Annotated in this window: 64 protein-coding genes and 1 tRNA gene (2 of these 65 running past the window's edge); 23 read left to right on the forward strand and 42 right to left on the reverse strand. The window is 62.0% G+C overall.

The window, feature by feature from the left end:
* On the reverse strand, positions 1-227 hold the beginning of the coding sequence (gene tig, locus ACSQ3E_RS13165; protein WP_436123357.1) for a trigger factor. The gene continues 1,246 nt to the left of window position 1, outside the view; 227 of the gene's 1,473 nt are visible here — the first part of the coding sequence; its start codon is at positions 225-227; the stop codon falls past the left edge of the window.
* A gap of 342 nt (positions 228-569) precedes the next feature.
* On the opposite strand from tig, the gene ACSQ3E_RS13170 reads away from it, so the two are divergent.
* A tRNA-Leu gene (locus ACSQ3E_RS13170) sits at positions 570-654 on the forward strand.
* 98 nt (positions 655-752) lie between these two features.
* Here the strand turns inward: ACSQ3E_RS13170 and ACSQ3E_RS13175 are convergent.
* Positions 753-1,031: a hypothetical protein gene (locus ACSQ3E_RS13175; RefSeq protein WP_436123022.1), complete on the reverse strand. Its 279-nt coding sequence runs from the start codon at positions 1,029-1,031 to the stop codon at positions 753-755.
* A gap of 390 nt (positions 1,032-1,421) precedes the next feature.
* Here ACSQ3E_RS13175 and ACSQ3E_RS13180 point away from each other — a divergent pair, with 390 nt between their 5' ends.
* The 5 genes from ACSQ3E_RS13180 to ligD all read left to right on the forward strand — a co-directional run bounded on the left by ACSQ3E_RS13180 (position 1,422) and on the right by ligD (position 4,074).
* Positions 1,422-1,724, forward strand: coding sequence for a DUF982 domain-containing protein (locus ACSQ3E_RS13180; protein ID WP_436123023.1), 303 nt, complete (start codon positions 1,422-1,424; stop codon positions 1,722-1,724).
* 15 nt (positions 1,725-1,739) lie between these two features.
* Complete coding sequence (locus ACSQ3E_RS13185; RefSeq protein WP_436123024.1) at positions 1,740-2,024, forward strand: DUF982 domain-containing protein; 285 nt, start codon at positions 1,740-1,742, stop codon at positions 2,022-2,024.
* 66 nt (positions 2,025-2,090) lie between these two features.
* Positions 2,091-2,288: a hypothetical protein gene (locus tag ACSQ3E_RS13190; RefSeq protein WP_436123025.1), complete on the forward strand. Its 198-nt coding sequence runs from the start codon at positions 2,091-2,093 to the stop codon at positions 2,286-2,288.
* Between the two features lie 42 nt (positions 2,289-2,330).
* Positions 2,331-2,552, forward strand: coding sequence for a hypothetical protein (locus ACSQ3E_RS13195; protein ID WP_436123026.1), 222 nt, complete (start codon positions 2,331-2,333; stop codon positions 2,550-2,552).
* Between the two features lie 628 nt (positions 2,553-3,180).
* Positions 3,181-4,074 (forward strand): non-homologous end-joining DNA ligase, encoded by an 894-nt coding sequence (gene ligD / locus ACSQ3E_RS13200; protein WP_436123027.1) that lies wholly within the window; start codon positions 3,181-3,183, stop codon positions 4,072-4,074.
* A 56-nt stretch (positions 4,075-4,130) separates the two neighbouring features.
* Here the strand turns inward: ligD and ACSQ3E_RS13205 are convergent, their stop codons facing one another.
* Positions 4,131-5,291 carry an adenylyl-sulfate kinase gene (locus tag ACSQ3E_RS13205; protein WP_436123028.1) on the reverse strand — a complete coding sequence of 387 codons (1,161 nt, stop codon included), beginning with the start codon at positions 5,289-5,291 and terminating at the stop codon, positions 4,131-4,133.
* A 99-nt stretch (positions 5,292-5,390) separates the two neighbouring features.
* On the opposite strand from ACSQ3E_RS13205, the gene ACSQ3E_RS13210 reads away from it, so the two are divergent.
* Positions 5,391-6,200, forward strand: a complete 810-nt coding sequence (locus tag ACSQ3E_RS13210) for a hypothetical protein (RefSeq protein ID WP_436123029.1) — start codon at positions 5,391-5,393, stop codon at positions 6,198-6,200.
* Positions 6,201-6,205: 5 nt separating this feature from the next.
* On the opposite strand, the gene ACSQ3E_RS13215 is transcribed toward ACSQ3E_RS13210, so the two are convergent.
* From ACSQ3E_RS13215 to ACSQ3E_RS13235, 5 genes are read right to left on the reverse strand one after another with little or no spacing between them, the layout of a single operon-like run.
* The gene (locus ACSQ3E_RS13215; RefSeq protein WP_436123030.1) at positions 6,206-6,547 is read right to left on the reverse strand and encodes a DUF1515 family protein; all 342 of its coding nucleotides are present in this window, start codon (positions 6,545-6,547) and stop codon (positions 6,206-6,208) included.
* Positions 6,544-6,696, reverse strand: coding sequence for a hypothetical protein (locus ACSQ3E_RS13220; protein WP_436123031.1), 153 nt, complete (start codon positions 6,694-6,696; stop codon positions 6,544-6,546). The genes ACSQ3E_RS13215 and ACSQ3E_RS13220 overlap by 4 nt, the downstream gene beginning before the upstream one ends.
* A gap of 4 nt (positions 6,697-6,700) precedes the next feature.
* Complete coding sequence (locus ACSQ3E_RS13225; protein ID WP_436123032.1) at positions 6,701-6,934, reverse strand: hypothetical protein; 234 nt, start codon at positions 6,932-6,934, stop codon at positions 6,701-6,703.
* Entirely contained in the window at positions 6,931-7,659 is a 729-nt protein-coding gene (locus tag ACSQ3E_RS13230; RefSeq protein WP_436123033.1) for a peptidoglycan-binding protein, read from the reverse strand. Before ACSQ3E_RS13230 ends, ACSQ3E_RS13225 begins: the two co-directional genes overlap by 4 nt.
* A complete protein-coding gene (locus tag ACSQ3E_RS13235) occupies positions 7,659-8,126 on the reverse strand; it encodes a hypothetical protein (RefSeq protein WP_436123034.1) in 468 nt (155 codons plus the stop codon). Before ACSQ3E_RS13235 ends, ACSQ3E_RS13230 begins: the two co-directional genes overlap by 1 nt.
* 45 nt (positions 8,127-8,171) lie before the next feature.
* On the opposite strand from ACSQ3E_RS13235, the gene ACSQ3E_RS13240 reads away from it, so the two are divergent.
* A complete protein-coding gene (locus tag ACSQ3E_RS13240; RefSeq protein WP_436123035.1) occupies positions 8,172-8,561 on the forward strand; it encodes a hypothetical protein in 390 nt (129 codons plus the stop codon).
* Between the two features lie 3 nt (positions 8,562-8,564).
* Here the strand turns inward: ACSQ3E_RS13240 and ACSQ3E_RS13245 are convergent, their stop codons facing one another.
* Positions 8,565-8,939 (reverse strand): hypothetical protein, encoded by a 375-nt coding sequence (locus ACSQ3E_RS13245; protein ID WP_436123036.1) that lies wholly within the window; start codon positions 8,937-8,939, stop codon positions 8,565-8,567.
* A gap of 83 nt (positions 8,940-9,022) precedes the next feature.
* Between ACSQ3E_RS13245 and ACSQ3E_RS13250 the strand changes: the two genes are divergently transcribed.
* Positions 9,023-9,469: a MucR family transcriptional regulator gene (locus ACSQ3E_RS13250; RefSeq protein WP_436123037.1), complete on the forward strand. Its 447-nt coding sequence runs from the start codon at positions 9,023-9,025 to the stop codon at positions 9,467-9,469.
* On the opposite strand, the gene ACSQ3E_RS13255 is transcribed toward ACSQ3E_RS13250, so the two are convergent.
* The 5 genes from ACSQ3E_RS13255 to ACSQ3E_RS13275 all read right to left on the reverse strand — a co-directional run bounded on the left by ACSQ3E_RS13255 (position 9,466) and on the right by ACSQ3E_RS13275 (position 12,402).
* On the reverse strand, positions 9,466-9,945 hold the full coding sequence (locus ACSQ3E_RS13255) for a DnaT-like ssDNA-binding protein (RefSeq protein ID WP_436123038.1): 480 nt from the start codon (positions 9,943-9,945) through the stop codon (positions 9,466-9,468). The two genes, ACSQ3E_RS13250 and ACSQ3E_RS13255, sit on opposite strands and share 4 nt — an antisense overlap.
* Before the next feature lie 366 nt (positions 9,946-10,311).
* Entirely contained in the window at positions 10,312-10,815 is a 504-nt protein-coding gene (locus ACSQ3E_RS13260) for a hypothetical protein (RefSeq protein ID WP_436123039.1), read from the reverse strand.
* Between the two features lie 10 nt (positions 10,816-10,825).
* Positions 10,826-11,293: a major capsid family protein gene (locus ACSQ3E_RS13265; protein ID WP_436123358.1), complete on the reverse strand. Its 468-nt coding sequence runs from the start codon at positions 11,291-11,293 to the stop codon at positions 10,826-10,828.
* 24 nt (positions 11,294-11,317) lie between these two features.
* Entirely contained in the window at positions 11,318-11,668 is a 351-nt protein-coding gene (locus ACSQ3E_RS13270) for a hypothetical protein (RefSeq protein ID WP_436123040.1), read from the reverse strand.
* Entirely contained in the window at positions 11,665-12,402 is a 738-nt protein-coding gene (locus tag ACSQ3E_RS13275) for a DnaB-like helicase N-terminal domain-containing protein (RefSeq protein WP_436123041.1), read from the reverse strand. Before ACSQ3E_RS13275 ends, ACSQ3E_RS13270 begins: the two co-directional genes overlap by 4 nt.
* A gap of 32 nt (positions 12,403-12,434) precedes the next feature.
* Here ACSQ3E_RS13275 and ACSQ3E_RS13280 point away from each other — a divergent pair, with 32 nt between their 5' ends.
* The gene (locus ACSQ3E_RS13280; protein ID WP_436123042.1) at positions 12,435-12,668 is read left to right on the forward strand and encodes a DUF982 domain-containing protein; all 234 of its coding nucleotides are present in this window, start codon (positions 12,435-12,437) and stop codon (positions 12,666-12,668) included.
* A 218-nt stretch (positions 12,669-12,886) separates the two neighbouring features.
* Here the strand turns inward: ACSQ3E_RS13280 and ACSQ3E_RS13285 are convergent, their stop codons facing one another.
* Positions 12,887-14,311, reverse strand: a complete 1,425-nt coding sequence (locus ACSQ3E_RS13285) for a DUF6538 domain-containing protein (protein WP_436123043.1) — start codon at positions 14,309-14,311, stop codon at positions 12,887-12,889.
* A 180-nt stretch (positions 14,312-14,491) separates the two neighbouring features.
* Here ACSQ3E_RS13285 and ACSQ3E_RS13290 point away from each other — a divergent pair, with 180 nt between their 5' ends.
* Positions 14,492-15,766 carry a glycosyltransferase family 4 protein gene (locus ACSQ3E_RS13290; protein WP_436123044.1) on the forward strand — a complete coding sequence of 425 codons (1,275 nt, stop codon included), beginning with the start codon at positions 14,492-14,494 and terminating at the stop codon, positions 15,764-15,766.
* A 93-nt stretch (positions 15,767-15,859) separates the two neighbouring features.
* Positions 15,860-17,437 (forward strand): glycosyltransferase, encoded by a 1,578-nt coding sequence (locus ACSQ3E_RS13295; RefSeq protein ID WP_436123045.1) that lies wholly within the window; start codon positions 15,860-15,862, stop codon positions 17,435-17,437.
* 24 nt (positions 17,438-17,461) lie between these two features.
* Here the strand turns inward: ACSQ3E_RS13295 and ACSQ3E_RS13300 are convergent, their stop codons facing one another.
* Both ACSQ3E_RS13300 and ACSQ3E_RS13305 read right to left on the reverse strand, forming a co-directional pair.
* Positions 17,462-18,067 (reverse strand): GDYXXLXY domain-containing protein, encoded by a 606-nt coding sequence (locus ACSQ3E_RS13300; protein WP_436123046.1) that lies wholly within the window; start codon positions 18,065-18,067, stop codon positions 17,462-17,464.
* The gene (locus tag ACSQ3E_RS13305) at positions 18,067-19,170 is read right to left on the reverse strand and encodes a DUF2157 domain-containing protein (RefSeq protein ID WP_436123047.1); all 1,104 of its coding nucleotides are present in this window, start codon (positions 19,168-19,170) and stop codon (positions 18,067-18,069) included. The genes ACSQ3E_RS13300 and ACSQ3E_RS13305 overlap by 1 nt, the downstream gene beginning before the upstream one ends.
* A 223-nt stretch (positions 19,171-19,393) precedes the next feature.
* On the opposite strand from ACSQ3E_RS13305, the gene ACSQ3E_RS13310 reads away from it, so the two are divergent.
* Positions 19,394-19,534 (forward strand): DUF1127 domain-containing protein, encoded by a 141-nt coding sequence (locus ACSQ3E_RS13310; protein WP_082496386.1) that lies wholly within the window; start codon positions 19,394-19,396, stop codon positions 19,532-19,534.
* A 50-nt stretch (positions 19,535-19,584) separates the two neighbouring features.
* Positions 19,585-19,725 (forward strand): DUF1127 domain-containing protein, encoded by a 141-nt coding sequence (locus ACSQ3E_RS13315; protein WP_018427695.1) that lies wholly within the window; start codon positions 19,585-19,587, stop codon positions 19,723-19,725.
* 609 nt (positions 19,726-20,334) lie between these two features.
* Here ACSQ3E_RS13315 and ACSQ3E_RS13320 read toward each other — a convergent pair.
* Positions 20,335-20,931: a hypothetical protein gene (locus ACSQ3E_RS13320; protein WP_436123048.1), complete on the reverse strand. Its 597-nt coding sequence runs from the start codon at positions 20,929-20,931 to the stop codon at positions 20,335-20,337.
* A 90-nt stretch (positions 20,932-21,021) separates the two neighbouring features.
* On the opposite strand from ACSQ3E_RS13320, the gene trmFO reads away from it, so the two are divergent.
* The 4 genes from trmFO (at position 21,022) to ACSQ3E_RS13340 (ending at position 24,734) form a co-directional block, all read left to right on the forward strand.
* The gene (gene trmFO, locus ACSQ3E_RS13325) at positions 21,022-22,431 is read left to right on the forward strand and encodes a methylenetetrahydrofolate--tRNA-(uracil(54)-C(5))-methyltransferase (FADH(2)-oxidizing) TrmFO (protein WP_310329080.1); all 1,410 of its coding nucleotides are present in this window, start codon (positions 21,022-21,024) and stop codon (positions 22,429-22,431) included.
* A gap of 10 nt (positions 22,432-22,441) precedes the next feature.
* A complete protein-coding gene (locus ACSQ3E_RS13330) occupies positions 22,442-22,951 on the forward strand; it encodes a GNAT family N-acetyltransferase (RefSeq protein ID WP_436123049.1) in 510 nt (169 codons plus the stop codon).
* Between the two features lie 278 nt (positions 22,952-23,229).
* On the forward strand, positions 23,230-23,979 hold the full coding sequence (locus tag ACSQ3E_RS13335; protein WP_436123050.1) for an FkbM family methyltransferase: 750 nt from the start codon (positions 23,230-23,232) through the stop codon (positions 23,977-23,979).
* Positions 23,979-24,734 carry a glycosyltransferase family 25 protein gene (locus tag ACSQ3E_RS13340; RefSeq protein WP_436123051.1) on the forward strand — a complete coding sequence of 252 codons (756 nt, stop codon included), beginning with the start codon at positions 23,979-23,981 and terminating at the stop codon, positions 24,732-24,734. The genes ACSQ3E_RS13335 and ACSQ3E_RS13340 overlap by 1 nt, the downstream gene beginning before the upstream one ends.
* A 39-nt stretch (positions 24,735-24,773) precedes the next feature.
* Here ACSQ3E_RS13340 and ACSQ3E_RS13345 read toward each other — a convergent pair whose 3' ends face one another.
* The 6 genes from ACSQ3E_RS13345 to yajC all read right to left on the reverse strand — a co-directional run bounded on the left by ACSQ3E_RS13345 (position 24,774) and on the right by yajC (position 30,413).
* Positions 24,774-25,724 carry a sterol desaturase family protein gene (locus ACSQ3E_RS13345; protein ID WP_436123052.1) on the reverse strand — a complete coding sequence of 317 codons (951 nt, stop codon included), beginning with the start codon at positions 25,722-25,724 and terminating at the stop codon, positions 24,774-24,776.
* Entirely contained in the window at positions 25,724-26,161 is a 438-nt protein-coding gene (locus tag ACSQ3E_RS13350; protein ID WP_436123053.1) for a hypothetical protein, read from the reverse strand. Before ACSQ3E_RS13350 ends, ACSQ3E_RS13345 begins: the two co-directional genes overlap by 1 nt.
* Before the next feature lie 81 nt (positions 26,162-26,242).
* Positions 26,243-27,043, reverse strand: coding sequence for a phytoene/squalene synthase family protein (locus ACSQ3E_RS13355; RefSeq protein ID WP_436123054.1), 801 nt, complete (start codon positions 27,041-27,043; stop codon positions 26,243-26,245).
* A 34-nt stretch (positions 27,044-27,077) separates the two neighbouring features.
* Positions 27,078-27,464 (reverse strand): Mth938-like domain-containing protein, encoded by a 387-nt coding sequence (locus ACSQ3E_RS13360; protein ID WP_436123055.1) that lies wholly within the window; start codon positions 27,462-27,464, stop codon positions 27,078-27,080.
* A 3-nt stretch (positions 27,465-27,467) separates the two neighbouring features.
* Positions 27,468-30,020, reverse strand: coding sequence for a protein translocase subunit SecDF (gene secDF, locus ACSQ3E_RS13365; protein WP_436123056.1), 2,553 nt, complete (start codon positions 30,018-30,020; stop codon positions 27,468-27,470).
* A 51-nt stretch (positions 30,021-30,071) separates the two neighbouring features.
* The gene (gene yajC, locus ACSQ3E_RS13370) at positions 30,072-30,413 is read right to left on the reverse strand and encodes a preprotein translocase subunit YajC (RefSeq protein WP_310329096.1); all 342 of its coding nucleotides are present in this window, start codon (positions 30,411-30,413) and stop codon (positions 30,072-30,074) included.
* A 181-nt stretch (positions 30,414-30,594) separates the two neighbouring features.
* On the opposite strand from yajC, the gene ACSQ3E_RS13375 reads away from it, so the two are divergent.
* Positions 30,595-31,467, forward strand: a complete 873-nt coding sequence (locus ACSQ3E_RS13375; RefSeq protein WP_436123057.1) for an ATP-binding protein — start codon at positions 30,595-30,597, stop codon at positions 31,465-31,467.
* An 81-nt stretch (positions 31,468-31,548) separates the two neighbouring features.
* Here ACSQ3E_RS13375 and ACSQ3E_RS13380 read toward each other — a convergent pair whose 3' ends face one another.
* The 14 genes from ACSQ3E_RS13380 to ACSQ3E_RS13445 all read right to left on the reverse strand — a co-directional run bounded on the left by ACSQ3E_RS13380 (position 31,549) and on the right by ACSQ3E_RS13445 (position 47,114).
* Positions 31,549-32,838, reverse strand: coding sequence for a peptidoglycan DD-metalloendopeptidase family protein (locus tag ACSQ3E_RS13380; RefSeq protein ID WP_436123058.1), 1,290 nt, complete (start codon positions 32,836-32,838; stop codon positions 31,549-31,551).
* Positions 32,839-33,019: 181 nt separating this feature from the next.
* Entirely contained in the window at positions 33,020-33,673 is a 654-nt protein-coding gene (locus ACSQ3E_RS13385) for a protein-L-isoaspartate(D-aspartate) O-methyltransferase (RefSeq protein WP_115732232.1), read from the reverse strand.
* Positions 33,670-34,428: a 5'/3'-nucleotidase SurE gene (gene surE / locus ACSQ3E_RS13390; protein ID WP_436123059.1), complete on the reverse strand. Its 759-nt coding sequence runs from the start codon at positions 34,426-34,428 to the stop codon at positions 33,670-33,672. Before surE ends, ACSQ3E_RS13385 begins: the two co-directional genes overlap by 4 nt.
* A 1-nt stretch (position 34,429) precedes the next feature.
* Complete coding sequence (serS, locus tag ACSQ3E_RS13395; RefSeq protein WP_436123060.1) at positions 34,430-35,734, reverse strand: serine--tRNA ligase; 1,305 nt, start codon at positions 35,732-35,734, stop codon at positions 34,430-34,432.
* Between the two features lie 56 nt (positions 35,735-35,790).
* Positions 35,791-36,636, reverse strand: coding sequence for a twin-arginine translocase subunit TatC (gene tatC / locus ACSQ3E_RS13400; protein ID WP_436123359.1), 846 nt, complete (start codon positions 36,634-36,636; stop codon positions 35,791-35,793).
* A gap of 41 nt (positions 36,637-36,677) precedes the next feature.
* Complete coding sequence (gene tatB, locus ACSQ3E_RS13405; protein ID WP_436123061.1) at positions 36,678-37,385, reverse strand: Sec-independent protein translocase protein TatB; 708 nt, start codon at positions 37,383-37,385, stop codon at positions 36,678-36,680.
* 32 nt (positions 37,386-37,417) lie between these two features.
* Positions 37,418-37,636: a twin-arginine translocase TatA/TatE family subunit gene (locus tag ACSQ3E_RS13410; protein ID WP_115732237.1), complete on the reverse strand. Its 219-nt coding sequence runs from the start codon at positions 37,634-37,636 to the stop codon at positions 37,418-37,420.
* Positions 37,637-37,671: 35 nt separating this feature from the next.
* Positions 37,672-38,775: an ABC transporter ATP-binding protein gene (locus ACSQ3E_RS13415; protein ID WP_436123062.1), complete on the reverse strand. Its 1,104-nt coding sequence runs from the start codon at positions 38,773-38,775 to the stop codon at positions 37,672-37,674.
* 39 nt (positions 38,776-38,814) lie between these two features.
* Entirely contained in the window at positions 38,815-39,549 is a 735-nt protein-coding gene (scpB, locus tag ACSQ3E_RS13420; protein WP_310329122.1) for an SMC-Scp complex subunit ScpB, read from the reverse strand.
* Positions 39,546-40,346 (reverse strand): segregation and condensation protein A, encoded by an 801-nt coding sequence (locus tag ACSQ3E_RS13425; RefSeq protein WP_436123063.1) that lies wholly within the window; start codon positions 40,344-40,346, stop codon positions 39,546-39,548. Before ACSQ3E_RS13425 ends, scpB begins: the two co-directional genes overlap by 4 nt.
* Before the next feature lie 66 nt (positions 40,347-40,412).
* Positions 40,413-40,598 (reverse strand): hypothetical protein, encoded by a 186-nt coding sequence (locus ACSQ3E_RS13430; protein ID WP_436123064.1) that lies wholly within the window; start codon positions 40,596-40,598, stop codon positions 40,413-40,415.
* 113 nt (positions 40,599-40,711) lie between these two features.
* Positions 40,712-43,957 (reverse strand): SPOR domain-containing protein, encoded by a 3,246-nt coding sequence (locus tag ACSQ3E_RS13435; RefSeq protein WP_436123065.1) that lies wholly within the window; start codon positions 43,955-43,957, stop codon positions 40,712-40,714.
* Positions 43,958-44,063: 106 nt separating this feature from the next.
* Complete coding sequence (argS, locus tag ACSQ3E_RS13440; RefSeq protein WP_436123066.1) at positions 44,064-45,821, reverse strand: arginine--tRNA ligase; 1,758 nt, start codon at positions 45,819-45,821, stop codon at positions 44,064-44,066.
* Positions 45,822-45,893: 72 nt separating this feature from the next.
* Positions 45,894-47,114, reverse strand: a complete 1,221-nt coding sequence (locus tag ACSQ3E_RS13445) for a deoxyguanosinetriphosphate triphosphohydrolase (RefSeq protein WP_436123067.1) — start codon at positions 47,112-47,114, stop codon at positions 45,894-45,896.
* A 71-nt stretch (positions 47,115-47,185) separates the two neighbouring features.
* Between ACSQ3E_RS13445 and erpA the strand changes: the two genes are divergently transcribed.
* From erpA to ACSQ3E_RS13460, 3 genes are all read left to right on the forward strand, one after another.
* Positions 47,186-47,533, forward strand: a complete 348-nt coding sequence (erpA, locus tag ACSQ3E_RS13450) for an iron-sulfur cluster insertion protein ErpA (protein WP_436123068.1) — start codon at positions 47,186-47,188, stop codon at positions 47,531-47,533.
* A gap of 2 nt (positions 47,534-47,535) precedes the next feature.
* The gene (locus ACSQ3E_RS13455) at positions 47,536-47,913 is read left to right on the forward strand and encodes a VOC family protein (RefSeq protein WP_310329135.1); all 378 of its coding nucleotides are present in this window, start codon (positions 47,536-47,538) and stop codon (positions 47,911-47,913) included.
* Between the two features lie 87 nt (positions 47,914-48,000).
* Entirely contained in the window at positions 48,001-48,486 is a 486-nt protein-coding gene (locus tag ACSQ3E_RS13460) for a GNAT family N-acetyltransferase (RefSeq protein WP_436123069.1), read from the forward strand.
* 53 nt (positions 48,487-48,539) lie between these two features.
* Here ACSQ3E_RS13460 and ACSQ3E_RS13465 read toward each other — a convergent pair whose 3' ends face one another.
* Positions 48,540-50,024, reverse strand: a complete 1,485-nt coding sequence (locus ACSQ3E_RS13465) for a nucleobase:cation symporter-2 family protein (RefSeq protein ID WP_436123070.1) — start codon at positions 50,022-50,024, stop codon at positions 48,540-48,542.
* A gap of 138 nt (positions 50,025-50,162) precedes the next feature.
* Here ACSQ3E_RS13465 and xth point away from each other — a divergent pair, with 138 nt between their 5' ends.
* Positions 50,163-50,954, forward strand: a complete 792-nt coding sequence (gene xth / locus ACSQ3E_RS13470; RefSeq protein ID WP_436123360.1) for an exodeoxyribonuclease III — start codon at positions 50,163-50,165, stop codon at positions 50,952-50,954.
* 119 nt (positions 50,955-51,073) lie between these two features.
* On the opposite strand, the gene ACSQ3E_RS13475 is transcribed toward xth, so the two are convergent.
* The 3 genes from ACSQ3E_RS13475 to ACSQ3E_RS13485 form a co-directional block, all read right to left on the reverse strand.
* Positions 51,074-51,892 (reverse strand): tetratricopeptide repeat protein, encoded by an 819-nt coding sequence (locus ACSQ3E_RS13475; RefSeq protein WP_436123071.1) that lies wholly within the window; start codon positions 51,890-51,892, stop codon positions 51,074-51,076.
* A complete protein-coding gene (locus ACSQ3E_RS13480) occupies positions 51,879-52,310 on the reverse strand; it encodes a hypothetical protein (protein ID WP_436123072.1) in 432 nt (143 codons plus the stop codon). Before ACSQ3E_RS13480 ends, ACSQ3E_RS13475 begins: the two co-directional genes overlap by 14 nt.
* 292 nt (positions 52,311-52,602) lie before the next feature.
* Positions 52,603-53,396 carry the 3' portion of an OmpP1/FadL family transporter gene (locus ACSQ3E_RS13485; protein ID WP_436123073.1) on the reverse strand. The gene runs 391 nt beyond the window's last position, so the window shows 794 of its 1,185 coding nt (coding positions 392-1,185); the start codon falls outside the window, past its right edge; its stop codon occupies positions 52,603-52,605.

Consider the following 53,396-nt stretch of genomic DNA (forward strand, 5'->3'; position numbering starts at 1 on the left):
CGGGTCGAGTCGGTCAGGATCTCGTTGACCACTTCGGCCATGAAGGACTTGCCGTACATCTTGCGGATGTGCTGCATCGGCACCTTGCCCGGACGGAAGCCGTTGATGCGGACCTTGTCCTTGGCAGCCGAAAGCCGCTTTTCGAGACGGGCTTCCATGTCGCCGGCAGGAACCGAGACCTTGATCTCGCGCTTGAGGCCGGAGTTGAGCGTTTCGGTGACCTGCATCATCAAACCTTTGTTTTCACGTATGGCGCGGCTTGCACGGCGTCCTGCCGTTCAGCCTGCCGGAATTCGTTTGCCGGGGGTGGCTTCAAGTTCGCAAATCGGCATCCTGGCCCGCCATTGCGGCCCGTTTGGCTCCGCCATCTTCCGAAAGTCCGATAAGTTATTGTTTTTCCGACTTCTTATCGTGTCTTTCAGAGACGGTCCTTTGCGTCCCATCCTATTTGACAGGCCTTTTGTCACAGGCGAGGCCAATTTTCAACTATCTTCGCGGTTTCTCCCGGCCCGGGTCATTTCCGCTCCGAGATTGACAGAATGATGGCGGCATGTGATTGGCGGTCGCATGCGGATGTGGCGGAACTGGTAGACGCCCTGGATTTAGGTTCCAGTGCCGAGAGGCGTGTAGGTTCGACTCCTATCATCCGCACCACTTCTACCTAGCTAAGCTGTTTTTATTACATAATTTTTCGGGTCTGTGGCACCGTTTGGGGCGCAATTTGTGGCACAAAGCGCGCGCCGAAAGACAACCTACTGCTTGTCGTGGAACAGCCTTGCTGGATCTGGATGACTCGCAAGGATTTCCAGATAGGCATCTTCGAGCGCCATCATTGCCGCCACGCGGCTTTGACAGCGATCGACGTTATGGGGGCCAGCCCAGCCCCCATACCAGCGCCAATAGCTCTCGCCCTTCATGCTATCCAGACAAATGCGCCCGACGTAGCGCGGCCCGTCGAACGCGGAGTAATCCTCCCGCTCAAGGTCATCGTCCCAGGTATGGCGCCATTGGATGTCGGGAAGGTTGCTCATTGCCGCTGATCGTCATTCTTCCCGCCAGACTGGCTCGCGCCGGATCTTGATAGCGACAAGCCTGCGGGTCTTTTTGCCCTCCATCGACGTCGCCGAACAACTGAATTAGGTCCGTCGGATAATAAACGTGGGCTCGCTTGCAATAGGCGCATCGAACCTCGACGAAATCGCGGGCATCGTTCAGCTTGGACAGCAGAAAGGGTGTTGTTCGGTTCGGCGCGGGCATGAGAACGAAATAGGAACAAACTCCTTGCGGAGTCAATTCAAAACGGCTCGCGAAAATCGATCTTGAAACATGAATTTTCCTACACAATATCGAATGTGGGCCGGCGCCGCTGTCGGCGTTGGCCTATTCAAAAACGCAAACTTTCGTTCGACTTGGAGGATCTGATGAGCGATCGGATGTTCGACAGCCCTGTTTTCGTAAAGGTCGGAAACAGCCTTGTTGAGGAGATAGCCTGCCTCGAGGACGCCCTCGAATTTCTCTACGAATGGCCCAAAAAACGCCGTGGCCCGATCTTCGATACGGCGCTGAGAGCGTGCCAGCGCGCATTCGACAGCGACTACCCGATTTCCGCCGCGCGACAGGCATTCATCGGCTTTGCCAAATCCATTGGCATACTGGAAGACGTGAGCGTTCCGCTGCCGTGGATGATCGGCGGCAAGACGGGCGCAAGCGGTGTCGGCGCTTGACGGGAGGATTATGCAATGCTTGCACAGCCGTTTAGCAAGCCCGTCCGCGTGTGGGTCGGTCTTGGTTTCCCGCGTCAGCTGAACACGGTTGCCGACGCCTATCAGTTCACCATGGAATGGTGCGGCAACAGTCCGGAGCAAAGGGCTGCCATCAGAGCGTGTCGAGCTGCTTTGGCAGGCGATATCGATGCTGAAACCGCCAGGGGCGTCCTTGTCGCTTTTGCGCGCAAAAAGGACATCCTTGTTCAGGAGGGCTCCGCCCCTCCGCCTACGGGATCGGGACAACAGAGCCACGTCTGATTTATGGATCAAACAGCGGGTGGCGACGTAGGGCCGCCACCCTCACTGCATATGGATTTGCCATCGATGCCAAAAGAAACAGCGATCAAATCGCCGGAAAGTCACGCGAATTCCCTCACCTATGACGCCGAATGCCAAGGCGCTCTAACAGATCGATTGGAAAGCCTGCTGGACGATGCCCAGGCTGCCGGCTGGGATCGCACCAAGGCAGCCGCAGCATTGATGTATCTGAGTGCAAAACGCCTGAGGTCATCGGCTGGATGAAACTTATCCCAAACTGGCCGCCTTTGCAGGGAGGATGCAAGCATGGCCGACGCCAAGTATCTCAATCACAAGCTCGAATGTCCTTACTGCGGTACAATTCGATTGCGCATTCCTGAGGATGTCGAGCCTAGGACACCGATATCATGCGACGATTGTGGCGAGTATCTCGGGATTTGGGACGAACTGCTGACGGACCTTGAAAGGCAAGGCGGGACGGACGGCGTTTTCAGATTGGACAAGGGCCGTATCCGGAAGATCGGCTAACCTCGAACGAAAGCGGCAAGGCGGAGGCTCGCGGCCTTGGCTCAACGATAGCCGCGCTACTCGATCACCGCCGGCAGATATCCAAGCAATATAAGCTGCTGGCCTAGCAGTTTGCCTATAGCCGCCTGGCGGTTGCCGACGAACCCGCTGGCACTTCGATAGGCGTCTACAGCGTCGAGGACTCCTGCAGATAGCCTCAAATGCACCGCAGCATTGCCTGTCGGGGGTCGCCCCCGCTTGGGTAGCTTGTCGTCGTTCACCAGTCGAATCTCTTCCAAACCCAAGCCGACGCTAATATTCAGCCGATGGAACAGGCAAGATAGGGTGACAAAAAAACGGCACTAGGGCGGGATGAGCGGGATCTTCCGGATCGACAAGGGCCGCATCAGACGAGTGGATCACTCGGCCCCAGAGTGACAAATTGGCTAGGTCACCCTTATCCAATGGGCTATTGCCCGCAACCGTCGCGAGAGCAAAACTAAGCCTTGCACGGTGAGGTGCGACGTCGATGCAGGCCCTAAATCCGATAGTTGAGTATTGCGTCGGCTGCCACGCCCAAACCCACCGCGCAATGCAGGCGGCCCGCCTTGGCAAAGACCAAGCGGGCCGCTTTCGCTGCGGCTAGCCGATGAAGACCCAGCGACGGTCTGCATTTATTCCACCCTGCATCCCCACACTTGTTGACAAGCCGCCAGAAGGCGACCGCTGGACCCACGAAATCAAATACGACGGCTACAGGACGCAAATCCACCTAGCTGGCGGTTATGCTCGTGCCTTCACCCGCAATGGCCATGACTGGTCGACGAAGTATGCCCCGGTGCTTGGCGGGGCGCGTGACCTGATCCACCGCGACGCGGTCCTCGACGGCGAGATGGTCGTACAGGACGAAACTGGCCGCTCTGACTTCAAAAAGCTGGCAACGGCAATCCGTTGGGAGAACGCCAGCCTGGTCTTCTACGCATTCGACCTGCTGAGCGTTGACGGCAACGACTTGCGTAAGCAGCGTTGCGAGGATCGTCGGGATCGGCTGCACGAGCTCATAGGCGACCCAAGGCCCATCTCTCCGATCCAGTTCAGCCAATCGTTCGAAGGCTCGGGCGCCGAGTTCTTCGCAGCTGCCGAGAAAATGGACCTTGAGGGCATAGTCTCGAAACGCAAGGCCAGCATCTACCGGAGTGGCGACAGCAAGGATTGGCTAAAGACGAAAGCCTACATCACAGGGGAATTCGTCGTCATCGGCTATGAGCGCAAGCGTGGCGCTGCACCGTCGCTACTGCTCGCCGAAGAGACGGACGCCCGCATGCGGTATGTCGGCAGAGCGATCCCGGCAGTGCCAGGAGCGCAACGAGACGAGCTCTGGCAAGCGCTGGAATTCCTGCACACAAGCCACTTCGCAACACCCATCGGCGCAGGCAACAAGGCCGCTGTGCCGGTTCAACCCGTTTTGAAGGTAATGGCAAAACACCTGAAGGGCGAGGAGAAGCTTCGGCACGCAACGGTCACCGAGATCCTGAGACCATAAACGCAAAAAGCCCCGCCACCTTTCGGCAACGGGGCACTTGCGAAGCCAGTCGGCCATCATTTCCGGGCTTCGACGCGGATGACTGTCGGGTCGTCGCCCTTATGGACCGCCAGGCCCTTAGCCTCTAGCGAGTGGACGACATCAAAGCCGACCGCCTCCAAGCGGCGCAATAGATCATCCATCACTATGAAGCGGCGGTAGTGACCGTGGATGCGTTCGGTCGGGCTGATGACTTCGCCCTGGCGCGCCATTGGGTCATTGATCGACCGGCATTCGACGAACAGCTGGCCACCTAACTTGAGCGATCGATACGCGGCCACTAGCGTCTCGATCTCCTCCGCGAGCGGCATGGCGTGCAAGACGAAGCGGCTATAGACGGCATCGAACTCCCCGTTGTGCAGGGACGCGAGATCAGGCAGCTTGCCGGAGCGGAATTCGGCATCGATATCGCCCTTGCTCGCCTCGCAGTTCTCGATCGCCTGCTCGGACAGATCGATGCCAACGACCCTATGGCCTTGGCGCCCGAAGAAGATGCTGTCCCGGCCATTTCCACAGCCGATCTCCAGTAACGTTACCCCGCGGGGCGACAGCTTTTCGGCAACGGCCATCGCGAACGGAGAAGGCGACGCGGGCGCGGCTCCTTTCGAATAGTAGTTGCTCCAATGATCGGTGCGGCCCATGTCTGGACTGCGCCACGCGGTGTTGAGAAAGGCCTCGACGATCAAGGCGGCGCTGTCGGCCGGCGAAACCCCTCCGTGGTTGTCAATCACCACATCAGCTGCGGCGGGCTCATCATAGAGCCGGGCAACGTCACCGATGCTCCCATAGAGTTTCTTGGTCTCTTGGTCGCGGGCCCGCCGCTCATCCTCGGGCACGCGCAGGTAGATCTGCAGGCTTCTCGGGATGTGCCTCCGCATCCACTGCACCACCTCGTCGTACATGGCGACGGCGCTGATGACGACCGCATATCCTTGCGAGGAGAGATGGCTGCAGAGTCGAAAGTACACTTTAGCCAGTTCGACCCGCTGATCTCGTTCGTATCCCCAGTTACTTCCGAGGATGGAGCGCAGATCGTCGCCATCGAGAAAAATCGACGGCTGGCCGGCTTCGAGCAACTGGGACTGCACCTGCCTGCCCACAGCTGTCTTTCCAGCCGCAGAAAAGCCCGTTATCCAAATCACACCAGAGTTCAAGTCGACGTTTTTCAGACCGTTCAAAACTTCCACCGTTAGGGCAACATGAGATTAGTTTCGTGGCTACAGAATATTAGGGCCAACTACAAGACACCACTGCCGGAAGGTTTTTTCCCCGTACAGGTGCGGTCTCGCCGTTTCGAACCGATTCAACATGGCCAGATCATCTTCCACGGAATCAACAAAAGCGGGTCGCTTGCGCTCTCCACCGCCTTGCGCGCCGGCTACAAACAGGAAGCACGGCTGAACCAGTTTTTTTCGCGCTATCTGAGTATCCCGGAGCACGAGCGCGACTTCCACGAGATCATCCTAAACTCCTCCGGGCACGCGTTCTTCGTCGACCACGAAATCTACGGAGCCATTCCTCCGGCTCCCCACCGTGCCCTGGTAACCATCCTCCGCCATCCGCTTCCTCGGATATTCTCGGTCTATCGGTGGCTCGAGCGACACCATTCGAAGGATTACGGAAGCTCGATGCCCGGTTTCATCGACTGGGTCAGGAACACCAACGGCATCACCTACAGCCAGCTTGAGCAGTTCGGTGCCGGGTATGGGCCGAAAATGCACGACTTGCGAAAGTTGCCAGGCGACGAACTGCTGGAAAGGGCGAAACAAGCGTTGGCCAATGATGTCCACTGCCTTGGTTTGGCAGAGCGCTTCGAGGAAACAATCTTCTTGTTCGCCCACCTCTGCGGTCTGTCGGCCGTGCCCGCCTGGAAACGTGATGACCGAAACAGCGACCGGCCCCTAGTAAGCACTATCGACAAGAGTGATCTCGACCTGGTCGAGGAGGTGTTCCATAGGGACTTTGAGCTTTACAAGTTCGCAGTCGAGCTGTTCGAGAAGCAACTTAAGGACATAAGATTCCACGAGGGTGAGCTCGATCGCTACAAGAAAGCATGCATCGGCGAGTACAAAGACCGGCTGATCTAATTTGGTCACGGCGGCGGGCGCCCCGTCAGCCAAGTGTAGACGCCTAGCAGCCACCCGGCGGCGCCCACGATCGCAATCCCTGTCTTGAGCAAAAGCCTCCCGGCGGTGCCCGCGCCCTGCGCTTGCGTGCGCAGGTTGACCACATCATCGGTTACAGCCTGCATATTTGCTTGGCTGTGCTTCACCGAGATCACGTCGGACTCAACCCGCGTAAGTCGATGAGCGAACTCGTCAAGTCGACGATGCACCCCTGCCCGACTCTCGTCGGCACGGTCCATCCGGTCAAGGATTGCCTCGAGCTGACCTTCCATGCGCCCGAGCATCATGTCCATGCTGCGTTCGCTCACCGCCGGCTTTCCTTCCCGTGGCGAGCGCATTCGCTCTTGGTCCACACGCCGCCGGCACACAGCCCCGCCGCCGTCTCATCGATGCCAGCCTGGTCGGTCGGCGTCTTGCCCTGGGCGCCGACCAGCGAGGTGCCGACGACGGCGCGCAAGCCGTCAGTCGTTACAGGCCCCAGTTTCGAAGTCGAACACCCCGCCAACACCAACACAGCGGCGAAGCTCGCCACGCCATGTCTCAGCCGCCCTGCCCGCATCGTCGTTCTCCTTGGTAATCTTGGCGGCGAACCGCGCCTGTTCGGTCGAGCGGCCGTAGCGAAAGGCCGCTGTGTGGCTCCAGCCCAGCGCCGCGATGACAGCCACCGCGGCGACGGCAAGCAGGTAGGTCTTCATGCCGGCACGTCTCCCTCGTCGGTCTGCCGGCCCTTCCACCAGCCCCAAGCGATCCAGGCGATACCGCCGAGCACCAGCAGCACTGCGATGACTGACAAGCTGGCCGACAACCATTCGAGTCCCGGCACCCACGCCGTCTTGTCGGCAGCCTGCTCGATTGTCTGGCGCGCGGTCTCGACGCCGGCGCCGCCGACAATGCCGCCGAGCCCTTCCCGTGCCTCGCGCGTTTCGGTCACACCGAGATCGCCGGGCCGCTCGTCGGGGTTGCGCTTCAGCGCCTCGAGCTGGCGGAAGGTCTCGGGCCCGGCGACACCGTCGACCGTTACGCCATTATCCCGCTGGAACGCCCGCACCGCGTCACGCGTCGTCGGACCGTAGTCACCGTCGACCTTGACGGCATGCCCAGCGCGGACGAGCAGAGCCTGCAGCTCGCGCACCCTCGCGCCGGTCGAGCCCATGCGCAACATGCCGGTTGCCGCCGACACCGCCGCACTGCCTGTGATCCGCTCATAAGCCCTCGACATCAGCCGTTCGTAGCCATTCGCCTGCGGCCCGTTGTAGCCCCGCTTGAACGCAGGGAAGTCGAGCCGTTGCAGTTCGTCGGCCAAGCCAAACCTTTCGATGTAGCGCACCATCAGCTCGATCTGCCCGACGGCGCCCGAGCGCGCCTCGGCGACCAGCGCATCGACGCTGTCGAAGCCGAGCCTCGCCCAATGCGCGCCCATCACCTGGCCATATCCAGCGCGCTCCTGGTTGGGTTGTCGCCTCGGGCTAGCCCCTCAGACAGCGCAGCACGGATGGCCGCCTGTTGATCGGCGATGATGTTGCTGACCAGCGTTGCACTGCGCTCGCGAAGCCACGCCTCGGCGGCCAGGTTCCTCGCATCCCACCGGATGACGATCTGATGGCCGTTCGGATCACGCAGCGTCGGCATCTGCTCGATGGTGGCTACACCACCGCCGTTGAAGGCTTGCCGGACCGCCTCGTCCAGCGGCCGGAACGCCGCCTCGTCGAGGTGCATGGCCGCGATAGCACCATTGACGTCACCGCGCTCCAGACGCTCCACGATCCGGCGCAGGACGATGTTCGAGCGAATGTCGTCGATCGCTTCCATGAAGGCAGCGCGCAGCAGTGGCGCGAGATCAGCGACGAGCTGTTCGAGCCGCTCGCGAGGTGATAGGCGTTTGAGCATCTACAGCCTCGTGAGGTTCACAAATTGATTTCCGCAGTGCTCGGCATGACGTTGGCCAAGATTCTTGACCCAGCCTTGCTTGTTCCGCTCGTAGTTTGGCTCTGGTTGGTCAGAAACATCGCACTCCAATTGATTGGAGCCGTCGCCGTGGCCATTGGGTATTCGGCACTGGGATTAGAACTGGGATTCTCAAACCCAGCGCTTAGAGGTGAGAGCATCGCGGCGGCAGTATTGGCCTCGCTGACTGTCACGCTTCTTTTCAGGTTTGCCTACACAGCAGCGCCCATCATCACGGAGTGGTTTTGCCGCGAGCCCCTTCGCCGTAGGATTGGCATTGGCCTACTTCTTGCGACCGCCGTCGCAGCGACCATTGCTCCTGGAGCAATACTTTTGACCAAGGCTCAACAGAAAGCCTTAGCAGTACAGTCGGAGTGAGACTCAGGCCGCGCACCAGGCCTTCCACGATACCGCAGTCCCTGCCGGCGGGATCGGCGTCAGACTGGTGATGACGCGCTCGGCGCCATCGATGATGAGTTTGTCGGTGATCTGCGGCTCAACCTCGGGCACAGCGAACGTCACCATGTCGCCGGTCTCGACGATCAAGACGCCGTTCTCATAGCGCTGGTGCAGCCGCTTGACCGTGGCTGATAATCGCCACGTCTCGACCGTCTCTGGCGCTGGCGTCCATTCGTTGGGCGGCGTGCCGAGCGTGACGCGCTTCAGTTGGACAGTCCCCTGCCCGAGCCCGCCCTCGTCCTCAGGCGCGAGTAGTTCCCGCGCCATGTCAGCCATGTCGTCGTAGAAGCCGATCATTTGCACACCAACGTTTTTTCTTTCGCCGCGCAGCAAACTCCGCTACCGAGCCAACGGGGGATGAATAGTGTTGGAGTGACCTAATGACTGAAGTATTGCCCAAGCCGAACGACCAGCTCATTGAGCTTACCGCGGATATCGTGGCGGCCTATGTTTCGAACAATCCAGTTCCCACTGGGGAACTTCCTGGGCTAATTGCACAGATCCATTCGAGCATCAGTAAGCTCGATACGCCATTGGCACCGAAGCAAGAACCACTGACACCGCGGATACCCATCAAGAAGACCGTCACCCCTGACTACATCATTAGCCTGGAAGACGGTAAGCAATACAGAACCCTAAAGCGGCACCTTAGTAACTTCGGGCTGACCCCTGACGAGTATCGCGCCAAGTGGTCGCTTCCGGCGGATTATCCAATGGTTGCTGCCGCGTATTCAGCAAGGCGCTCGGAACTGGCGAAGAGCCTCGGCCTTGGTCGCAAACCTGCCGAAAAGCAGCCGGTCAAGAGGCCCCGCAAGGCCAAGGCTTAAACTACCCATATACCCAACCCAACGGGTGATGGCTCCAACAGAGGAGCCAATAGACCGTCAATGATCGATGCGACGGGGCCGGCAATTGCTCCCGGCTCTGCTTCGGCTGGGTCGAAGAACTCCCTCTCGATGGTATCCACTTTCTGGCGCTTCACGCGCTTCAAAGGATCGGTCACAACCGACAGGGACCCCGGCGTCCTTAGCTCGAGCAAAGCGGCCTCGTATGACGCGTTGACCACGCGAAGCGGAATGATGTCGCCGGCGAGCGCATTGCCATAAGCCGTGGCGCCGGTGCGCGGCCATGCCCGCTCCTGCTCGATGCCCCCGGTAGGCAGACCTGAGAAGCGAGCGCCATAGGTCCCGTCTATGTAGACGCTGCCGCGCTGGCGGGCCGCGCCAATATCACCAGCAGGCACAGCATAACCGGCAGCGGCGGCGTAATCGCTGAAGCCCTCATTTGTTCCGTAGCCGGCCATCTGCGATTACCTTCTCGCTTGAATGTCGCATGAGGCAATTTGCCTTTGTGGTCAAAGGCCTAGCCGCCATCTTTCGGTTGCAATCTTAAGGACCTTGGGCGCAGCGCCGATAACGGTGCCTCAAGGAGGAATTGTAAGATGCATGCCCGTCGGTTCTGTCAGTTTTGTGCAGGACCCATTCCACGCTCAGCGCCCCGCTGCCCGTGGTGCCTGAAGAGCTTCACCAGTCCTGAAAGCAGTCGCCCGCGCCTATCTCAACAGGGGGAGGACGAATGGAAGCAAACACGAAACGTGGACTCGGAGCGTTAGCTTTCAGCGGACGCTCAAGGAACAGGCCCGGCTCCAGGGTGCCGGGCCATTTAGCTTCTACGAAGTTGCCAGATCCTCAAGTGCGGCGACAATCTCGTCCTTCTTCGACGGGGTCTTGTCACCGAGCAACTTGGATGCTGCCGATTTGAAGGCCATGAAGTTGCCGTCGGCCAGCGCTAGAACATCAGCCGCCGACTTGGGTTCGCCGTTGCCCTGGTTTACCTTGGCCAACTGCGCTTCCAGATCGGCGACCTTCGCCTTTTCCGCCTGAAGTTCGGTTGTCACGGCCGCAAACGAGGCATCGAAACGCCTGCGCATTTCTGCCATTTCGGCGGTGTCGCCGTTCTCGTCGCGCTCATCACCGGCTGAGGACTTCTTCTTGCCCTTGCCATCAACGATGAGGTGACCGCCGTCGACCATGGCCTTGACTACCGGGTGGTCCTTGGCTGCCTCCCAGACTTCAGGCTCCACGACGATGGACCCGTTGCCGGGAACGACCTGACCAGTCGGGAGGCCAAAGCCTCCCGCACGGGTGTTTTCCAGAGTGACTTGCTTCGTCATAGCGATCTCCTCAGATGCCATCGAGGTAGCGCATCGCACCCGGACGGCGCACTTCAACGCCACCCGTGCGGAAGATGCCCGGAACCTCGAACTTCAGGAGACGCTGTTCGGCCTGGAGCCAACGCAGAGGCATCGGTACGTGCATCTTCACGACATCCGGCGTACGGCGGTAGGCCACCATACGCTGAGTGCCGCCGGCGCCTGCCGTTTCCAGACCGAAGACCGCCCGGATGGTCAGCGGACGGCCTGTACGTGCCGTGTAGACGTTCGCCCGCAGGACATAGTCCAGCAGGTTCACCTCCGACGTCGCATCGAGGCGCTTGCCGATCAGGAAGTTGTACCGGTCCTGACTGATCAGGATGGTATCCGCCGTCTCGATGCCGTTGGACTCGGTGAAGATGACGCCGAGAACACGGTTAAAGTCTGCAACGACCTCATCCGGGGTCTTGGTAGACCACCGGGCACCAACGCCCGAAATGACGCTCGTATCGGAACCAGGCGCTCATATCTTCGGGCTCCTTCTCTCGACCTTGACCTGCCGCCCCTTGACGATGATAGCGCCCAATGTGGCTTCCTGATCTTCAGCAGCACGTGCCGCGCGCTGTTCATGCCATGCAGCCACACCGAGGACGTCTTCAGCGACGGCCGCCCTCTCCGAGTAGATTGTCGGGTTCAGAATGCGCCGAACACACGCCTTGGCCGCTTCGATCGCCTGGCTGGCGGTGTCACACTCGACCGGAGCGCCATCCTTTCGGACATAGCGCCAGCGCTCAGATGCAAAGAGCTTGAACAGCGGGCGATATCGACCGTTCCACGGCATTGAGGAGTAATCCGGAAGGAATTCGCCGGTCATGCAGTCACCTTGATTGGCTGGCCATAGCTGTCGCTGACACGCATGGCAGCGTAGTGGACGATCTGCAGCGCCAAGCTGGTCTTGCCCTCGCCTGACGACGACAGGAGCCCGTAGAGGTTGCCGACCTCAAGGTCAGCGCCGAGGACTTCCCTGATTTGCTCGAGCGGCAACGGGATCGACGGGATTTTCTCGTTCTTGGTCGAGCGCTCCTTGAGCCTCATAGCCACAGCCTTGGCTGTGCCGGGCCCCTCTTCCTTCGGGCTTTCGGCCCTGAGCTCGGCGAGCTTGCTCTCGAAGTCACCAGCAATGGCCACGCCGGATTGTTCCGGGCCCGCCTGGAATGCGGCGTCAATCATGTCATGAGCAATGGAGACGAGTTGCCGGCGTTCGTATGCCTCCACGATCGCCAGCCCGTGCGCCTTGACGTGATAGGCGCCGACGGTTTCCGACATCAGCGCGGCCATGTACTGCATCAAGGACATACCCTCGATGGTCCGGTCGGCCGGCAGGAATGGCTTGATCGTGATCGGTGTTGCGGCCTTGCCTGCTCCAATCATCTTGGCGATGAGATCGAAAATCTCCCGGTGGATCGGCTCGAAGAAGTGGGCTGAGGTCAAGAAGGCCGACACCGCATGGAAGGCGTCGTTGCTGACGAAGATCGAGCCAAGCAAGGATTGCTCGGCCTCGACGTTGTTCGGGAGATCGATGTTGAAGTCGCCAGGATGCGCGTTCATGCAACCAGCCCCTTTTCCGCGCGTTGATTGCGATGAACATCGCGCCGTCCATATTGATCAACGGCCCCGGCTTCTCCCTCCGTGAGGTCAAGTCGGTGTCCGAAGCGCTTGAGTTCCTTGAGGAATGGCCGAAAAACGCGCGCAGCCCGTTCTGGTATCTGGCGCGCAATGCTCTGGACGCCGCTCTCACCAACTCCATGCCCACCGACCACGCCCGAGACGCCTTCGAGGCGTTCTGCAAGGAATCCGGAATTCTGTTGGTCTAAACGCCGCTTCACGCCGCCGCTCCCTGCCGGATCATCCTGAACCGCTGACAGCCCTCGCCGGCTATAGCGATGCCGACTGCCTCAGCAGCGTCCGCGTTCTTCACTTCAATCTTGAAGGCCCGGCACCGGTCGACCGCAGCGCGCTTCCATGCCGCCCTGTCGAAGCCCGGTGATCATGATGCAGGACCGCGAGCACGCGCCCCGTATGCTTCCGATATTCAGGAGGCTTGAGAGGGAGGCTGACGCGCTTCGTCGGTCTCACGACGATTTGGCCGACGTGTTTGAGCGTGCTCGACGATCCCTGGATCAAAAGGCAGAGCAATCTTATTGAGCTCGTCTCGCTGCCAGGCTAGCGCGCCGCCGCTACCATATTTCGGCCGCTGAATAGTATGGCCCATGAGGCCCCGGCGTAACTCCTCGTCGAGCCCGCCCTCTTTCATCCGATCTTCGAACGAATGCCGAAGGCTGTAGAAGGTGTGCTTGTCGGATGGCAGCAGTTCGCTTTCGCGCAGGTACTTATTGATTGCCGTCGTGAGGCTGTTTTCTTTGTCACGATAGCGCGGGAAGCCATTCGGGAAAGCGCGGAACACCGCAAGCGCCACGCCGACCAGCGGGATCGATCTCACGGACGACTCTGTCTTAATCTCGCGGGGATTGTCGTGGCCCTCCCGCGGCTCGATGCGAATGTATGGTACTTTGACATCGAGGAAGATTTCCGTCTTCTGCAGGTTGCACAACTCGCTCGGTCGGGCGCCGGTCTCGATCATGGCAAGCAGCACGCCCCTCGCCTCAGTGTTCAGCCCTGTCAGGCCGTCGCCGGCCAGAAGCTTGGTCTTGATCCACTCGGTTGGGATAGGTGGCCGCGATCGTTTCGTCTTCTCGGCGAAGCCAAGGCCGTCGAACGGGTTCTGTTTAACCTCTACCCCCATGTGCTTGTGGTAGCTCTCGTAAAGCCCTCGCAGGTTGCCAAGATCACGGTTGCCTGACGTAGGCTTGTGTGTCGGCTTCCCCTTCTTTGGCGCAATTCGTTCCAACCAATAGGTGTAGACCTTGAGGCCGTCAGCGCGCGTGATGTCCGGCATGGCCTTGTCACCAGCGAGATCGACGAAGTTGTTCACGGCCCGCTGCTTGACCTTCTTCCAGGAGCGCTTTTGGCTCTCGCTCTTGCCCTGTAACTCGTCGTGGACAATCTCGTCAGTGTAGACCTTGAACGCAGCCGTCAGGGTCACTGGAGGAACGTTCTCGGTCCCCAGAACGGCCCGGTTGGTCGCAACCGGCGTCCGCTCGTCCATGACCGCCTCAAGGCGAGACACCACGTCCCGCAGATCCGCAGTGGCGATCTCACTGGCTGGCTGATAGCTGAAGCCCATCGCCTCGACGCGCTTCACCGCGGCCTTGTATCTGGCTTGAGCCGCGACGCGGGGCTCGTCGGCTATCATGGCCGCCCATAGCTGGTCATCCGCCGCTTCGAGCGCATCGCGTTTGCTGCGTGCCAGAGCCAGGTCCGCAGTCTTCAGGGAGGTCCGAACATGAGGCGAGCGGGCATCCATGTCGACCACGACAGCCGGCACCCGCCGCTTGTAATGATAAATTCCCCGCCTCAGGATCAGGTGACGATCCTGTTCGTTTCTGCTATTCCGCATTTATGGGCGCCTAAGGTGTGGCACAATTTGTGGCACAATCTGTGGCACCAAAATGTAGATTGATGCAATACGAGAAATACAACCCACGAAAAGATATTGGTTTTTCAATATCTTATGGAGAGCCGCGCCCGCTAAGTAGGGGGCGTATCATCCGCACCATAAACGCTCTGCCCGGCGGACTTGAAACCTCTGAACGAGAGTGATCTGGCCGTGCACGCACCGACAAATCCGATAGGCGCCGCTTCCAATATCGACAGCAAAAACCTGTCGCCTTCACGACGCAGCCTGCTCGTCGCGTCCGACGCCGTCTGGCCGCCCGTTTCGGGTGGCGATCTGCGTAACTGGCAGAATGTCCAGGGACTGGCCACGCTGGGTGACGTGCTGGCGGTATCGGTCCACGAGCCGCGCATGCCGGTGAAGCTCGACGACGCCCGGATCACGACGTTGGTTCTTGCCAGCGCGGCCGAGGCCGTGACGTCGCCGCGTCTCGCCAAGCGCCTGACCCCCATCGACACACGCATCCCGCAAGTCGCGCTTCCGCGCCTCCTGGAGGCGGCACGCGACTTCAAGCCCGACACCATTGTCGTCGAAGGCATTCCGCTCTTTGCCCTGCTCGAGCATCTGCGCCCGCTGGCGCCGACGCTCGTGCTCGACATGCACAACATCGAGTCCGACCTTTTCAGGCAGATGATGCCGAAGACCGGCTGGCTGGCCGGGCTGTTTTCGAAGAAGGCCCGCCATGTCAGGCGCATGCGCGACATGGAACTGCAATCGCTGCGTTTGGTGGACAAGGTCTGGGTCTGCTCCGAACAGGATCGCGACAGGCTGCGCAGCCTGTCCGGCGGCCGGGCGCTCGCCGATGTCATTCCGAATGGCGTTCCCCGCTTTGAGCTCATCCCCGAACAACTGGCCGTCCAGCCTGCCATGACCAACGGCCAGCCGACGCTGCTTTTCGTTGGCCACCTCAATTATCCCCCCAACCTCGAAGCGGCACGGCGGCTGGCGACCCGGATCCTGCCGCGGCTGCAAGCCGCGCTTGGCGGCGCCAGGCTCATCATTGCCGGGCGCAGCCCGCATCGCAGCCTCGCTGATGTGGCAGCCCTGCCCGACGTCGAGCTGATCGCCAATCCCGATGACCTGGCGGAGCTTTACCGGCGCGCACATCTCGCCATCGTGCCGCTGGTCAGCGGCGGCGGCACGCGGCTGAAGATACTGGAAGCTATGGCCTGGGGCCTGCCCGTCGTCGCCACCAGGCTGGCTGCCGAGGGCCTCGGACTGGTGGAGGGCGTCGACATCGACTTTGCCGAGACCGACGACGAGCTTGCCGCGCGCGCGGCAACTTTATGCAAGGATGCCGGCTGGCTTCAGGCGCGGCGGCTTCGTGCCCGCGAAACGGTCACGCATCGCTTCGGTCCACAAGCCATCGCGGCGGCCGTCAGATCCAGTCTCGCGTGATATCGGAGAAACCCTCGATATCAGCTTGATAAGCCTTGCCTAATAATGCCATGACTCTCAGGATGACTGAAAGATGAGTTTGATCGGCATTACATGACGATTCCCAAAATTCTTCACCAGACCTGGAAGACTGATAGCATTCCCGAGAAATTCCTCGACTGGTCGAAGAGTTGGGAAAAACACAATCCGGGTTGGCGGCACATCTTGTGGAGCGACAGGATGCTGCTCGACTTCGTCGCCGAAAATTATCCCCAATATCTGCCGACTTACTGCAGCTATTGGAATGGCGTCCAGCGCGCAGACGCAGCCCGCTACATGCTGCTGCACCATTTTGGCGGCGTCTATGCCGACCTCGATTGCGAGTGCATCGGGTCGTTCGACGCGATCATGCACGAAGATCGCGTCGTCTTGTGCAAGGAGCCCGATATCCATGCACGGGACCAGATCCAGGTCCGAAACCTGCCATATCTTTTGTTCAACGGCACTATGGCGAGCCCGAAGGCACATCCTTTCTGGGAGCATCTGATCGCGGGCCTGCCAGCAATGCAAAACGCCTACGACGTGCTCGACGCCACAGGGCCATGCATGCTCACCGGCGCTCAACTCAGCTATGGCGACCAGGCCAGCTTCGCGATCCACCCCAGCGCCCTGTTCGCCCCAACCGACAGGAACGGCGTCGCCGCGCTTGACCCGACAGCCTCGTCACCAACACTGTCGATCCACCATTGGAGCGGTACGTGGTGGATCCGCGGCAAACCACCATCGGTTCTGGAACATCTACGGAGCGCATTCTACCGCCTGCGCCATGAGCTCACCAAAGGGTCGCAGATGGATACGGCGGCCGCCCAAGCTGCGGTGGACCCGGCAGCCGTCAAACGCTTGCCCCCTTCGGGAAACAACATTGCCATCCTCATCCCACTCAGAGACGCCGCCGACCATATCGGCCCAAGTCTGGCCGCGTTGGCACGTCTTGAGCACCCTAAGGAGTGCATCAAGCTGGTCTTCTGCGAAGGCGACAGCACCGATGGAAGCTGGGAGCGGCTACAGGAAGCCACGGCGCCGCTGAAAGACAGCTACAGAGATGTCATCCTGCTCAGGAAGAGCCTGGGCAAAAAGCTGGATCGCTCAAAACGTTGGAAGCCCCGCCTGCAACGCGTGCGCCGCTCGGGAATTGCCGCCATACGCAACCACCTCATCGAGCATGGTCTGGATGAAAGCGACGACTGGGCGCTGTGGATCGACATCGACGTCTGGCGCTACCCGGCCGATATCGTCGCGCGACTGACCGAGACAGGGCGGCGGATCGTGACGCCTGATTGCACCAAGGTTCCTGGCGAAGGCAGCTTCGATCTCAACAGCTTCGTCACCACCAGCCAGCAACAAGACTACCGCTACTGGCGTGCGATGCGGAAAGGGCTCTATCAGCCGCCGGCCAAGGGAGGGCGGCGGTTGTATCTCAGCGATCTGCGCGACGTCGAACGCGTCAATCTCGACGGCGTTGGTGGCGCAATGCTGCTCGTCGATGCGGCACTGCATCGCGGCGGGCTTAAATTCCCGGAGATTCCCTACAAGTTCCTGATCGAGACCGAAGGCTTTGCGGCGCTCGCCAAGGATCTCGGCATCGTGCCACTCGGCTTGCCCAAGATCGAGGTGCTGCACGTCCCCTGGTAAGCACCAGCGGACGTTGCCTTGTCTTTAATAAAGCGGCTCTTCGAACAGCATGGTGTCGCCGTCCATCAGCGCCTTGATCTGGCCGGTGCCGTCGCTGCCGACGGCAACCTTGATGCCGAAGCTGCGCAATTCGGGCTCCGCGCCGGAGTTGCGCTTGCGCATCTCCTCCTCGATCGCCAGCCCCTCGCCTTCCGGCACGTAGAAACGCTCGATGCCGTAGTCGACACTGATGGTGGAGCCCGGCGTCAGGCTCCAGGCGCTGGAAATCTGGCCGAGAAGGTCGACCTCATCGCCTGATGCAGGCGTGGTGGCAGCGTTCAGCCAGGCCGACGTCGCCCGCCAATAACCGTCGGCATCCTTCTTCAGCCGTACGACGACTGGCCCATCAACGCTCGTCAGATCGCCCTGGGGCAGGTTGGCGATCTTTTCCACCTCAATGCGCGAAATGTCGTAGCCCAGCCTGACATAGTCGCCGCGCAAAAGGTCGCGCGGGTCGACGGGCTCGACCTTGAGCAGGACCTCCTTGCCGTCACGCAGGATCGCCGCGCGCCCGACGATCATCCAGCCGAGAAAACCGATCTGCGCCAGCGCCAGGACGATGGCGGCGACAACGAGCTTGTAGCGGGCCATTACGCGGCTCCCTGGGCTGGCTGTGATTTCATGCGCCGTTCGATGCGGATGATCGCATAAGCGAGGCCGGCGAGAATTATTGCAGCTGCGAAGAAGAAGCCCGCCGTGCCCAGCATCGAGCCGACGGTCACCATGTAGACAATGGCCAGCTCGAAAGCGAAGCCGATATAGGCGATCCAGCGCAAGCCTCGGCTTTCGCGGCCAAGGAAGACGATCACGGCCGCAATGACCGCCAGCGCCACGGCAGCGGCGATGACAAAGCCTCCGTCATCGATCTGGTCGAGTTGGACCATGCCCATGCCGGAGAGGAAACCGATCAGCGCATGCAATGGCAGCCGCCCGCCAAGCTGGGCAAAACGCTCCGAAGCCACTGGTGCCAAGGCAGCAACGGCGAGAAGGGCTGCCGAGACCAGCGCAAGCACCAGCCCGACCTCCAGTGACTCGTAGTGAAAGCCGAGCAGCACTGCATAGAGAATGACCGACAGCGCGATCAGGTGCCGGGCAGCGCGACTCTGGGTCCAGAACGACAGCGCCCAATACGCCGCCATGAATGCAATGAAGAAATGCGGGAACTCCGTGCGGCGAAACAGCTCAAAACCCTTCGTCACCAGCCATGCGTCGGCGATACCGATAGCGGCCACGGTCAGCGCATTGGAGCGCAGTGCTGCCGCGGCGATGGCCGTGCCTATCGACCAGGTGACGATCGCCGCCGCCTCGTCGCCGGAGAAATGGTACATCTGGCCGATCAGCGCGATGGAACCGCCGAAAGCCGCGGCCGCGATCAGCCACAGCCCTTCTGCAAAGCCGCCATGGTCTCGCTGCTTGAGCAGGGCCCCGCCGACATAGCCCACAAAGATCACCGCAAACAATGAAGCCACACGCGCCGGGCGCGGTATCGCTTCCCAATTGGCTGCAACCAGGATCAGGATCGCCGCGGCAAACAGCAGTGCCGCCATCATGGCGAGGATCGAACCGAAATTGAGCCCGTTGCGCTCGTTGGCCTCGACATCGCGGATCAGCGCGTCGCCGGTCGCCCGATCGACAAGCCCGCTGTCGACCCATCGGCCGATGTCGTTCTTCACCTTGGTGGCATAGCTCGCCATATGTCGCTTCCCCCTGCCCCGGCGGCCCACATCCGAGCCAAGCCGTTGTCATCATGGCGGATTTCAGATTCGGTCACAATTATGACCGAAGGCTTAATGCTCATTAATGTTGCAATGCACAAGACGCATTGCTGCCATGCGAGCATAGCGCTTCAATTTTAGGCAAGGGCATCCTATCTACGCCCCGTACACAGAAGAGAAAAGAAAAGAACGGAAAACGAAGATGAACCTGATCCGCAATTACCGCAACTGGCGCCGCTACCGTGACACCGTCTCCGAGCTGAGCCGCCTGTCGAACCGTGAACTGACCGACCTCGGCATCACCCGCAGCGACATCCACTTCGTCGCTCGCAAGGCGATCTAACCGAAGCCGATCTACCCAAACTACCTGTCCGAACCGAAAAGAGAACTAAAATGAACTTGCTCCGCACTTACCGTAACTGGCGCGCTTATCGCGAGACGGTGAACGAGCTTGGCCGTCTGTCGAACCGCCAGCTTGCCGATCTCGGCATCAATCGTGGCGAGATCCAGTCGATCGCCCGCCGCGCTATCTAATTCAGAGCTTCCGTCAGGGTCGACCTCCTCCCCGACCTAGACGGATCGGGTCAGCTTTTTCCTCCCGATAAGCTGACCACCTTAACACACCCGCCGGACCTCCTCCCCCGGCGGGTGTCGTTAGCCCCGAGAGTCTCGCCTCTTCGAATTGGCGAAAAGAATTCAGCCAGCGCCGACCTCCTCCCCGGCAATGGCGAATAGGTCAGCTTTCTCCTCCCATTGAGCTGACCACCAATAGCGACACCTGCCGGATCTCCTCCCCCGGCAGGTGTTGTTACCCCGAGAGTTTCGCCCTCTTTGATTGGCGAACAGAATTCAGCCAACGCCGACCTCCTCCCCGGCAATGGCGAATAGGTCAGCTTTCTCCTCCCATTGAGCTGACCACCAATAGCGACACCTGCCGGATCTCCTCCCCCGGCAGGTGTTGTTACCCCGAGAGTTTCGCCCTCTTTGATTGGCGAACAGAATTCAGCCTGCGCCGACCTCCTCCCCGGCAATGGCGAATAGGTCAGCTTCCTCCTCCTCCCTGATGCTGACCACCAACAGCGACACCCGCCGGTCCTCCCCCGGCGGGTGTTGTCGTTTTGGGGCAAGCTTTCGATATTCGCTCTAATTCAATGCGCCGCTTTCCAGCACGCCGCGCTGCTTCCAGTCAGCGAGGCGGATGATGTCGGGCGCGCCGCCCATCGGCGCATACCAGGAATCGACAACCCATTTGACGCCGTCGGGCGCCCGGATCACCGCCGTCCAATGTGGATAGCGGCCGTCGAGCAGAAACCCCCTGGAATCCCTGGCTTCGACCTTGTGATGCTTGAGCAGGCCGCGACGCGCGAGATAGCGCAGCAGCGCATCGGTGTTTGTCGACTCGTCGACGCAATCCATCTGCCCGCGAACCTTCGAGGCGCCGAACTCCGACTGTGGCTGGTCGCGCACGCCGGTCACATGCTGCGCCCGCTTCTCGAAATAGCTGACCGCCCTGGCGATCGCCTTGCGCTCGGCTTCGGGCGAGGCGCGGCCGGCAGCCATGATCGACGCGAACTTCCTGTCATCGCTTGCGCCAAGAGCGAGGCGCGAACGAAACGCGCAGCCATAGCCATGGCAGATGTCGATGGATGTTCCCGGTGCTGCGACAGCTCGGTCAGTGGCCGGACCGCCGGTCATGATAGCAACGAGGCCGGCAAACAGGGCGATCGAACGTCTCATCATGGCAATATCCTAGTGACTGTCCCGCACCGGGCGCAACTCGCAAGCCGCCCAATCGTTGCATTCCCCCGGCCAAGGGATTATTCCGGCGCCATGAGCACAAAACCCATTCACATCATCGGCGGCGGTCTCGCCGGATCGGAAGCGGCATGGCAGGTGGCTTCGGCCGGCGTGCCCGTCATCCTGCATGAAATGCGCGGCGTGCGCGGCACCGACGCGCACAAGACCGACGGCCTGGCGGAGCTGGTCTGCTCCAACTCGTTCCGTTCGGACGACGCCGAAACCAACGCCGTCGGCCTGCTGCACGCCGAGATGCGGCTTGCCGGCTCGCTGATCATGAGCGCCGGCGACGCCAATCAGGTTCCCGCCGGCGGCGCGCTCGCCGTCGACCGCGACGGCTTCTCCAATGCGGTCACCGCAAGGCTCGAGGCCCATCCGCTGATCACAATCGTGCGCGAGGAGATCACCGGCCTGCCGCCCGAGGACTGGGACCAGACAATCATCGCCACCGGCCCGCTGACCGCACCTTCGCTGGCCGAGGCGATCGCCGCCAGCACCGGCGCAGACGCGCTCGCCTTCTTCGATGCGATTGCGCCGATCATCCATTTCGACAGCATCGATATGAATGTCTGCTGGTTCCAGTCGCGCTACGACAAGGTCGGTCCCGGCGGCACCGGCAAGGACTACATCAACTGCCCGATGGACAAGGAGCAGTACGACGCCTTCGTCCAGGCGCTGCTCGACGGCCAGAAGACCGAGTTCAAGCAGTGGGAAGGCACGCCTTATTTCGACGGCTGCCTGCCGATCGAGGTGATGGCAGAGCGCGGCCGCGAAACCTTGCGCCACGGCCCGATGAAGCCGATGGGCCTGACCAACGCGCATAACCCGACGGTGAAGGCCTATGCTGTCGTCCAGCTGCGCCAGGACAATGCGCTCGGCACGCTCTACAACATGGTCGGTTTCCAGACCAAGCTGAAGCATGGCGAGCAGGTCCATGTGCTGCGCATGATCCCGGGCCTGGAGAATGCCGAGTTCGCCCGTCTCGGCGGCCTGCACCGCAACACCTATCTCAATTCGCCAACCCTGCTCGACCCGACGCTGCAGCTCAAGTCGCGTCCCGGCCTGCGCTTTGCCGGCCAGATCACCGGCTGCGAAGGTTACGTCGAAAGTGCTGCCATCGGCCTGCTGGCAGGTCGCTTCGCCGCGGCCGAACGCCTTGGCCAGTCGATCAGCGCGCCGCCCGTCACCACAGCCTTCGGTGCATTGCTCAACCACATCACCGGCGGCCACATCGTCTCGGACGATGAGCCGGGCAAACGCTCGTTCCAGCCGATGAACGTCAATTTCGGCCTGTTCCCTGTGATGGAAGCGCCGAAAGTCGAAGGCAAGCGCCTGCGTGGCAAGGAAAAGACCGTCGCCAAGAAGAAGGCGATGACGGGACGCGCGCTCGTCGATTGCCGCGCCTGGCTCGGCATCGCCCCTGCAGCCCAGGCAGCGGAGTAGGCATCCAGCCATGGCGCCTCCGGAAACGCCACGGCTGAGTCTCAGGGAAATGGAACGCGGCGATGCAACCGCGATCCTGACCGTCTTCGATGACGACTATGCCCGTCGCTTCTATCCGGAGATGACGAACGAGGCTGCGGCAATCGAGTGGATCGAACGCAACCGCGCACGCTACGCGAGCGACGGTTTTGGCCTGTGGGCGATCATCGACAAGGCAAGCGGCGCGCTGATCGGCGACTGCGGCCCAACCTGGCAGGATGCCGGCGGCACGCGCGTCCTGGAAATCGGCTATCACATAGCCCCACAATGGCGCGGGCGCGGCTATGCGCTCGAGGCGGCCCGCGCCGCCATGGCCTTCGGCTTCGCCGAAACGAACGAGCCCCTGATCGGCTCAATCGTTGCCGCCGACAACGCGTCCTCGGCGAGCGTGGCGCGACGCCTGCATCGCGATGTCCGCTCCTACGTCAACGCCCGCGGCCTTGATCGCTTCCTGTTCTTCACGCGGCGCGAGTCCAGCTAGAGCAGCCGTAGTTCCCTGGCCGGTCACCTGCCTTGTAGCCCTACCCCCCGGCAACAACCGAACACACAAACGCGTAGCAAGGCCCGATCAGCTGATTCTGGTGCAGCATTGCCTCAAGATCAGCGACTTCGCTTTGGGAGCGCGACGTTTCGAACAAGCCGTGCGAGCGCGCTAGATCGACCAGAGTTTTCCGATGTCCATCTTAGTATTGCCCAGCGCTATGGACTTGCAGAAATCCCAGGCATCCGACAGATCTTGTTAGATACAACCGTCTTGGGGTGACGATAAACATTCTGAACGCACTCGATTGCAAACACATGGCAACGGCGATATCACCCCCATGGGCAATTTCTTGGGGGATTTTATCTGTGTTTAGCGAGAGCTATCCAGAGTTCATGGTGCGTTGGCATCTTTATCGTCGCTGGAAGCGGCCGCCGAACCCGACGCGAAAGGCAGAATTCACTTTCTACAAACTGATGAATTCTTCGCCTCGAGGTGGGCTGTTCATCGATCTTGGTGCAAATGTCGGGGATGTGACCAACCGTGCGCTTGGCTACGGTATGCGTGTGATCGCTTTCGAGCCCGATCCGGTGGCACGACGGGTCCTAGTCGACCGATTTGGCGCGAACGATCGGGTCACGGTCATACCAAAAGCCGTCGGTGCTTCCGCGCGAACGGCTGTATTTTATCAGAGGCCCGACATCGCGAACGTTGGCAAGACACAATCATCGTCCCTGCTTGAAACCCACGAGCATGCTGACGGCAGCCAGCTCGAGGTGGAAGTGATCAACCTCGTGGAATTTCTCCAAGACCTGCGCGAACCCATTTCGGTGATCAAGATGGATATTGAGGGTGCCGAGGTCGAATGTCTGGAGGCGATGTTTGCGTCAGGCATGTATCGCAACGTTGGCGGCATGCTAGTCGAAACGCATGATCGTCTGTTTCCGCAGTTATCCGAGCGCTTAGCCCGAATTCGAGAGCGGATCACAGCCGAACGGCTGTCTCACATTTCCCTGGATTGGGGTTGATGCGGCGCTATGTCATCAATCTTGATCTAGACACTGCGCGACTAGATTGGGTGACGGAAGCGTTTCGAAACGCAGGAATAAGTTTTGAACGCTATGCCGCGGTGAATAAAGATTTCCTACCCGACGAAGCATTCAATCGCGCATCCGGCAATCCTGACTGGTCTCGTGGCGAGATCGCCTGTTTCTTGAGCCATATCGATGTCTGGAAGACAATCGCCTCAAGTGCCGAACCTTACGCCGCAATCTTTGAAGACTACATACATCTTTCCCCCAGTGCCGCGTTCTTCCTGACTGACTCGTCTTGGATTCCGCCGGATGTGGATTTGATCAAACTTGAAACCACGCTTAATCCCGTCCGTCTTGGCGAGCGGAAGTTCGATCTCGCCGGCCACGGTCTGATCAAATTGCAAAGCTTCCACAACGGATCGGCTGGTTACATCATCTCTCGGCAGCACGCTGCACTGTTGGCGGACTCCGCGGAACAATTCGATAGACCGGTAGATGACTTTATCTTTGATTTGCACAAAGCGACCTGCTGGCAGCTTTCACCGGCCATTTGCATACAAGACATGTTTGTGCCGGGGAGTGGCAAGATAGCCAGCACGCTAGAGCGGGGGCGTCAGGATGCCCGAGGCGCAAAGCGCCTCAAGGTGCGCCAGTCACTTTCTGGCAAGCTCGTGCGCGAGGCGAAGCGGTTGGTCTCAAAAGCAAAGGGACAGCCTCACACGGTCATCCCCTTTTCGACCCAGCCCTAAAGCTTGCCTGCTTGCGCAGCATAACTCCCAACCCCGCGGTCACTCGCCAGGTATTGGCCGTGCCTCGGGCAGCCCCGGCTTGCCCGCCTCGTCGGGATTGCGCCTGACATAGGCGGCTTTCAGGCTCTCCGAGGTCTCGCGCGAGCCATCATGGCTCCAGCCTGGCGGCATGAACAGGTAGCCCAGGCGCTGGCGCAGGCTGAGCCCGGGCGCGAATGCGTCCTTGAACATGCCGATCCATTCGTGGAAGGCCACGCGGACCGGGTTGAAGGTACCGATGTTATGGACGATGCCGTAGCGTGGCAGATCCTCTTCCCTCTCTTCGACGAGGGTGCCGAACATGCGGTCCCAGATGATCAGCGTGCCGGCAAAATTGGCGTCGAGATAGCGCGGGTTGGTGGCATGGTGCACCCGGTGATGCGACGGCGTGTTGAAGATGTACTCGACCCAGTTCCACATCCGTCCGATCGTTTCGGTGTGGATCCAGAATTGCCAGACGAGGTTGAAGCCGTAGACGAAGGCAATGACCGCCGGGTGGAAGCCTAGCAGAACCAGCGGCACCTGCAGGATGAACATGCCGGTGAACAGGCCCGTCCAGCTCTGCCTGAGCGCAGTCGACAGATTGTAGTGCTGGCTCGAGTGATGATTGATGTGCTCAGCCCAGACCCAACGCACACGGTGGGCGATGCGGTGGTACCAGTAGTAGCGCAGGTCATCGAGCAGGAAGGCTGCGATGAACACCCAAAGCGACAGACCGAGGTCGAAGACCCTGAATTGCCAGACCCAGAGCAACGCCGTGTAGGACACGACGCCAAGCAGCAGGCCGGCGACAACATTGCCGGTGCCCATCATCAGGCTGGTCAGCGTGTCGCGCGTCTCGAACTCGCCCTTGGCGCGCCCGGTGCGGACCAGCCACAGCTCGATCAAGATCGCGACCACGAAGAAGGGAATCGCAAGCTCCGTGACCTTGGGAAAATCGTAGCTCTCCATCACGCCTTCTCCCTTGCGCCATATGCGTCAGATTTTCCCGAAACCGCCGCCATCACGGCGCCGGCAGCCTCGCTGTCGGTAAAGCGGAAATTGCCGCCCTTCCAGGTGAAGTCGCGCAAGCGAAGCGACACGGTCCTGTCATCGATGGCATTGAATGCCGATACATCGGCCTCGGTCACGATGCGGGTGAGAAACTTGTCGCCAAGTCCGTGGACGATGCCGACCGTGCCATTGTCGAGCTGCAGGAAGGCCGTGTCGCCGTCTTCGGTCAGAAACACCGCGTGGGCCGTGACGTCAGGAAAATCCGTGGCGAATCGTTGCAGCGCCTGGTCCGCGCCCGCCAATCGCGCCCTGGCACTACCGCCGCTGAGATGCACGGCGGCGACCACGGCTGATATGCCGACGACGACCATCGCCACCAGAATTGGCAAGCTCATGATAACAAATGTCCTCCCGAACCGCTCTTGAGGCGATTTCGGTGGCAGACTAGCATCGTTGACGTTTACGTCAACGACAGTCTAACGCCATCCACGGGAGGCGGTCGCGACCATGGTGAGATGCTTGCGCAGCGAGGACATGCCGTCCTTGCCGCGCTCGACCCGGTCGAGATAGGCGGGCGTCAGCGCCACCGGAAGGAAGGCCGGCCGCAGCGACTGCGGCAGTGCCTTGGCGCCGCGTTCGAAGGCACGAAGATGTTCGCGCGCCAGGGCAATCATGGCCTGGACCGCGACCGACGTTTTTGCAACGTCTGCGCCGGCGATGAACTCTTCCGGCGCCAGGCCGGCAGCCGCGAGGATGTCCCTCGGCACATAGCATTGGCCGCGCCTGCGGTGCACCGGCAGCAGGCGCAGCAATCCAGCAATCGCCTGGGCGCAACCGGCATGACCGGAAAGCTCCGCGTGTTTCGGAGCCTCTTCGGCGTCGAGCACCAGCGCGGACAGCTGGATCAGCGCCGATGCGGTCTCACCGCAATAGCCCTCGAGATCCGTCCGCGACGGCATCGGGTCGTCATAGAGGTCGAAGATGCGGGCTTCGAGATAGTTGTCGAAGGCAGCGATAGGTAGGCGATAGGTCTCGATCGCCGTCATCAGGGCTGTGGCGAGCGGATGCCCTGCGCCCAGTTCCTTGGTGCCCGACGCAATGACGTCACGCCACCATTGCAGCCTGATCTCGCCGGGCATCGGTTCGCTGACCCGGTCGCGGATGGCCGCAATCTCGGCGTTGAACGCATAAAGCGCCAGAAGCGCCGGGCGCTTGTCCTCAGGCGCATAGAGGGCAGCGAGATAACGGTCGCGGTCGGCAACACGCACCGCATCCAACAAGGCTTTCGCCGGATCGTTCGCGCCCTGCACGTCAGTCGACAGCAATGAAGGCTGCGGCGACGGCGCGATCTTCGGCAAGCAGCACGTTGTAGGTACGTACTGCGGCCCCCGTCGACATCGGGTCGGCCGAAATCCCGGCGGCCTTCAGTGCCGCGCGCAGCTCTTCCGGCAGTCGGCGCAGTTCCTTGCCCATGCCGACGAGCAGGATTTCAACATCGCCCGCCTCGGCGAACAGCTTGTCGAAATCGGAAGGCTTGAGCGCCTGCGGATCCACAGGCTGCCAGCCATAGATGCCAGACGGCAGGCACAGGATCGAGCCGCGATGCGACATGTCGGCGAAGCGGAAGCCGCCGTCGCCATAAGCGTCGACGGGCGCCCGTCCGGGGAAATGCGCCTCGCGGATGACCAGTCCTGCCATGGCTTACGACTTGGTCGGCTGGGCGCCAGCCGGCACCGCCGGCTTGTCCTTGTCGTCAGCACCTTCCGGCCGCAGCCTGAACAGGATGAGCAGCGGACCGGCAATAAAGATCGACGAGTAGGTGCCGACCAGGATGCCGAAGATCATTGCCAGCGTGAACGACTGGATGACCTCGCCGCCAAACAGGTAGAGCGAAATCAGGGCCAACAGGGTCGTCACGCCCGTCAGCACGGTACGCGACAGCGTCTGGTTCATCGACAGGTCGAGCAACTGCTCGATCGGCATCTTCTTGTACTTGCGCAGGTTTTCACGCACGCGGTCGTACACGACGACGGTATCGTTGATGGAATAACCAACGACCGTCAGGATGGCCGCGATACTGGTCAGGTTGAACTCGATGCCTGTTACGACATAGAGCCCGACCATCATCGTCACGTCGTGCACCGTTGCCAGGATCGCGCCGAGCGCGAACTGCCATTCGAAGCGGAACCAGATGTAGATCAACATCGCCAGCATGGCGGCGAGCACGCCGATCGTTCCCGACCAGGCAAGTTCGCTCGACACCGTCGGTCCGACCGATTCAACGCGGCGGAAATCATATTCGCTGGCAAGCTCGCCGCGCACCTTCTCGACAACGCTCTGCTCGGCATTGTCGCCGGCATTCTGCCCTTCGACGCGGATGAGCAGCGTGTTGTTGGCGCCGAACTCCTGCACCTGGACGTCGCCCAGGTTGAGTTCGCTCAGCCTAGCGCGAACCGCCGCCGAATCGGCCGTTCCTGTCTTGGACTGCACCTCGATGCTGGTGCCGCCGCGGAAGTCGATGCCGTAGTTCATCTCGACCGAGAAGAACAACACGGTTGCCAGGATCGATGCCGCCGCCGACAGCGTGAAGGCATAACGCCGCCACGACATGAAGGGGGCGCTGGTGTTGTCGGGCACAAAGCGCACGCCCTTCGGCAGTTCCTTGGGCTTGACGCGACGCAGCCAGATCGAAACCAGCCAGCGGGTCAGGGTGAAGGCGGTGAAGACAGTGGTCACAATGCCGATGGCGAGCGTGACGGCAAAGCCGCGAACCGGGCCCGAACCGAGGTAGAACAGGATAAGGGCGGCGATGAAGGTGGTGAAATTGGCGTCAACGATGGTCGCAAGCGCGCGTGCAAAACCCGAATCGAGAGACTGTACGAGCGATCGGCCGAGTTGCCGTTCTTCGCGTACGCGCTCGTAGATGATGACGTTGGAGTCCACCGCCATGCCGACGGTGAGCACGATGCCGGCGATGCCGGGCATGGTCAGCGTCGCACCCAGGATGGACAGGATCGCGATGATCAGCGCCACGTTGGCAGCAAGAGCGATGTTGGCGAGGATGCCGAGCGTGCCATAGGCGACCAGCATGAAACCTACGACGAGAATACCGGCGATCACCGAGGCGAATTTGCCGGCTGCGATGGAATCGGCGCCCAGGCTCGGGCCGACGGTGCGTTCCTCGACGATGGTGAGATCCGCTGGCAGCGCACCGGCGCGCAGCAGCACGGCTAGATCGTTGGCGCTTTCGGCGGTGAAGCTGCCGGAAATCTGGCCAGAACCGCCAAGAATCGGCTCGTTGATGCGCGGTGCCGAGATCACCTGGTTGTCGAGAATGATGGCAAACAGGCGGCCGACATTCTGCTGGGTAGCCTGGCCGAAGCGCGAAGCGCCCTTGCCGTCGAATCGGAAAGAAACAACAGCCTCCGACGTGCGCTGGTCGAAGGTCGCCTGCGCGTCGGTGAGGTTTTCACCCGACACGATGACGCGGTTTTCGATCAGGTAGGGAACGGGCGGATCGTCCTGCGAATACATGACGGTCGAGCCTGCCGGCGGGCGGCCTTGCAGGGCCTCCTGCGGCGACATCGACTGGTCGACCATCTGGAAGGTCAGCTTGGCAGTCTTGCCGAGGATTTCCTTGAGACGGGTCGGATCCTGCAGACCCGGAACCTGGACGAGGATGCGGTCGGCGCCGGCGCGCTGGATGATCGGCTCGGTGGTGCCGAGCTCGTTGACACGGCGGCCGATGACCTCGATCGACTGTGTCACGGCGTTGTTGACGCGGTAGTCGATGCCACCTTCGGTCAGCGTGTAGCGCAGAAGCCCGGCCTCGGGCTCCTCAAGCGACAGTTCGCTCACCGTACCAGTGCCGAACATGCTCGACGACAACGGAGCAACCAACGGCGCGAGCGCCGTCTTGGCCGCATCGATCTCGTTCACATCGCTGATGCGAACCTGCACGGTGGTGCCGGTGCCGGTGAGGCCGGTATAGCCGATCTTGGCATCGCGCAGCAGCGTGCGGATATCGTCGCGGGTCGCCTGCAGGCGTTCATCGACGAGATCCTGCCTGTCGATCGAAAGCAGGATGTGCGAACCGCCCTGCAGGTCGAGGCCAAGCGTGAGCGCGCGCTTGGGAAACCACCCCGGAAGGGAATCGAGCTGAGACTGGGTCAGCATGTTCGGGATGGTGAAGAGAACCCCGAGGAGCACGACGGCCCAGATCGAGATCGTCTTCCAGCGCGAGAAATAGAGCATTTGGCCTCGTCCGATAAGGCGTGAGAGCGGTGCTTTTGGTCCCGCCTACGATTACTTCTTGGCGTTCTGGTTGGCGATCGGCTCGCCCTTGACCCGAACGTCGGAAATCGTCGCGCGCAGCGCCGTCACCTTGAGACCATTGCCCAGATCGATTTCGAGCTCGTGGTCGTCGATGACCTTGCTCACCTTGCCGACGAAGCCACCACCGGTGACGACGGTATCGCCGCGGCGGATCGCCGAGAGCATCTCGCCACGCTTCTTCAGCTGGGTGCGCTGCGGGCGAATGATGAGAAAATACATGACCACGAAGATCAGCACAAACGGCAAGATGCTGACGAGAATGTCGGGCGCTCCCGCGGTGGCGGCCTGTGCGTATGCCGGCGTGACGAACATGAATGTCTCCTGAGAAAGTATCGGGATACCGCACATCGGGACCCCGGAAATGTGCGCGGAATATAGTCGCTCATGCCACCAATGCAACTACGCTTGGCCCAAGCAGCGGCGCTTTTCCGCGCAATTTGAGCGTGTTACAGCGTCGCGCACAGGTATTATCTAGAGACTGACGGGATTGGCCATGGAAAAGACCATCGAAGCGCTCAACTCCAAGCTGGATCTTCTGATCGCTGCGGTATCCAGGCTCGCGCCTCCGTCCGTTCCCGAAACCGACATCGCCACCGCCGACTGTTATGTCTGGGCGGCCGATCCGGGCTTTCTCGAACCCGTCCAGCGCGTCAACCGCGTCGACATCGACCTGATCAAGGGCGTCGACCGGGTCCGCGACATCCTCGTCGACAACACCGAGCGCTTCGCCGCCGGCCTGCCCGCCAACAACGTGCTTCTGTGGGGTGCGCGCGGCATGGGCAAGTCATCATTGGTCAAGGCAGCACACGCCACGATCAATGCCTCGGGCAAGACCGCAACGCCGCTCAAGCTGATCGAAATCCACCGCGAGGACATCGACACGCTGCCCAAGCTTATGAACCTGCTCAAGGCAGCCCCCTATCGCTTCATCCTGTTTTGCGACGACCTGTCGTTCGACCATGACGACACCTCCTACAAGTCGCTCAAGGCAGCACTCGAAGGCGGCGTCGAAGGCAGGCCGGCGAATGTCATCTTCTACGCCACGTCGAACCGCAGGCACCTTTTGCCGCGCGACATGATCGACAACGAACGCTCAACGGCGATCAACCCGTCGGAAGCGGTCGAGGAAAAGGTCTCGCTCTCCGACCGCTTTGGCCTGTGGCTCGGCTTCCACAAATGCTCGCAGGACGAATATCTCGAGATGGTCAACGGCTATGCCAGCTACCACGGCTTCGACAATGATCCGGAGACGCTGCGCGCCGAAGCACTGGAATGGGCGACGACGCGCGGCAGCCGCTCGGGCCGCGTCGCCTGGCAGTTCATCCAGGACCTCGCCGGCCGCCTCGGCAAGCCGCTCAAGGACTGAAACCTCCAAACGAAAAGCCCGCCCCTTATAGGGACGGGCTGATATGGCGGGACTGATGGAGGTCAGGCGACCCGCTTGATCCTATTCGAGGTAGCCGCTCGGATCGACCGGCGTGGAGTTCTTGCGCACTTCGAAGTGCAGCTTCGGCGCGTCGGTCGAACCGCTCATGCCTGACAGCGCGATCTCGTCGCCGCGCTTGACCTTCTGGCCGCGCTGCACCTTGAGCGAGCTTGCGTGACCGTAGACGGTGACGAGGCCGTTCTCGTGGCGCACCAGCACGGTGTTGCCGAATTCCTTGAGGCCATCGCCGGCATAGATGACGACGCCGTTTTCGGCGGCCTTCACCGGCGTGCCTTCCGGCACGGAGATGTCGATGCCGTCATTCGACTTGCCGCCGCCCTTGCCGTAGTTGGCAACGACCCGGCCACGTACCGGCCAGCGCATGCGGTCGATGCCGGTGGCATTCGGCGCTGCCTCGGCCGATTCCTCGGCCTGCTGCACCAACTTGTCCTTCTTCGGCGGCGTGTAGGCCGCGACGGCCGGAGCCTCGGGGGCAGGCTTGGCTGCGGCAACGGCGGGCTTCGGAGCGGCCGTGGCAGCGGTTGCGGTCACCACCGGGTCGACGGCGGGAGCTGCCTTGGCAACGGTCGAGGTCGCGCCGCCAGCCGGCACCTTCAGGGTCTGGCCGATGCGGATGCGGCCGTCCTGCAGGCTGTTGGCCTCCTTGAGTGCCGTCGTCGTCACGCCAAGCTTCTTGGCGATGCGGTTCAGCGTGTCACCTTCGACGACCTTGTAGCCGCCACCGGCGCCTGCCGGCTTGGCATTGCTGTCGGTCGGCGAGCCGAGCTGAGCGGTTGCGGTTTCCTTGGTCTTGGGCTGCTGCGGCAGCACCGCGACCTTGTTGCTCGGCAAGGTGGCCGGCTGCGGGTTCTTGCCCGGCACCTTGAGCGTGTTGTCCTGTGTCGTCTGCGGCTGGGCTATCGTGCCGGTCGACGTATTGTCGAGCGCAGGCGCCAATGCCGGAGCCTGGGCGGTACGAACGGGAGCCGGAGCAAGCGCTGGCGCCTGGGCGACAGGTGCCGGCAGAGGCTGCGACGATACCGGCTGCAGGCTGCCGCGGCTGACCGAACCGGCACTGGCCGAAGCGACCGGCGCCGCCATCTGGGCGTCACCCGGGAACGGCTGCTGCTGTGGCTGCTGATTAATGATCGAACGCTGGTTCGGCGTCGATGCGGTGAAGATGTCATCGACACCACCGCCGCCAAATCGCGACACTCCGGAACTGCACCCTGCTGCCATGCCGGCAACCAGCAGAACGGCGCCACCGCGCGCCAGAGAGCGTTTATTCGCCTTCAAAATACTGAAACGCATCGCACTGACCCGCGCTTTACCCGATACCAACTAGGCTTGATTAAAGCGCGTTAATGTTACTGGTCGGTTAAGAGGATCAAATAAATCAAAAGCTTCGCCAGCTCACGACAAGACGCCCGCCGAGGCAGGCTGGAGCCCCCCGCGCGCAAGCAAACTGTTGCGGATGTTGGTGGTAGCTGGCCTAGATGACGGCGGCGACGCCGCGGGCCAGCGGCTGCAGGCGGACGACGCCGAGATCCTCGCGCTCGAAGCGGCTGCCGATCTTGGTAAGCTTGCACAGCACTTGCTCGCCCTCTTCCGGGCCGATAGGCGCGATCATTGTGCCGCCGCTCGACAATTGGTCGACGAACATGCGCGGATGACTGTCAAAGGCAGCCCAGACGACGATGCGGTCGAATGGCCCCTCGCCCGGTAGACCGTTCGACCCGTCGGCCTGACGAACCAGCGCATTGCCAAGGCCGAGCATCTCGAAGCGCTGGCGCGCCAGTTCGGTCAGGGTCTTGAAACGCTCGACGGTGACGACACGGCCGGCAAGCCGCGCCATGACGGCCGCCGTGTAGCCCGAACCGGTGCCGACTTCGAGGACGCGGTTGCCCTGCTCAATGTTGAGCGCTGAAATGACCGCTGCCTGGAGATCGGCGCCTTCAATGGCCTCGCCGCACTCGATCGGCAGCATGCGATCTGACCAGGCAATGGAATGGAACTGGCCGGCCAGGAAATCGCGGCGGGGCGTCGCCTCGAAGGCGGCTATCAGGTTTTTCGGAACGATGCCGCGCCCGCGCAGGCGAAGAAGAAAGGCGGCGAAGCCCTCACGGTCGTCCGGCATCATGTTCATGCAATAGCCTTGGCCAATTGATCGCGCAGCTCATGCGCCGTCATGTCGAGCTTGAGCGGTGTGACCGAAATCTGCTTGTTGCGCACGGCATGCAGGTCGGTTCCCGGCTTCACTTCCGGCTCGTCGCGGCCGAAACGCAGCCAGTAGTAAGGCAGGCTGCGGCCGTCCCGGCGCTCTTCGACCCAGATGCCATACGCAAGCTTGCCCTGGCTGGCGACGACGGGTCCGGTGACCTCGTCGGGCGGGCAATTCGGGAAGTTGACGTTGAGCAGCACGCCAATCGGCAGTTCGGTGGCGATCAGCTTGCGCAGAAGTGCCGGGGCCAGCGCCTCGGCAGTCTCGTAGGGTACGATGCGCTCGTCGTTCTCATAGATGTATGCTTGGCTCAGCGCGATCGAGCGGATGCCGATCAAAGCACCTTCCATGGCGCCCGCCACCGTGCCCGAATAGGTCACGTCGTCGGCGACGTTCAGGCCCGAATTGATGCCGGAAAGGATCAGGTCCGGCGGCTCGGGCAGGATCTTGCGCGCGCCCATGATGACGCAATCGGTCGGCGTGCCGTTCACTGCGTAGTGCTTGTCGCTGACCTTGCGCAGCCGAAGCGGCTCCGAGATCGACAGCGAATGGGCATAGCCCGACTGGTCGGTCTCCGGCGCCACCACCCAGACGTCATCGGACAGCTGGTTGGCGATCCGCTCCAGGACAGCCAAGCCCTCTGCATAGATGCCGTCGTCGTTGGTCAGCAGAATGCGCATGTCACTTCGCTTCGATCTTGGTCAGGCCACCCATGTAAGGCAGCAGCGCTTCAGGAATCGTTACGCTGCCATCCTCGTTCTGGTAATTCTCGATGACGGCGATCAGCGCACGGCCGACGGCAACGCCCGAACCATTGAGCGTGTGCACGAAACGCGTGCCCTTCTCTTCCTTCGGACGATAGCGGGCGTCCATGCGGCGCGCCTGGAAGTCGCCGCAGACCGAGCAGGACGAGATTTCGCGATAGGTGTTCTGGCCGGGAAGCCAAACCTCGATGTCGTGTGTCTTGCGCGCGCCAAAGCCCATGTCGCCGGTGCACAGCACCATGGTGCGGAACGGCAGGCCGAGGCGCTTCAACACCTCTTCGGCGCATTCGGTCATGCGGTCGTGTTCGGCCAGCGCGCTGTCGGCGTCGGTAATCGAGACTAGCTCGACCTTGTAGAACTGGTGCTGGCGCAGCATGCCGCGCGTGTCGCGCCCGGCCGAACCTGCCTCCGAACGGAAGCACGGCGTCAGCGCCGTCATGCGCAGCGGCAGCTGCTCGTTCGCCAGGATTTCCTCACGCACCAGATTGGTCAGCGGCACTTCTGCAGTCGGGATCAGGCCGAGGCGGCTCTCGCCATGCGGCACGAAGAACAGGTCTTCCTCGAACTTGGGCAGCTGGTTGGTGCCGAACAGCACCTCGTCGCGCACCAGAAGCGGCGGTTGCACTTCGGTGTAGCCGTGTTCCGACGTGTGCAGGTCGAGCATGAACTGGCCGAGCGCGCGTTCGAGCCGGGCAAGCTGGCCCTTGAGCACGGTGAAGCGCGCACCGGAGAGCTTGGCGGCGCGCTCGAAATCCATCAGGCCGAGCGCCTCGCCGATCTCGAAATGCTCCTTCACCCAGTTCGGGCGCGGCAGCACCTTGCCAACCGTGCGCAGCACGACGTTGGCGGTTTCGTCCTTGCCGACGGGCACGTCTTCGAGCGGCACGTTCGGGATCACCGCAAGGGCTGCGTCGAGCGCCTTGTCGAGCTCGCGCTCGCGGCCTTCGCCGTCCTGGATGAAGCCCTTGATCTCGGCGACTTCGGTTTTCAGCTTCTCGGCAAGGGCGGAATCACCATTGCGCATGGCGTTGCCGATCTCTTTCGAGGCGGCGTTGCGGCGCTCCTGCGCCTCCTGCAGCTTCGAGACATGGGCGCGCCGCACCTCGTCCTTGGCGATCAGGTCCTCGACCGTCGACTTCGCCGCATCCGCCGACTGACTGCGCTTCATCAGCGCTTCGATCAGAGCTTCAGGGTTCTCGCGAATCCATTTGATATCAAGCATTTAAAAGGTTCCGGTCGCGGCAGTTGTCGAAACGACCGCGCCGGCGGATCGGGCTGTCAGCCGGCCTTGTCGGCGCTGCCTGTGCCTTCGAGCGAAGTGGATGCAGCTTGCGATTGCGGGTCGGCGGCGCTGTCGTCCGCATCCTGCTTTTCGCGCGCCACGCGTTCCTGCTCGCGCTTCTTTTCGATCATCCGGGCGGTCCAGATGGAAATCTCGTAAAGAAGGATCGTGGGAAGGGCAAGGCCGATCTGGCTTACCGGATCGGGTGGGGTCAGCACTGCCGCCACCACGAAAGCAATCACGATCGCCCATTTGCGCTTGTCGGCGAGCCCCTGCGACGTGACCATGCCCACCCGCGCCATCAGTGTCGTCACGACAGGCAGCTGGAACACCAGGCCGAAGGAGAAGATCAGCGTCATGATCAGGCTGAGATATTCCGACACCTTGGGCAGCAGCGAGATCTGCACCTGGTCGTCGGTACCGGCCTGCTGCATGGCGAGAAAGAACCACATCACCATCGGCGTGAAGAAGAAATAGACCAGCGACGCGCCCATGAGAAAGAGCACCGGCGAGGCGATCAGGAACGGCAGGAATGCCGCACGCTCGTTCTTGTAGAGGCCGGGTGCGACGAACTTGTAGATCTGAGAAGCAATGACCGGAAACGCGATGACCAGGCCGCCAAACATGGCGAGCTTGATCTGCGTGAAGAAGAATTCCTGCGGCGCCGTATAGATCAGCTCGACCTTGTGCGGGTCGAGACCGGCCCAGTTGGTCGCCCATTTGAACGGGATGACCAGCAGGTTGAACAGCTGCTTGGCAAAGAAGAAGCAGACGAGGAAGGCGACGAAGAAGCCGCCGATGGACCACATCAGCCGCGTGCGCAGCTCGATCAGATGCTCCATCAGCGGGGCCGAGGACTTTTCAATCTCGTCGTCTTCGGCGCTCACGAGGCTTTTCCTGCTTTGGTCGTCTTGGTGGTCTTTTTGGGCGCAGCCGCCTTGGCCGGTGCAGCCTTGGCTGCGGGTGCCTTGGCCGGAGCAGCCTTCACAGCCGCAGCCTTGGTCACCGGCGCCTTGGCCGCTGCGGCCGGCGCCTTTGCTTTCGCGGCAGGCTTGGCCTCTGTTGCTGCTTTCGACTTCGCAGCCGCCTTCGGCGCTTCGGCCTTGGCTGCAACCGCTGCCGACGGAACAGGCGTCGCCTTGACCTCTGCAGCCGGGAACACCGGCGCTGCCGCCGGCATCGCGTCCGGCCCTGCAACGCCTGGCATGACGGTTGCGCCGTTCTTCAGCGGCTCTGCCGGATGCGCTGCGTCCGCCGCAGGATCAGCCGGCGGTGCCGGCTGCGACGGCTTCATCGCCGCGTCGAGGCCTGCGCGCACATCGGAGGCCGCCTGCTCGAACGGATTGAGCTGCTTCCTGATCTGCTGCGCGGGGTTGAGGCTGCGCAACTCGTCGACGGACTTCTTGACGTCGTCGAGCTCGGCTTCCTTCAGCGCCTCATTGAACTTGCGCTGAAAATCGCCCGCCATGGAACGTGCCTTGGCCGTCATCCGCCCAATGGTGCGGAGCATCTTGGGCAAATCCTTGGGGCCGACGACCACGATCATGACGATCGCAATCACCAGCATTTCGGTCCAGCCGATTTCAAACATGTCGGTGCGATCCGGCTAGCAAGAGGCGCGGGTCAGCTCTTGCTGGCCTTTTCCTTGGTCGAGTTCACAGTCTCATCGTTGCGATGCTCGACCGTCTTGGAGTCATCGGCTTCGTCGTCCGACATACCCTTCTTGAAGCTCTTGATGCCCTTGGCCATGTCGCCCATCAACTCAGGGATCTTGCCGCGACCAAACAGCAGCAGCACGACGACCAGGACGATCAGCCAGTGCCAGATTGAAAACGAACCCATTGAACTCTCTCTTGAACAGTTTCCCTGCGATTGATCTAGGCTCTTTCGCTTCCGGATTCAAACACTAGAACATCCGCTTTCCGAAGCGACAGCCATATATCACGTGCTTTTGCGGACAAAGCGCCGCAGCGTATGCGCGCCCGCACCGGCGTCTCGGCACCAGGCACCGCAAGCTCGAGCAGTTCGACGACGCCGAGATAGCGCCGCGAAATGATGCGGGCCTGGGTTTCACCAGTGTCCTCGCTGACGTCGATGCCAGTCAGTCGCACAGCCACGAGCACTTCAGCGCCGTCCGAAACGTCGGTTTCGACCTCGCCCACCGGGGTCGTCGCATAACCATCGACAACCTTGGCCGAAAAGACGTTGAGCTCGGAAAAGAAGCCCGCGACAAACAGGTTTGCCGGCTTGAGATAGAGATCCTCCGCCCTGCCCGCCTGCACCAGCTTGCCATCCTTGAGCAGCGCGATACGGTCGCCCATGCGCATGGCTTCTTCGGCGTCGTGGGTAACGACGATGGCAGTCGCCCGGCTTTCGCGCAGGATCGCCAGCGTTTCGGCACGCACCGAATCCTTGAGCCGCGAATCAAGGCCGGAGAACGGTTCGTCCATCAGCAGAACCGCCGGTCGCGGCGCCAGCGCGCGGGCAAGCGCAACACGCTGCTGCTCGCCGCCGGACAAGGCGTGCGGGTAGTTGTCGGCGTAATGCTCGAGCCCGACACGGGCGAGCGCGATCAGCGCTTCCTTCCTGGCCTCCTCGCGCGACAGCGCGGTCAGCCCGAAGCGGACGTTGTCGAGGATGGTCAGATGCGGAAACAGCGCGAAATCCTGGAACACCAGGCCGATCGAGCGCTGTTCCGGCGGCAGGAAAACCTCAGGGCCCGCGATTTCCTTGCCGTTCAGCAGCACACGTCCCGAGCTCTGTGCCTCGATGCCGGCGGCGATCCTGAGCAGCGTCGTCTTGCCGGAGCCGGATGGTCCGAGCAGGCAAAGCACCTCGCCCGGCTCTGCAGCAAGGCTGACCTCGCGCAGCGTCTCCGAACCATTGCCGAAGGAATGGCGAATGTCCTCGAAGGCCAGCCGCGCAGCAAAGGTCACGCCCGCAGTGACACGCGATGCCGTCTGGGCCTGATTTGTCGTCACAGGATCGACCTCCTGCTGCCGGTTCCACACCGGCGCGGGTCAATCATCTGTGACGCGGGGTGTCAACAGGCCAAGCTCTTCGAGGTCGATGTCGGTGAGCGGGTCTTCGTCGTCGGTGAGCAGGTCCGGATCGGACGGCGGCAGCGGCACCGAGAAGCCGGGCGGCATGCGCGACGACAACAGCCCTGCCCCCTTGAGTTCTTCCATGCCGGGCAGGTCGCGTATCTCCTCGAGCCCGAAATGATCGAGGAACTTGTCGGTCGTGCCATAGGTCACCGGCCGGCCCGGCGTCTTGCGCCGGCCACGCATGCGCACCCATTCGGTTTCCATCAGCGTGTCGAGCGTGCCCTTCGACGTTTCGACGCCGCGGATATCCTCGATCTCGGCGCGGGTCACAGGCTGGTGGTAGGCGATGACCGACAGCACTTCGAGGGCGGCGCGCGACAGCTTCTTCTGCTGGATGGTGTCGCGGCTCATCAGGAAGGCCAGGTCGCCAGCCGTGCGAAACGCCCAGGAATCCGCAACCTTGACCAGATTGACGCCACGACGCTCGTAGATGCGCTGCAACTCTGCCATGGCGGCGGGAACGTCGATGCCTTCCGGCAACCGCGCGACCAGCTGCCGCTCGCTCACCGGCTCGGCGCTGGCGAAAACGATGGCTTCGGCCATGCGCACGGCTTCGGCCAGATGCAGCCGCGCCGCCGGGTTGTGCTCGACGGTCTCACCGTCCTCGTCGTCGAGGGCGAACGGGACGACATTTGATCCTTCGGTCATGACGCACCTTCGGTCTGCGGGGTCGCGGCCTGGCGTTCGCGCAGGTAGATCGGCGCAAACGGCTCGTGCTGACGGATTTCGACGGTCCCGTCGCGGACCATTTCCAGGCTGGCGGCAAATGAGCTGGCGATCGCCGTTGCGCGCTCTTCGGGGCTGGTCATGTAGCGCAGCAGAAAATGATCGAGCGCCGTCCAGTCCTTTAGTTCGCCGACCATGCGGGTCAGGATTTCGCGCGCCGCCTTCAGCGACCAGACACCGCGCTTGGCGATCTGCACATTCGTGATCGCCTGCCTCTGGCGCTGGCCGGCATAGGCGCTCAGAAGGTCGAACAGCGAGGCCGAATATTCGTTGCGCTTGTCGATGATGACAAGCTCCGGTGCGCCGCGCTGGAAGACGTCGCGACCAAGCCGGTTGCGGTTGACCAGCCGCGAGGCAGCGTCGCGCATCGCCTCCAGCCGCTTCAGCCGGAACTGCAGCACGGCGGCCAGTTCTTCGCCGCTCTCGCCCTCGTCGCCCGGCAGCTTGGGGATCAAAAGCTTCGACTTGAGGAAAGCGAGCCATGCCGCCATGACCAGATAGTCAGCGGCAAGCTCCAGCCGCAGCGCCCGCGCTTGCGAGACGAAGATCAGATACTGCTCGACGAGCGCCAGGATGGAAATGCGGGAGAGATCGACGCGCTGGCTGCGGGCCAGGTGCAGCAGGAGATCGAGCGGGCCTTCGAAGCCGGCGACGTCGACGACCAGCGACGGATCGTCGGTCATGCGGTCGTCAGCGTTCTCCGCCCACAGACGGTCCATCGGTGCTGGCTTTTGCGCCTTGCTTTCCAATGCTTCCGCCAATTTCCGTGCCTTCTCCTTGGGAGGCTATGCAACTGCCTCGAAATAATGTCCGAATTCCGCCTGCGCCACGGTTTCAGCGCGCGCATGCAACTTGCCGGCGATTTTGCAGTGAAGGACAAGATCGGCATCCGCCGCAAGGATTGCCGCGGTCTTTGCCCGGTAATCCCCAGAAAGCCGCGTCCCCAACGTGTCAGGCGGTGATTCGGTCATGCCAAGAGCTTAGCGCCTTTTGACCGGCGATTGAATCGTACCCCGCTGCGAAGGCCTCAAAACGAAAACGGCGCAGCCAGGCTGCGCCGTTTTCCAAATTTGGTGTGGCTCGCTTACTTCGAGACGAAGCAGTTGCCGCCGGCGGCCTTGTAGCTTTCGCACAGGCTGACCGCATCGTTGCGGGTGCCAGCCGGCACGCGAACGCGCCAGAAGGTGCCCTTGCCGGCGATGTCGGCCTTGACGATGCTGACTTCGCGGCCGTTCAGCACGCTGCCATAGCGGCGAGCGAGATCGGCATAGGTCGACTTCGCGGCGGCTTCGCTCGGCTGCGAGGCGATCTGCATGGCCCAGGCGCCGGAAGCTGCAGCCGTCGTCGGAGCCGACGGCGCGACAGCCGCGACCTGGTCAGGCTTGACTTCGCCAACGACATCGACCGGCTGCTCGGACGGGCGCTGCGGCGCAATCGGAGCGGTGGACGGGGTGTTGGCCGACTGGGCGGGCTTGGCGACGGGCGCCAGAGCCGGCTGGGCCGGGACTGTGCCGGTGGCTTCGCTTGCCGGCTCGGCAACACGCTGCGGCGCCGGATCGGTGGGCTCGGTGGCGGCAACAGCGGCCGGAGCCGGCTCTTCGCGCGGCACCAGCGTGCCATCCGGCCTCACCACCATGGTGCGGACCTTGCGCGGAGCGACAGCGGCCGTCTCGGTGCTGGCGTCGGGCTGATCGGCCTGCGGTGCCTGGGCAACGCGCTCTTCCGACTTCGCAGTCGGTTCAGCAGCGACGTCATCTCCGTTGAGCGGCAGGTTTTCGGGCATGTTCGCCTCGGCTTCCTGCGCTGCCAGGTCGACCGGCTCTTCAGCGTTGGTAACGAGCTTGTCCTGGGCCGGAGCGCCGTTGGTCGAGCCGCCTGCGACGCGGTCGTAGACCTTGCTGTCCTGGTTCGGCACGGTGGCGCCGCCCGGATTTTCCGGCTTGACCTTGATCGGGCTCTCGTCGGCCTTGACGATGACCGGTGCGCCTGCACCCTCGCCGCCACCGAACGACAGCGCGAAGGCGCCAATGCCACCGACAACGGCAACAGCGCCGACGATTGCGGCGATCATCATGCCGCGACGCGCCGGACGGGCTGGAGCCGAGCCGGGCAGCGTTTCCATCGCTTCGTCGAAATCAGGATCGTAATCGAACTCGTCGGCCTGGGCCTGCTGGCGCGGCGCGTTCGACTGGCTCTGCTGCATGCCGCCGAGGTCGAAGCCACCGAGACGGTCGTCGGCCTGCTGGCGACCGGCATACATCGCTGCGGCACCGGCTGCGGCAGCACCTGCCAGTTCGATCGGCTGCGACGCATCGCCATCGCGCAACGTCTTGCGATCGAAGCCGTCGGCATAGGGGTTCGACGCATAGTTCGATGACGCGGCCGGCTTGGTTGCCTCCGGCGCGTTCATCTCGTTCATCAGGTTCGAGAATTCGCCGTCGAGATCGTCATAGGCCGGAGCTGGCGGCGCGTCGTCCTCGAACGAAAGTTCGGGGATGTCGAGGTCATCGGCGAGCGCAACGGCCTTTTCCGGCACATCGACGGTCTCGATATCAGGCGCATCGTCAAAGGACGAAACAGCGGCGAAAAGCTCGGCTTCCAGATCGTCGACGACAGGCTCTGCTTGCGCATATGCCTCAGGCTCGGCCTGCTGGGCATACGCCTCAGGCGCATAGGCCACAGGCTCGGCCTGCGGCTCATAAGTCGGCGCGACCGGCACATAGGCATCCGGCTGCTGGATCACTTCCGGCTGGTAGCTCGACTGGCCTGCTACAACTGGTGCGGCAGCGCGCGGCGCCACCGGCGTACCGAGGCCCCAGCTGCGAGCCTGCTCGTAGCGCGAGGCAGCAAGCGGACGCATCGGCGCTGCGGCAGCAGCGGCTGCTGCGACGGCAACTGCCGGTGCGGCGACTTCGGCCACCTCGGCAACGGCACTGCGCTCGAGCGCCATGTCGAAGGCGTCGTCGTCGAAGCTGACGTCGATGTCGGCCTGGTGATCGTAGCTCGGCTCGGAATAGCCGGCATCGGCCTGGACGGGAGCTGCTTCCTCGGCAGCCACGAACTCCTCGACCGGCGCGTCGTAGGACGGCGCATAGTCGGTGTCGTCATAAGCCTGTGCCAGTTCCTCGACGGGCTGCTCGGGCGCCCAGAGCGAGCTCGCGAAGGTCGGCTCGGGCTCCACAGCAACCGGCTCGACAACGCGAAGCGGCGTCGGCTCGGACAGCGCCTTGGCCTGGCTGCTCATATTGCCAAGCAGCGCGTTCAGCTCGTCTTCGAGGCTTGTGTCTTCAACTGGGGCCACAGGAGCCGCGACCTGGGCAACCTCGGGCTCATAGACCGGTTCTTCGACCGTCGGTTCGACGGCTGGCGCTTCATAAGCGACCGCAGGCTCATAGGCCGGCTCCTCGTCGCGTAGCGCGTCCTGCAGGCGGCGCTCGAACTCGTCATAGTCCTCGGCCTGCGCGACAGGTGCTGCAACCGCTTGCGGCTCCTCGACCAGATCGGCATGCGAGAATGCAATTTCCGGCTCAGCCGGCTGGTATTCGCCCAGCGTCAGCTGATCGTCAGCGACGGCTTCAACGGCATAGCTGTCATCGTCGACAGCCGCGAAATCCATGTCGACATCGGCAAGGGCGACGTCGAAATCGGCATCGAGATCGACATCGGTCGAAGCCGCATAAGAAACCGGCTGCACGACCTGCTCGGCAGGCTCTTCGGCCGCCAACAGCTCGTCTTCCATCGAGAACTCCTGCTCGAAGGAAGCGGCAACTGCATCGTCGAAATCGGGCTCGGGCGCAAAAGTCGGCTCGGGCGTGAAAGCAGGCTCAGGAGCGAAAGTGGGTTCCGGAGCGAAGTTGACTTCAGGCGCCGGCTCGTAGGCGGGGGCTGCGGCATAAGCCGGCTCCTCCGGACGAAGCAGTTCGTCTTCGAGCGAGAAATCCTCGAAGCTCGCGGCAACGGCATCGTCGAACGACGCGTCGGAGGCGAATTCCGGCTCACGGGCACGCTCTTCAGCCGGCGCATAAGCAACGGGCGATTCCACGGGCGCGTAAGCTGCCGGTTCGCTTGCCTGGACATAGGCCGCGGGGGCAACGCGCTCCGGCTCCGCGACGAGATCGTCGCCGGCCAGCTCGCCGAGCAGTTCCTTTTCCAGATCAATGCTGAAGTCGTCGTCAACGGTCGGCTCGACGCGATCAGCGGGCGCGCCAACATCCTGGCGCACCACAGGCTGGCGCGGGTCGAAGCCCATGATCCTCGTCAGTTCGGCGAAGGGATCTTCGTCGGCGAAGTCATTCTTGTCTGCGATCTTCAGCTGGGTTCTGTCTGCCATTCTTTTTCCCGAACTCTCGCACTTTTTTCGGACGCAATGAACGTCGCGTAAGGTTGGCCCTTACCAGCGCAATGTGGGCAAAAGGTGACATTCAGCTCCGGAAAACCTAGCGCATTTCGGTCGGCGCATCCGCTCCGATCAACGCCAGGCCTGACGTCAAAACGTCCGAAACAGCCTGCACCAGCCCGAGTCTGGCATAGGTCAATTCTGGATCGTTAACCTTAACAAACCGTAAGTCATGGTTGTCCGTGCCACGATTCCAGTGTCCGTGGAAGGTGCTTGCGAGGTCGTAGAGGTAGAACGCCAGCCTGTGCGGCTCCATCGACTGCGCAGCCGACTCGATCAGGCGCGGATACTCGGCGAGCTTCTTGACGAGTGCGATTTCGCCTTCGTCGGTTAGCCGTTCGACAGCCCCAATCAGGCCGGCGCGCGCGAACTCTGCTTGGCCGAGCTGCTCCTTTGCCTGCCTGAACACCGAGTGGCAGCGCGCGGATGCGTACTGCACGTAGAACACAGGATTGTCCTTGGACTGCTCGGTGACCTTGGCAAAATCGAAGTCGAGCGGCGCATCGCTCTTGCGATAGAGCATCATGAAGCGAATCGCATCGCGACCAACTTCCTCAACGACCTCGCGCAGAGTGATGAACTCACCTGCCCGCTTGGACATGCGCACCGGCTCGCCGTCGCGGAACAGCTTGACCAGCTGGCACAGCAGCACGTCGAGCTTGACCGCACCATCGGTTACCGCACGCGCCAGCGCTTCCATGCGCTTGACGTAGCCGCCATGGTCGGCGCCGAGCACGAACACCAGCTCCTCGAAGCCGCGGTCGACCTTGTCCTTGAGATAGGCGACGTCGGCGGCGAAATAGGTGAAAGCACCGTCCGACTTGACCAGGGCGCGATCCATGTCGTCGCCGACCTCGGTCGAGCGGAACAAAGTCTGCTCGCGGTCTTCCCAGTCGTCAGGCTTCTCGCCCTTGGGCGGCGGCAGCTTGCCCTTGTAGACATGACCTTTCAGCGTCAGGTCGCTGATCGCCGAGCGGATCGCCTTGGCGTTGTCGGCATGCAGCGTGCGCTCGGAGAAGAACACCTCGTGGCGCACGTTGAGCAGCGCCAGATCCTCGCGGATCATCACCATCATCGCATCGATGGTACGATCCTTGATCAGCGCCAGCGCCTCGTCCTCGGGCTTCTGCAGCAGGTCGCGGCCGAATTCCTTGGCCAGCGCCTGACCGACCGGCACGAGATAGTCGCCCGGGTAGAGGCCGGCAGGGATCTCGCCGATCTCGTCGCCGAGCGCCTCGCGATAGCGCAGCATCACCGAGCGGCCGAGCACGTCGATCTGCACGCCAGCGTCGTTGATGTAGTATTCCTTGGACACGTCGTAACCAGCAAAGCCAAGGATGTTGGCAAGCGCATCGCCGACAACCGCGCCGCGGCAATGGCCGACATGCATCGGGCCGGTCGGATTGGCCGAGACATATTCGACGTTGACGCGCTTCTTCTTGCCGAAGCCGGAGCGGCCATAGTCGGCGCCGCGCGACAGCAGGTCAGCCAGGTGCTTCTGCCAGAAGCCGTCGTGGAGCTTGAGATTGACGAAGCCGGGGCCAGCAACCTCTGCCTTGGCGACGTCGGCATCCTTGGACAACTCCGCCACCAGGCGTTCGGCCAGCGCGCGCGGGTTCTGCCCGGTGGGCTTGGCCAGCACCATCGCCGCATTCGTCGCCAGATCGCCATGGGTCGCATCGCGCGGCGGCTCGACGGCAATACGCGTCAGGTCGAGCGTACCGCCCTCTTTCGGAGTCAAATCAAGCGCTTCGACGGCTTTGGTAATCCGCTCGCTGAAATCGGCGAAAATGTTCATTTCTAGGCTTTCGTAGGACGCTTCGACGTCACTTTTGACGTGACATTCCACTGAATGATGATCTCGCCCGGCCTAAACCAAATCGGGCGTATGGTCAAACAAGCGTCGGTGCTCCTTGACCGCGTATGTGTCGGTCATGCCGGCCAAGAAATCGGCGACGGCGCGTGCCTTGATGCGATCCTCGGCCCTGTCGAGCCCTTCGCGCCAGCCCTCGGGCATGGCACGTGGATCGGCGTAATAGGCGTCGAACAGGTCGCGCACGATGCCGTCGGCATTCGCCCGCACCCGCATCACTTCGGAATGCCGGTACATATTGCGGTAGAGAAACGCCTTCAGTTCCTTCTCCGAAGCCGTCATCTCGCCCGAGAACGTCACCATCACCTCGCCCGCGTTCCTCACCTCGTCAGCGCTTTGCGGCGCCAGGCGCGCAATCCTTGCGGTCGCAGTGGAGATGACGTCCTCGACGAACATGGTGATCTGGCGCCGCATCAGTTCGTGGCCGGTCCGCATCGCATCGAGCGCAGGATAACGCTCGCGCACGCCGCGCAGGATCGAGGCCGGCAGCGGCACGTCGTCGAGCATCTCCAGGGTCAGCAGCCCTGCCCTCAGCCCGTCGTCGATGTCATGGGTGTTGTAGGCGATATCATCGGCGATCGCCGCACACTGCGCCTCCAGGCTGGCGAAGCGGTCGAGTTCCAGGTCATGCAACTCGGAATAGTCGCGGATCGCCTGCGGCACCGGCCCCTTCAGGCCCTTGCCGGCGGCGTCCGTCAGCGGGCCGTTGTGCTTGACCAGCCCCTCCAGCGTTTCCCAGGTCAGGTTCAGCCCGTCGAACTCGGCGTAGCGGCTCTCGAGCCGGGTCACCACGCGCAGCGACTGGGCGTTGTGGTCGAAACCGCCCCAGGCCGCCATCTTGTCGTTCAGCGCATCCTCGCCAGTATGGCCGAACGGCGTGTGGCCGAAATCGTGCACCAGCGCTATCGCTTCGGCGAGATCCTCGTCGCAGCGTAAAGCGCGCGCCAGGGCCCGGGCGATCTGCGCCACCTCGATAGTGTGCGTCAGCCGGGTGCGGAAATGGTCCCCTTCATGGGCAACGAAGACCTGAGTCTTGTGCTTGAGGCGGCGGAAGGCGGTCGAATGGATGATGCGGTCGCGGTCGCGCTGGAACGGCGTGCGCGTCGGGCTCTCGACCTCGTCGAACAGGCGGCCGCGCGAAGCCGCGGGATCGCAGGCATAGGCCGCGCGCGGCCGGTAGCCGAAGCCGATATCGCCAAGTTGCCGTTCGCCTGCCATACTCCCCACCTGTTGACTTGCCCCAGGTGGCTTCATACCTATCATAAGAAACCGAAAGCAAGGTGACGCCAATGGGCGCTGATGCCAAGACCGCCATGAAGGTCGACATGACCGAAGCCGCAGCGAAGCGGATAGCCAAGATCGTCGCCGGCGATCCGGGCAAGATTGCCTTGCGCATCTCGGTCGAAGGCGGCGGCTGCTCGGGCTTTTCCTACAAGTTCGACCTCGTCGACGGCCGCAATGACGACGACGTCGCCATCGAACGCGATGGTGCGACGCTTTTGGTCGACGATCTGTCGCTGATCTATATGGGCGGCTCGGTCGTCGATTTCGTCGACGACCTGATGGGCCAATCGTTCCAGATCAAGAACCCCAACGCGGTCGCCGGCTGCGGCTGCGGCACCAGCTTCTCCATCTAGCCATGCGCAGGCCGCAAGCGCTCCGTCAGGTGGCGCTTTCGGCCGGTCGCGACATCGACGCGACGCTTGCCTTCTGGCTCGACGTCTTCGGACTTCCCGTCCACGCCCGCTACGACCCGCCCGGCATAGCCTTCATCATCGTCGGTGGCATCAGGCTGTTTTTCACCGGCGGCATCCCGCAGGCGACCATCTATCTCGACATAGACGACCTCGACTCCTTCTACGAAACCGCATCCGACAATGGCGTGGCGTTCACCACCGCGCCCACGCTCGTCCACCGCGATGCGGCGGGCGAATTCGGCCCTGCCGGCGAGAGCGAGTGGATGGCTTTCCTGAAGGACCCCGCCGGCAACACGATCGGGCTGGTCGAACGCAAATAGGCTTGCGCATTCCTCCGAACCGCTCCATCTCGTCGCGATGCGCCGCTGCCCCCGGGCGTTCTAAGATTCCGAGCGTAAGGGAACAGCATGCATATCCGTCGTTTTGAACCGCGTGACTTCGATGCCGTGGTGAACGTCATCCTGCCCATCCAGCGAGACGAATTCGGCTTTGACGTTACCGTCGACCACCAGCCGGACCTCCGGATCATTCCAGAATTCTATCAGCGCGACCTTGGCGATTTCTGGGTCGCCGAGGCAGATGGCAAGATCGTCGGGACCATCGGCCTGGTCGACATCGGTGATGGGCTCGCCGCCTTGCGCAAGATGTTCGTCGCCGCCGAGTGGCGTGGCCGCGAACACGGCATCGCTGCGAGACTGCTGGGCCTCTTGCTTGCCACGGCCCGCGAACGCGGCATCCGCGCGGTCTATCTCGGCACGACCGACAGGTTCCTCGCCGCCCATCGCTTCTACGAGAAGAACGGCTTTGCAGAGGTCGCAAGATCCGACCTGCCGGCGAACTTCCCGGTCGTGTTCATCGACACCAAGTTCTACGTTCACCGGCTGGATGCCTGAAAACCAGAGGGCCCCACGCAGGGGCCCTCGTCTCTCTTGTCAGTTGTTCCGCATCAAGCTTCCGATGCCATCGCCGCTTCGCGGATCTCGGCCTCGTTGACCTTGGTGCCGTTGAAGAAGGCGTTCAGCACCACCGCCGAAACCGACGCCAGAAGAATGCCCGACTCGATCAGCGGATGGATGTCGTGCGGCATCCACATCTTGAAGTCGGGGGCGACGAGAGGGATCATGCCGAAGCCGATGGAGACCGCGACCACGAACAGGTTGTTGCGGTTGGTCTTGAAGTCGACATTTGACAGGATGCGGATGCCTGTCGCTGCCACCATGCCGAACATCACCAGTCCTGCACCGCCCAGCACCACTGTCGGCAGCGCCTCGACCAGCGCGCCCATCTTGGGCACCAGTCCCAGGATCAGCAGGATCACACCACCGGCAACGCAGACGAAGCGGCTCTTGACCCCGGTGACGCCAACGAGGCCGACATTCTGCGAGAAGGAGGTGTACGGGAAGGTGTTGAACAGGCCGCCGATGATGGTGCCGAGACCATCAGTACGCAGACCGGCCGACAGCATCGGCTGGCTCACCTTGCGGCCGGTCATGTCGCCGAGAGCCAGGAACATGCCGGTCGATTCGATCATGACGACGATCATCACCAGCACCATCGTGATGATCAGGATCGGGTCGAAGATCGGCATACCGAAGCGCAGCGGGGTGATCAGTTCGAACCAGCCAGCGGACGCCACCTTGTCGAAATGCATCATGCCAAGCGACGCCGTGAGCACGCCGCCGATGAGGATGCCGAGCAGCACGGCAATGTTGGCCACGAACCCCTTGCCGAACTTGGCGATGACGAGGATCGACAGCAGCACGACCGCCGAAATGCCGACATTGACCATCGGTGCGTAGGCGGCGTTGGGCGCGGTTGCGGCGAGCGCCAGCTTGGCCGGGATCGGCGGGATGGTGGAGCCGGTGGCTGCCGCCATCTCGGTCACCGTCTTCAGCCATTCGGCATGCTCGGGCGCCACGAGCCTGGGCGCGGTCGGGCCCACCGGATTGCCGAAGATCCAGTTGATGCCGATGCGCATCAGGGATGCGCCGATGACCACGATGATGGTGCCGGTGACGACGGGCGGAAAGAACCTGAGCATGCGGCTGACCAGCGGCGCAATCAGGAACGCCACGATGCCGGCACCGATGATGGCGCCAAAGATCATGCGGGCGCCGTCGGGGCCCTGGTTGGCGTTGGCCATGGCGACCATCGGGCCGACGGCTGCGAAGGTGACGCCCATCATGACCGGCAGCTTGATGCCGAACCACTGTGTCGCACCGAAGGACTGGATGATAGTGACGAGGCCGCAGACGAAAAGATCAGCGGAGATCAGGAAGGCGACCTGCTCCGGATCGAGCTTCAGGGCTCGTCCGATGATGAGAGGCACCGCGATTGCACCGGCATACATGACCAGCACGTGCTGGATGCCGAGTGCAGCTAGGCGAGGCGCTGGAAGCACCTCGTCCACAGGATGAGTACTGTTGGACATGGCATTTGTTCCCCTTTTGCCAGCCGGTCCGAAGAATGCCGAAGAGGACCGGTTCCCTTCTCCCTAGGGATGGTGCAGGATCGTCTGGAACCGCCGTGCAGGCTATCAAGAATTATTTGAAATCATCGCGTGAAATTCATGAAGATCGTCACCTGGAACATCAACGGTGTCCGCGCCCGCATCGAAAACCTGGTGCATTGGCTCAAGGAAAGCGATCCGGACATCGTCTGCCTGCAGGAAATCAAGACGGTCGACGAAGGCTTTCCGCGCTTCGAGATCGAGGCGCTCGGCTACAACGTCGAAACGCACGGCCAGAAGGGCTTCAACGGCGTCGCCATCCTGTCCAAGCTGCGTTTCGACGAGGTCAATCGCGGCCTGCCGGGCGATGAAACCGACGAGCAAGCGCGCTTCATCGAAGGCGTGTTCTCGACCGACAAGGGCGTGTTGCGCGTCGTCTCGCTCTATCTGCCCAACGGCAATCCTGTCGGCACCGAGAAATTCCCCTACAAGCTGTCATGGATGGCGCGGCTGGAGCGCTGGGCGGCGGAGCGGCTGGCGCTGGAAGAGGCGCTGGTGCTCGCCGGCGACTACAACGTCATTCCCGAAGCCGTTGACGCCCGCAACATTGAGGTGTGGCTAGGCGATGCGCTGTACCAGCCCGAGACGCGGCAGGCATTCCGCCGGCTGGTGAATCTCGGCTTCACCGAGGCCGTGCGCTCGGTCACCGACCAGCGCGACGTCTATACGTTCTGGGATTACCAGGCCGGCGCCTGGCAGAAGAACAACGGCATCCGCATCGACCACCTGCTGCTGTCGCCGGAAGCCGCGAACCGCTTCGCATCAGCCTCGATCGAAAAGCACGTGCGCGCCTGGGAAAAGCCGTCCGACCACGTGCCGGTGGCGATCGACCTCAATCTTCAGGCGGCCTGAGAGACAGCCAGAGCTCCGGCTCTGGCGCGCTTACAACATCATGCTTGAGAAAATGCTGGGCGACCGCAATGGCGGTCTCGCCGAAAGGCGCATGCAAACCAGCGGCGGTAATCGTGCGTCTACTGGTTGCCCTTGGTCAGGATGTCTTCGGCAAGCGAGATCGCGGTGCGACGATCGGATTCGTCGGCAAGGGCAAAGGCCTCTTCCTGCATGCCGCGGATCCAGGGCTGGTCGGAGGGCTGGGCGCGTTCGAGGGCGGCGGTCATCATGGCAAGGCCACGCACCACCTTGCCACTCTGGAACAAAAGGTTACCAAGCGTCGCCTGCGCGCCGGCATGGCCTTTTTCCGCTGCCAGCTGCAGCCAGCGTCCGGCCTGCTTGACGGAAGCCTTCACGCCACCATCGCCCTTTAGGAACATCTTGCCCATCTCGTACTGGGCATTGGCGTTGCGGTAGTTGGCGGCCGCGCGCATGTAATATTCCTGCGCGGCGACAGGGTTGGCCGACACCGGGCTGCCCGGGATGCCCTCCTTCATGTAGCCGCCAAGCGCCACGAGCGCGTCGGAGACATAACTCTCCTCGGGCGAGCCGGGCTCGACGTCCTGCTCGGCGATCTCGGTGAAGAACTTGAACGCCTCATAGTCATCCTGGGCCACCCCGTCGCCTTCGGCATACATGCGTGCGAGCTTCCAGGTGGCGCCAATCTGGCCATTTTCGGCAGCGTAGCGATAGGCCTCGACGGCCTGATCCTTGTGACCGCTCTTGTAGGCGGAGAAGCCGAACTGGAACACCGCCCACGGGCTCGATTCCGGCTTCACGCCGGTCTTGTCGTCGAACACCTTGTCGTCAAACGCCAGCGCCTCGCCTGCGGCGCCCAACAGGGAAGCCGCGACAAGCGCCGAATAGGCTGATGCTCTTACCAACTCAGATATGCGCATAGCAGTACGTTTCTTCCGCCCACCTTGGTGGGTGACCGTGTCCTTGCCGTCCGGCGCGGACACAATTCCTGAGCGCGCCCGACCGATCAGCCGGACCCGGAGTGCATTCTTTCGCCCTCTCCACGCTTTCTCTGTCGGACCGCGCCAATCCAGCCTCTGCGGCCGTCTGCGCCATGTCCACGACATCGATCACATCAAGATGCGCGTTGTTTTCGACCAAACTACGGCCAAGGCCTTGCAAGAAATCGTGATCGGCGGCCACCTGCGCGATCGATCCAGCGGAGAGTTTGGCGACGCCAATACTTCCGCGGCCGGTGCGAACACTCGGTGCGAGGCAGGAAGAGCGGCGTCCAAAGGCCGATGCGGCCGTCTTTCGACGGCTGGGCAGCTTGGCCATGAAGGTCGCCTTGGCGTTCATTTCTGTTCCTGCCGCAACATCGCGGCTTTGCTGTTGGTTCCATTGCCAACGGCCCGCAACCGGGCGCTGGTCCGAAGACCCATTCGAGGTGCGCCGGGTTTATGGCGGGAAATTGGCAATGTCCCCGTCATGTTCATTAGCCGATAGCTTGATTAAAAAGTGTTGCCGATTCGTCACAACTGTTGCCGACTTGCCGCGCCATGGTTTCCAAAATGGAAACGAGAGGGGTCGGCGATACGGCAACAAAAAAGCCGGGCACGAGGCCCGGCTTTTTCTGGATCAGATGTGGAGGTTACCACTTGATGGCAAGCGAGAGATTTCCAGCGTAGCCGACGTCGCTTTCAGCAGTGAAAAGCCCCGGAGCGGGGATGTCAGTGCCAGGACCCGATTGACGGAAATCTTGCGATCCAGCCGCTATGAACAGCACGCCGAGTCCGCCGCGAATTTCGACATTGCTATTCGGCTTGTAGGACGCACCGAGGCCAAGCGTCCACGTATCCGTAGAGATATCGTGCCCAGTGCCAACGCCACGATCCCAAGTGATGCTGGCTGTACCGGCTAGACTTTCAGTGAAGGCGTGGGCGACACCGCCAGTGACCGTCCAACCGTCCTGCCAGAAGAAATTCAACGTCTGGTTCAGGGGGTTCAGTGGCGTCTTGTAATTGATGACGTCCATCACGCTCCAGTCGGTCCATTTGACCGAACCGTACACAAGCCAGCCAGGCGCAACACCAGACTGAACCTTTGCCTCGAAGCTCTGTGGGAACTTTCCCCATCCCGTTGCCGGTCCAAGAACAGCTCCATTGGAAGTAAAGCTAAGATCGCCAGACGCATCGATATCAGTTGCCGAGCGATACATCACTTGAGCACGGAGAGCGATCTCCTTGATCTCGTATGCTGCGCCAATGCGATAGCCTACTTGTCCATCGCTGAGGCTGAACTTCAAAGGCCTCGTAGGACCGCCAACCCACTGCTCAAAATCCAGAGTCTGGTAGAAAAGACCGCCAAGGAGGCTGAAGCGCCCCTTTCCCGCCTCAAAACCATAAGCGCAGGTACCGCCAAATTCATGCGTCACGAACTCTTGTT

It is taken from the genome of Aminobacter sp. LjRoot7 (assembly GCF_964252895.1).
Taxonomy (GTDB): Bacteria; Pseudomonadota; Alphaproteobacteria; order Rhizobiales; family Rhizobiaceae; genus Aminobacter; species Aminobacter aminovorans_B.

Coding starts and splice junctions, on each gene's coding strand:
- ACSQ3E_RS13175 (WP_436123022.1), bottom strand. CDS start 1,031: ATGAGCAACCTTCCCGACATCCAATGGCGCCATACCTGGGACGATGAC.
- ACSQ3E_RS13180 (WP_436123023.1), top strand. CDS start 1,422: ATGAGCGATCGGATGTTCGACAGCCCTGTTTTCGTAAAGGTCGGAAAC.
- ACSQ3E_RS13185 (WP_436123024.1), top strand. CDS start 1,740: ATGCTTGCACAGCCGTTTAGCAAGCCCGTCCGCGTGTGGGTCGGTCTT.
- ACSQ3E_RS13190 (WP_436123025.1), top strand. CDS start 2,091: ATGCCAAAAGAAACAGCGATCAAATCGCCGGAAAGTCACGCGAATTCC.
- ACSQ3E_RS13195 (WP_436123026.1), top strand. CDS start 2,331: ATGGCCGACGCCAAGTATCTCAATCACAAGCTCGAATGTCCTTACTGC.
- ligD (WP_436123027.1), top strand. CDS start 3,181: ATGAAGACCCAGCGACGGTCTGCATTTATTCCACCCTGCATCCCCACA.
- ACSQ3E_RS13225 (WP_436123032.1), bottom strand. CDS start 6,934: ATGAAGACCTACCTGCTTGCCGTCGCCGCGGTGGCTGTCATCGCGGCG.
- ACSQ3E_RS13230 (WP_436123033.1), bottom strand. CDS start 7,659: ATGGGCGCGCATTGGGCGAGGCTCGGCTTCGACAGCGTCGATGCGCTG.
- ACSQ3E_RS13235 (WP_436123034.1), bottom strand. CDS start 8,126: ATGCTCAAACGCCTATCACCTCGCGAGCGGCTCGAACAGCTCGTCGCT.
- ACSQ3E_RS13240 (WP_436123035.1), top strand. CDS start 8,172: ATGACGTTGGCCAAGATTCTTGACCCAGCCTTGCTTGTTCCGCTCGTA.
- ACSQ3E_RS13245 (WP_436123036.1), bottom strand. CDS start 8,939: ATGATCGGCTTCTACGACGACATGGCTGACATGGCGCGGGAACTACTC.
- ACSQ3E_RS13250 (WP_436123037.1), top strand. CDS start 9,023: ATGACTGAAGTATTGCCCAAGCCGAACGACCAGCTCATTGAGCTTACC.
- ACSQ3E_RS13255 (WP_436123038.1), bottom strand. CDS start 9,945: ATGGCCGGCTACGGAACAAATGAGGGCTTCAGCGATTACGCCGCCGCT.
- ACSQ3E_RS13260 (WP_436123039.1), bottom strand. CDS start 10,815: ATGACGAAGCAAGTCACTCTGGAAAACACCCGTGCGGGAGGCTTTGGC.
- ACSQ3E_RS13270 (WP_436123040.1), bottom strand. CDS start 11,668: ATGACCGGCGAATTCCTTCCGGATTACTCCTCAATGCCGTGGAACGGT.
- ACSQ3E_RS13275 (WP_436123041.1), bottom strand. CDS start 12,402: ATGAACGCGCATCCTGGCGACTTCAACATCGATCTCCCGAACAACGTC.
- ACSQ3E_RS13280 (WP_436123042.1), top strand. CDS start 12,435: ATGAACATCGCGCCGTCCATATTGATCAACGGCCCCGGCTTCTCCCTC.
- ACSQ3E_RS13285 (WP_436123043.1), bottom strand. CDS start 14,311: ATGCGGAATAGCAGAAACGAACAGGATCGTCACCTGATCCTGAGGCGG.
- ACSQ3E_RS13295 (WP_436123045.1), top strand. CDS start 15,860: ATGACGATTCCCAAAATTCTTCACCAGACCTGGAAGACTGATAGCATT.
- ACSQ3E_RS13300 (WP_436123046.1), bottom strand. CDS start 18,067: ATGGCCCGCTACAAGCTCGTTGTCGCCGCCATCGTCCTGGCGCTGGCG.
- ACSQ3E_RS13305 (WP_436123047.1), bottom strand. CDS start 19,170: ATGGCGAGCTATGCCACCAAGGTGAAGAACGACATCGGCCGATGGGTC.
- ACSQ3E_RS13310 (WP_082496386.1), top strand. CDS start 19,394: ATGAACCTGATCCGCAATTACCGCAACTGGCGCCGCTACCGTGACACC.
- ACSQ3E_RS13315 (WP_018427695.1), top strand. CDS start 19,585: ATGAACTTGCTCCGCACTTACCGTAACTGGCGCGCTTATCGCGAGACG.
- ACSQ3E_RS13320 (WP_436123048.1), bottom strand. CDS start 20,931: ATGATGAGACGTTCGATCGCCCTGTTTGCCGGCCTCGTTGCTATCATG.
- trmFO (WP_310329080.1), top strand. CDS start 21,022: ATGAGCACAAAACCCATTCACATCATCGGCGGCGGTCTCGCCGGATCG.
- ACSQ3E_RS13330 (WP_436123049.1), top strand. CDS start 22,442: ATGGCGCCTCCGGAAACGCCACGGCTGAGTCTCAGGGAAATGGAACGC.
- ACSQ3E_RS13340 (WP_436123051.1), top strand. CDS start 23,979: ATGCGGCGCTATGTCATCAATCTTGATCTAGACACTGCGCGACTAGAT.
- ACSQ3E_RS13345 (WP_436123052.1), bottom strand. CDS start 25,724: ATGGAGAGCTACGATTTTCCCAAGGTCACGGAGCTTGCGATTCCCTTC.
- ACSQ3E_RS13350 (WP_436123053.1), bottom strand. CDS start 26,161: ATGAGCTTGCCAATTCTGGTGGCGATGGTCGTCGTCGGCATATCAGCC.
- ACSQ3E_RS13360 (WP_436123055.1), bottom strand. CDS start 27,464: ATGGCAGGACTGGTCATCCGCGAGGCGCATTTCCCCGGACGGGCGCCC.
- secDF (WP_436123056.1), bottom strand. CDS start 30,020: ATGCTCTATTTCTCGCGCTGGAAGACGATCTCGATCTGGGCCGTCGTG.
- yajC (WP_310329096.1), bottom strand. CDS start 30,413: ATGTTCGTCACGCCGGCATACGCACAGGCCGCCACCGCGGGAGCGCCC.
- ACSQ3E_RS13375 (WP_436123057.1), top strand. CDS start 30,595: ATGGAAAAGACCATCGAAGCGCTCAACTCCAAGCTGGATCTTCTGATC.
- ACSQ3E_RS13380 (WP_436123058.1), bottom strand. CDS start 32,838: ATGCGTTTCAGTATTTTGAAGGCGAATAAACGCTCTCTGGCGCGCGGT.
- ACSQ3E_RS13385 (WP_115732232.1), bottom strand. CDS start 33,673: ATGAACATGATGCCGGACGACCGTGAGGGCTTCGCCGCCTTTCTTCTT.
- surE (WP_436123059.1), bottom strand. CDS start 34,428: ATGCGCATTCTGCTGACCAACGACGACGGCATCTATGCAGAGGGCTTG.
- serS (WP_436123060.1), bottom strand. CDS start 35,734: ATGCTTGATATCAAATGGATTCGCGAGAACCCTGAAGCTCTGATCGAA.
- tatC (WP_436123359.1), bottom strand. CDS start 36,636: ATGGAGCATCTGATCGAGCTGCGCACGCGGCTGATGTGGTCCATCGGC.
- tatB (WP_436123061.1), bottom strand. CDS start 37,385: ATGTTTGAAATCGGCTGGACCGAAATGCTGGTGATTGCGATCGTCATG.
- ACSQ3E_RS13410 (WP_115732237.1), bottom strand. CDS start 37,636: ATGGGTTCGTTTTCAATCTGGCACTGGCTGATCGTCCTGGTCGTCGTG.
- scpB (WP_310329122.1), bottom strand. CDS start 39,549: ATGACCGAAGGATCAAATGTCGTCCCGTTCGCCCTCGACGACGAGGAC.
- ACSQ3E_RS13425 (WP_436123063.1), bottom strand. CDS start 40,346: ATGGACCGTCTGTGGGCGGAGAACGCTGACGACCGCATGACCGACGAT.
- ACSQ3E_RS13430 (WP_436123064.1), bottom strand. CDS start 40,598: ATGACCGAATCACCGCCTGACACGTTGGGGACGCGGCTTTCTGGGGAT.
- ACSQ3E_RS13435 (WP_436123065.1), bottom strand. CDS start 43,957: ATGGCAGACAGAACCCAGCTGAAGATCGCAGACAAGAATGACTTCGCC.
- argS (WP_436123066.1), bottom strand. CDS start 45,821: ATGAACATTTTCGCCGATTTCAGCGAGCGGATTACCAAAGCCGTCGAA.
- ACSQ3E_RS13445 (WP_436123067.1), bottom strand. CDS start 47,114: ATGGCAGGCGAACGGCAACTTGGCGATATCGGCTTCGGCTACCGGCCG.
- erpA (WP_436123068.1), top strand. CDS start 47,186: ATGGGCGCTGATGCCAAGACCGCCATGAAGGTCGACATGACCGAAGCC.
- ACSQ3E_RS13455 (WP_310329135.1), top strand. CDS start 47,536: ATGCGCAGGCCGCAAGCGCTCCGTCAGGTGGCGCTTTCGGCCGGTCGC.
- ACSQ3E_RS13460 (WP_436123069.1), top strand. CDS start 48,001: ATGCATATCCGTCGTTTTGAACCGCGTGACTTCGATGCCGTGGTGAAC.
- ACSQ3E_RS13465 (WP_436123070.1), bottom strand. CDS start 50,024: ATGTCCAACAGTACTCATCCTGTGGACGAGGTGCTTCCAGCGCCTCGC.
- xth (WP_436123360.1), top strand. CDS start 50,163: ATGAAGATCGTCACCTGGAACATCAACGGTGTCCGCGCCCGCATCGAA.
- ACSQ3E_RS13475 (WP_436123071.1), bottom strand. CDS start 51,892: ATGCGCATATCTGAGTTGGTAAGAGCATCAGCCTATTCGGCGCTTGTC.
- ACSQ3E_RS13480 (WP_436123072.1), bottom strand. CDS start 52,310: ATGAACGCCAAGGCGACCTTCATGGCCAAGCTGCCCAGCCGTCGAAAG.